Consider the following 57,671-nt stretch of genomic DNA (forward strand, 5'->3'; position numbering starts at 1 on the left):
AGTCTTACATCAAACAGCAAGAGCAGCTTGACGACCGAGGTTCGGATGAACCAGGTGAATTCTAGTCGTTTAAATCAACCCGGCAGTCTTTAAGACTGCTAAATACCGTCAAGCCCCCGGCTTTGCCGGGGCGTTATGACTTTAATGATTGATTCATTTTGTGTTTTTTAAGCAGGATTCTAACCACTTAAATGATTTTTGGATAATATCTGGTCTTTTTCGAACGTAATGATCCATATCCGGAACACGTAAATAGGTTATATTTGCACCAACGTTTTTTGCTTTTTGCACAAAGGCATCACTCGATTGAATAATCGTATCTTGTGCACCAGCGACAACCAAAAATGGTGTGCGTATCTTTTTGTAATCTGGCAAAGGATAAAGTAAAGCATCAGCATGATATTTATAGCTCATCCCTAAAAAATTTTGATCAACATTTGGATTGCGTATAATAATATTCATACGTGTGTCATAATTTTTTCGTGCTTTAATATCTTCTGAGCAAATACAACAATCACTTAATTTAATATGATGAAGACATTCAGGATTTTCAACAAGTAATTGTTGTGTGAATATCCAAAGCTCTTCGCGCCATGACCAGTCACCCGCACCTGACCAATTCATCGTCGCAATACTAATTTCTGGATAATCTTCTGTAAGACTTGTTACTATTGGGCCGCCCTCTGAAACCCCAAAGAAAATTATTTTTTCATTCCATCCTTTTGGTGGATTCGTTTTTAAATGATTAATTACTGTCTTATGATCTTTTAAACGTTGTGATCGTGTGTAATGATCCATGAATCCTTTTTCGTTAATCTTATTGCCATCAACACCCCATTGTTCTAGCGTTAAAACGCCTGCGCCTAAATCAAGAAATTCTTTTAAGAAATAGCGATGAAAATGGATAATACTTTCGATATTATCTTTGGTTGAAGATCCACCACACATAATAGCAATAGGGTAATTGTTTACGGATGGTTTACTTAAATAGTAAATAATATCAGCTGTATTTTCATCCAAACGTTTTGTTTTAAACCGTGAAGAAGGCGGAATATTATAAGAAGGTATGTCTTCTCTATTGGTAAATTTATAGGGTGTTATTTCATTAGATTCTGATGCACTGACCAACTTCAACGAAAAGACAACGTTTAATAAAATAGATAATAAAACTCTCATGATAGATTCCCATCATTTTTAAATTCTAAAATATCCCCAGGCTGACATTTTAAATGTTCACAAATGTTTTCAAGCGTTGAAAAGCGAATGGCCTTCGCCTTGCCAGTTTTTAAAATCGATAAATTTTGGATCGTAATACCAATTAACTCAGCCAAATCTTGCAATTTCATTTTTCTTTTGGCCAACATCACATCAAGATTCACAATAATACCCATAAAATCCTCCATTATATTGTGAATTGTTGTTCATTATGAAGTTTGCTCGCTTCTACCATTACCCAAGAAATAACAATCACAAGAATGCCAGAAAAGAGAACTTCTATATTAGGTGTTCCAAAAGTAAGCGTAATATAGCGATGACCTGCAGGATTTGAAAATGTAACACCAAGCATCATGAGCGTTTCACTGAGCGGTTTTGCAAGAAGCGCATCAAAAAACATGAGCCAGCCCAAATATTTATAATGATTAGCATTTATCGTATTAAAGACTTCACCTTTTTGATAATTTCGAAAAATAGCTTTGAGAACGAAAAAACTTAAAAATAATGGCAATGTACACAAAATTTGGCTAGCAAAACCAATTATTTTTGACGTAAATGTCCAATTAACGGCACTCAAATAAATCGAACCCTCGGGTGTTTCGACTGGATGATGCAATAACCCTTGCGCTAAAAGATTTTTTATTATGTCTGAATCAATAAAAATCCATTGAATGATAATGAATAGTGGATAAGCTATTATCAATACATTGAAGATGAACAATAGATAAGAACTTACTTTTTGAATTTGTTTCATTGCGATCTCATATAATAACGTTGATGTGATTTACATCTTATCAATCAAATTTTGTATGTCAATAAGTTTTTATCGTTTATCAATAAAAAATGAATTTATTTATACGCTCGTTTCGCCTCTGAATCTGAAGAGAAAGAGCGCTAACGTAGAAAACGCACAAAAATAAAAGGCAAAATGAATAAGTTGATTTTCATCTGCAATATCGGCGAAAACTGTGCCAAGAAGAGAAAAAGATGTGACGACAATTGAGCGTAATGAACTTGAAGTTGCTTTAAGATCTGGAAAATAGGCAAAAACTTTTGTAGTTGTTGCAGGAAATAAAAGACCAAATCCCAGAAAATATATAAAAAGACTTATGTAAATGGGTATTATTGAATCAATATTAGTTAATGCAATTATAAACAAAACAACAGAGGCTAAAATTCCTAATGTAATAGCTAGATAAATAAGGTTATTCAATCCAATTTTTTGTCCATATTTTCCGGCAAGATAACTACCACACGCATACCAAGGCATAAGCGACGTTAAAAATAATCCGTATAATTCTGGTGAATATTGGAATTTTTCTTGAATATAAAAAGGTAGATACGAAATCATAAACCACTCACCTGAAACAAAAAGTGGAGATATGAGAAGTATAAACATAAATGATCGCGTGGTTAACATGCAATAATAGTCTTTGAAACGAAAAAGATTTTGCTTTTTGTGTGTGTCAGGCATATCTTTCGGGACAATTTTTAAAATGCCTATAAACGAACATATATAAAGCGCAACGAGAATATGAAAATTATATCGCCATCCAAAATAATTAGTGATATATCCTCCAAAAGCAGGTGCTAAAGCGGGAATGATGGCAAAATAAATACCCAATATGCCGAAAACTTTTGTAGCTTTATGTTCAGGTGTGTAATCATGAATCATTGCAAGACCTATAACACTTACTGTAGCACCACCCATCCCTTGAAGAATGCGTGCAAAAAGCAATTGGTTAATAGAAGTGCAAAAGGCTGCAAGTATGCTGCCCATAATTGCAATCAAAAGCCCCATTAAAAGGATTCTACGTTTACCATAATGATCGGCGATTATGCCTGAAAATAAACAGGAAAGGATGGCGCCCGCCAAAAAATAAGTTAGACTGTGCTGAACAATGTCCCGATGTACATTAAATTCACGCGCAATTATAGGCATACTGGGGGTATAGATATCTGTTGAGATAAAATACGCAATAATTGATAAAATAATAAACGTTATAATTTTCATAATAGAGGTCGCACATTCAACAGTGAAGCACACAATCTGGATTTAGTTTCATAAGCCAATTGATGGTAAGATGACTCTAGCCAAAAGGAGAATATCTTATGGTAAAAACCCACTATTATTTGACCTATGAAGAACGTTGCCAGATTTATGCACTTTTGAAAAGAGGTGTAAGTAACCTGAGCCTGGGATTAGGTTGATTTTTTTATAAAAATCAGGCAAGTAACTCTAAATAAAACCAAATACAAAGAGGGTTTGCCAGTGTACCAAGATATCACAGAACTTTTTTGCCGTATTGATGATTTTTGTAAAGATGTTAAAAAAAATGAAAAAGTAAAAACTTTGGGTAGTGCCCATCTTCAAAAATGAAGCACGACACCTTAAAGTGTATGTTGAAAAATATAGTCACAGAAAGGCATTGCAACGAAATTCAACAAGAATTCCTTCTATATCAGAAAGTGAAATAGTAACAATGTTCAATTGCTTAAAGTCGTCAGGATTTAAGGATATTTAAAATAATGACCCAAAATCCACCCAAATTTATGCTGCTTATAACAGTCATCCTTATGGATATTTTAGCCGGGATGGAATTTGATCTTTTTGTACCAAGTTTTCCTGAATTGCAAGGTCAGTTTAATCTCTCACCATTCTGGGTTGAAGCCTTATTATCGGTTAATTTTATTGGCTTTTGTATCAGTCTATTTTTTGTAGGGGGGATGGCTGATCGATATGGCCGTAAGCCAATTATATTGCTGGGTCTTGCGACTTTTATCGTGGGTAGTATCCTTTGTTTATGGGCCATATCTTTTCAATTGCTTCTTTTTGGGCGTTTTCTTCAAGGTGTGGGCGTTGCAGCGCCTGCGATCCTTAGTTTTTTAATTATTGCGGATAGCTATCCTGTTAAAAAACAACAATATTTTACGGCGATGTTGAATGGATTTATGAATGTCTCTGTAGGGTTTGCACCTGTTATTGGGTCTTATATCACCTTGTATTTTCATTGGCAGGGTAATTTTATAGCGCTTTTATTGTTAGGACTCGTAATATTTATGATGACCCTATTTTTTATTCCAGTTACTAAATCAACCGGACCTAAAGAAAGCATTTCTTGGCGAGGATATATCCCAATATTTAAATCAAAACCTTTAAGGCTTTTAATCATATGTTTTATATTTTCGTTTGTTCCTTATTGGATTTTTGTGGGCATGTCACCAATATTGTACATGAAAGATTTAGGCGTGAGTCTTTCACATTTCGGCTATTATCAAGGCGCATTAGCGTTAATATTTGGACTTGGCAGCATCTTTTTTGGCTTCGTTATCAATAAATATGACCAGAAGAAAATGCTCTATTTTTCACCTCTTATGATGATTATTGCCTTAATTATGATTGTTTTTGTCTCAGCCTTAGATAGTCGTGATCCTTTGCTAATTACTCTTGCTTTCTTACCTTTTTGCATCGGTCAGATTATTCCAACTACGATACTCTACCCTTTGTGCATTAATTTTATGCCGCAGGCAAAGGGGAGGGTATCAGCCATTATTCAAGGGTCACGTCTTATTCTTGCTGCCCTTGGTCTACAATGCGCTGGTTATTTTTATCAAGGATCATTTCGTAATATTGGAATAATTTTAGTTGTTTTTATCCTTGTTACAATCGTTATGCTGCTTTTTGTTATTAATAATAGTAAAATAGTGAAGTTTTCCAATGAATAGGGTGTTATATGGTAGAGATTAGATTTGTAAAAGCAACACATGATCATGAATGGGTACATTATCATCGTATCAATGAAAAACAAATTTTTAAGCCAAGGAATCTCGTTTACAATCGCGAACGTCCCTGTTTTACTGATCTAAGTCACCATCATTTTGTGCTTTATAGTGGGTCCGATATTGTTGCTATGGCGCATGTCCAAGTCCTGAATGAGAACGAGGTCGCTTTGAAATGTTTAGCAATAGATTCAAATTTTCAGCATAAGGGTTTTGGGAAAATCATGATGCGGTTCATTGAAAAATGGTGTCTTGATCAGGGAAGAAATGCTCTTAAAATGCATGCGGCTTTATCAGCTGAGCATTTTTATCGTCAATTGGGTTATGTTGAAATGCCTTTTGGTGAACAATCGATTGCGCAAGATGTAATTGATTTAGGAAAGTATTTATAGTCAGATACATTGACTTATTTGTCGCCTTAATCTATTTTTTAAATAGTATAAAATTTTTATCAGGAGTTTATCATATTGCGTAAAATATTTTTTGCATTATCTGCTGTTCTTTTTTCATTCTCTACACAAGCTTCAAATAATGCTTTTGTCGCTAAAGAAAATGGCAAAATTGTTAAACAAGAGGGTAAATGCGATGAACGTCATTCCCCGTTTTCTACTTTTAAAACACCTTTAGCCCTGATGGGTTTTGATGCAGGTATATTAACTAATCCACAAGCACCATTGGTAGAATTTACATCAGAAATAAAGAAAAATATTGAGCCCTGGTATATGCCAGAAAAATATCCAGGCATGATTTTTTGGGGTAGAGCTCAAACACCTGCTTCCTGGATAAAATATTCTGTTGTTTGGTATTCTCATTATGTTTCTCAAAAACTTGGTATGAAAAAATTCCAGCATTATGTGAATGAATTTAATTATGGGAATAAAGATGTCTCAGGTGATTCACAAAAAAAAGATGGATTGCTTACGTCATGGATCCAGAGTTCTTTAGAGATATCTCCTTTAGAACAGGTTGATTTTATTGAAAAATTAAGCACTCTCAATTTGCCTTTATCAAAGCAAGCACAAGAACATACGAAAAATATTATTGAATTGGAAAATGTTGGGGATGATTGGAAACTTTATGGCAAAACAGGTGGTTCAAAAAAGCAAGGTTGGTTCGTTGGTTGGATTGAAAAAGGAAATCGAATTATATCTTTTACTCAATATATCGAACAATCTGATGATTCTTTGATAAGCGGCGGACGTGTTGCAAAAGAAATTGCCAAAGATAATTTGATAGGTTTGATGTTGCCGTTATAGAATAGTGAACTAATTATAAAATACTACAAGTTGAAGATCATCTAGCTCCTTCTTCCTACTTCCCGCGGGAAGTAGGGGGATTATAGTGTTTTCGAGTTATCCTAACTATATTTAATCATGATTTTTTCTTTTAAACTGACGCGCCATAACAGTTTGAGGCTTGAATGCAACCTTATACCCTATTTTTATTTTACATTCTTGGAATAAATTTTTCTGCGCTTCAATTAATAAAGCTCCTGAAAAGCTTCTATACAATAATCTTCCTGTTTTTTCCCATGTATTAGCATAACGTAATATGAATTTTTTATTAATAGGTGGAAAATAAAGCATACGTTCACGTTTTAAAAACGAAAAGGATGATTTTTCAAGCAGATTTCGGATTTGTCGTGTTGTGAAAGGCCGACCATGACCAAAAGGTGTTTTGGATAATTGAGACCACATCCCTTTACGGTTTGGCAAAAGAAGTAAAATTTTACCGTGATCTGCTAAAACGCGCCAACATTCACGCAAAAAAAGACTTGTTGATTCTGTATTTTCAAGTGTGTGCATAACAAGAATATAATCAACACAACAATCTGGAAGGGGAAGTTCTTCCTCATAGGTTAAAAAAGCTGAATTGAGTACATCTTTTTTAGGCCATTGAACAATACCCTGCGCTGCAGGCATTGCCATCATAAAACGATCGGCGATGGGTATTAAATCTTCTAAAAAAGGAATGGGATAGCCAATGCCCAAAATTTTTTGATGGTGTAAATTTGGCCAAATTTCTTTAATTTTTTTAAATATAATCTTCGCTGCACTTTGTCCCAAGTCAGCGTCATAAAAGTTTATTAATGTGCGTATATCATGAAACATGATTCATTATAGCGCAATTTTAATTCAATACATCTAGATAAATATAAAAGTTATATTAAGCTTCATTTTTTAAAGCACAATATTTACCTGAAAAATAAAGCAAAGGCTGGGCATCGGTTAGTTTTAGATCTTGCACTTTACCTAAAATAATATCGTGATCACCCCCATTATAAATTGCTCCTTTTTCACATTCAATGATGCCTAAAGCATTTTTTAATTGAGGACAATTATTTTTACCAAATTCAAAATCTATATTATCCCATTGATCTCCAAAAAAGGGTTTTGCAAAATGTATAGAAAGATCTGTTTGGGTATCAGCTAATATATTAATTGTAAAATGAGATTGATTCCCTAAATGGGAATAAAAACGTGTTTTTTTGGCAAGACAAAAAAGAACCATGGGTGGGTCCAATGATAAAGACGAAAATGCATTAATCGTGAGACCAAAAGGTTTTTGATGAGCATCTAATGTAGTAACGATGGCAATGCCGGTTGTAAATTTACCCATTACTTTTTTAAAAAGCGCTTCTTTTATCATACTATATCCTAATTATGTTAAGCATGATCATAAGGATTTAAGCGCATTTCGTCAAAAGAAAAAGAATTTTAATAAAAAGGGCAAAACGCGTTTACCCTTTTTTGAAACGTATTAATGCAAAACAAGAAATAAGATATTAAGCACGAAAAAGTCAACTTATCTTAATAGTCCTCCACGATATCAAATGATTGCATTTTGGAACGAATGTGTTCTAAAAAATTATTTTTATGCTGAATCCGTTTTGGCGCAGTTTTTGTAAGATAGGCCGCAACAACATCGTGATCGCCGCCATGCTTTTTAAAGAACTCAACAAATTTTTTGCGCGCATTTCTTATCTTCTTTTGTTGATTTCTGCGCGCTGATTTTGATAATGATATTGGAATAACACATTCCTGTTTCTTTTCAGCAGCTTCATTCTGCTCGATTTCATCACCACCAACATCAGATCTATGTATAGATTTTTTAGGAATATTTTGCATTTCTAAATCTTCGCCATCAAAATTTGTCATTGTAGGACCATCGTCATCTTCCACATCAAATATTGTATCATCGATATGTTTTAATGCATTTTTTGCCTTACGATGTGTCGTCCACCAATGATAAATATTGTAAAAATTAAGACTGCAAACCCACGCAACGAATCCAACACCGGCACCTACACCAATACCGACATATGTCCAATAGGATTCACCTACTTGCTGTGAAATTGTTTGCCCAATAGTAAAACCACCTACAGCACCAGCAGCCACGGAACCAAACATTGAAACAAGTTTATTTTCGATAAACGTTATCCAAGTACGATTTGTATTTGGTGTTTCAATAGAAGGCATGCTCTTCCCAGGGTTTTGAGAGGCTTTTAACACCCAAAAAGCTTGTATTTGAGTATCATCTGGTACATCAACCTCCACGCCATCTGCATAAAGACCGCTGACTGCCATTTGCGCATCTTTATCTCCTTCAACAGGATTATTTGACCCATCTAAATAATCATGCGCAATTGCAAAAGTATGGGCATAAGGATGGTTTGGATCGAGTTCTGCTGCATCTTTATAAAAACTCGCAGCTTTTAATAAAACAGCTTTCGCTTCTTCAAGATGGTTATTAAAATAAAGATCTTTTATTGCTATTTGATCTGCAGCACGCGCTGATTTAAAAAGAAAATTAGCAAATTCTTTGGATTGAACAGGATCTAAATTGAGATCTTGAAAATTATGACTTACAGCTTTTGGTATGTATGAAAAATTACACAACAATGATAAGTTGAAAAAAACGCAAAATTTTAGATATTTTGTTAGTATATACATTATGTTACTCCCTATATTTTTTAATTAATATAAAGTGTAACAGCTTTAAGCATTTTGAAAATGATGTAAAAAAACATCAAAAAAATATGTCTCACTGATTATTGAATGGATTTTTCTATTTTAAAATTACATGTTTTCAAATTGGGAGAAATTTGTGGCAATATTTTAAATATCCTTATTATTAAGCAGGGTTTTCTTTTTTACGTCGTAAAAGTAAATAAAAAGCACCGCTTCCACCATGTTTAGGCTGCGCTTTTGTGTATGCAAGGATTTTGCTGCGTAATAAAGGGTCATTTAGCCAATCTGGAAAAGCATCACGGATTGTTTTTTGATCTTTAGGTGTTCTTGATCCTTTACCCGTTATAATTAGGACACATCTTTTGCCGTTTTCTTGCCATCCCTCGATAAGTTTTATAAGTCTATAATGTGCGTCATGAAAACCAATACCATGAAAATCAAAACTATCTTCAAGAGGAAGGCGTCCTTTTTTAAGGCGTTCGAAAGTTCTTTTATCAATATCAACGGGCAGATCGATATTAAGGGCACGAATTTGTTTTTTAGAAGATATAGATGATTTTTCAATAATTTCTTTCGGAAGATTCTCTTCATCACCAGACGACGCTGGTGCTAAAACGACGTCTAAAGGTTGTAAGGATTGTGTATATTGAGTCCATAATTCTTTGTCTTCTTGTGACATTTCTTTTGTTTTTTGGCCTTTAGTTTTTTGTTCTTCGGGTGATATTTTTTTTGATTTTGTAGACGATTTTTCGACTTGACGTTTTGTATCGCGCATGGCCTCTTGCCAAAGAGATAAATCTTCTTTGTTTAAAGCAGAATCTTTTTTTTCTAAATCTGTTTTCTTGGAATCCGTCATACCTAATCCATTATTAATCATAAGTATGATGGCATAAAAATGAAATTTTTGCTATTAAACAGAATGTTCGATAGGTGATTTGCTATAAGCAATAAAAGGTTTTGTTTTAAACCCATCATTACCATAGGTAACAGGATTTCCTTGCATATCTAAAATACAACCGCCTGCGCCTTTTAAAATAGCATCTCCTGCTGCAATATCCCATTCGCAGACTGCTGATAATCTAGGATAAATATCATATTGACCTTCTGCTAATGCACAGAACTTCAGGGCACTACCTAATTTTTGAGCATGTTGGAATTGATTTTCTTCAATAAAATGTTGAAGTCTAGGTGTGTAATGTGTGCTTGTTACAGCTTTAAGGGGTGATTTCATGGGATTAGTGCTGTATAATTTTTGAGGTGATAGATTTTTCTCAATCATCCATGCAACTTTATCTGTACCTATCCAAATTTTTTCAGTAGGTGGATGGGCGATAAGGCCAAATATGGGTATATAATTTAAGATAAGCGCAATATTAATACAAAACATACCATTTTGATTGACGAAGCCATCTGTACCATCGATCGGATCCACACACCAAAAATCACCATTTTGTAATTGAGTGATTGGATTATCTGCAAAAGTTTCTTCTGAAATAATTTCAATATTGGGCGTTAGCTCTTTTAGTTTTTTTAAAATAATATCTTCGCTCGCACGATCAGCCAAGGTTACGAAAGATCCATCTTTTTTACGCGTTGTGCCATATGGATCGCCGTAATAGGACATGACTTTTGTGGAAGCTTCAAGGGCTAAATCGCATAATTCTTGAAAATATGTTTGTATATTAAAGTTTTTCATTTTTTTTATTATATTTATTTTGCATATCTTGATCTTATTTCATTGAACAATATCATACAAGCATTTGCCTTTTCTTTGTTGTTAGATAAACCGTAAAAGTTAATGGCTGATAATAAATATCCCAATGCTTCATGGATATTCTGATGGTTTATAAAAAAGAAAGCAGCCTGTTCATAAGCAAGGCCTTGAATAGAAGGTTCCTTTATACGATCACTTAATTGTAAACTTTCATTCAAAAAATAAAGTGCCGTATCACTATCTTTTAACAATAATTCATTCAAAAGAAATTGATTTAATTTTGAGTAATGTAAAATTGGTAAAAAATGATTTTTTTCAGATACATGTTTAATAAATTCAATAAAATGGTTAATTTTTTCTGTAAAAGATGCTATTAAACTAAATTCTTTTTTCTGTAATTCTAAAATAAGCATATTGAGTTGATTTGAAAAGCGATCTAATAAAAAAATCAAACTATCATTGTTTTGCAATTTATTAATTTGTAATTCGCATTTCCTAAAATTATCGAGTATATTAGTTGTAATAAAATTATCATTCTCGTTTTCAGACAATGCGCTCAATTTATTTAATAAAATTTTTGTATGATGTAGATTTATTAAAGCAACATATAATGGATTTGAATTAAAGAATAATCTTATATCTTCTGTTCTTGATTTTTTTTCAACATCTATAATTTCATCTGGCAAAGCATCCAACTGAAAAGAAAGATCACAATATATGTCGATAAGATCAGCAATATTGTTTTGATTTTTTGTTACATAAATTTTTTGACCGAGACCTTCAATAGATTTTAGTGTTTTTTCATATTGTATATTCAATAAATCACTAAGTATTTTTCTTAATTCTACTTCATAGTAATCTAAAAATTTAATTTTTTGCAGATTAAAATTAGAAATAGACAAACAATATGTTTTAATATTATTTAATCGAACATAAAAACTATCAACCATCTGTTTTTTTATTTTAAAATCAGGGAAACAATTAAGTTGATTGAAGCATAATTCAAGTTGTATTTTAATTTTTTTAAAACAAGAAGTTTTTTTAGAAGGATCTAATAATTCAGATAATTTTATTAAATATAAATCTATCAATGATAATTGAAACAAAAATTTATGCTTCATATTTTCTTGCTTAAATTTATAATTTTTGATACTTGTTAATAAAGTTGTTATAATTCGATAAATTTCATTTTTTTGAGCAACCTCTATTTTATTGTTTTTATACAAACAAAGGAATGTTGATATATCTTCTAAAATGATATCCAGAACAACTTCTTTTTTCAAAGATCCATTGGCGTCAAGTTTTTTAAACCAGCGAAAATCATGTTTCATAACTTCCAATAAATTATTAATAAGAGCTTCATTTTGACCAGTAATTGTGCATACCTCAATACAAGCGTGCAAATAATCACTTATATTTTTATCTTCTTTTTCATAATTTGCCAATAGATTACAAGTAGTTAAACAAAATATAAGTAGTAATTTTTTCATAATTTCCACATGATTAATAAATATAATAATTAGTTATACTAAAATTTATTTAAAATTACAATAAAATTAAGAAAGCTTATAATTAATAATGGACTTTTGTAAAATAAAGACCTTCAGGGGGCGCAGTAGGTCCGCCTTTTTCACGGGATTTAGCATCAAAAGCAGTTTTAAAATCTTGGACAGACCATTTTTCTTGTCCAACCATAGATAAGGTGCCCACAAAATTGCGGACTTGATGGTATAAAAAGGAAGGGGCGTGAAATTTAAAGTGGATCTCGTCACCTTGTTTTTCAATTGCAAGAGAAATTAATTGTCTGACGGGTGATCTTGCTTGACATCCTTTGGCACGAAAAGTAGAAAAATCATGAATGCCTACTAAAAGATTTGCTGCTTCTTGCATTAATTCAATATTTAACTTTTGGGGCACATGCCACACTTTATTGATATCAAGACCTGGCGGCGCTGCTCGATTTAAAATGCGATATAAATAACATCTTGATTTTGCTGAAAATCGTGCATGAAAATCAGGATCCATTTTTATTGTTTTAATAATACGAATAGGACGTTCTCTAATATAAAAATTAATGGCCATGGCGAGCCGATGCGGATCCCATTCTTTAGATAAATCGCAATGCGCTACTTGTCCAAAAGCATGTACACCGGCATCGGTTCGTCCAGCTCCATGAATACGAATTTTTTCTTGGCAAGCCAGATGTAAAGCATTTTCAATGGCAGTTTGAATGGCTAAGCCATTTTTTTGTGCTTGCCAGCCCGCAAATGATGTACCGTCATATTCAATAATTAATTTATAGCGATATAGTGATTTAACTTCATGTTGATACATCGTTATTTCTTGTCTGAACATAAAGTTAAATTACCATGTAAAAGAGTGCCTTTTTCAATATTAATACCACGTAAAAATTCCTCTGCTTTTAAAGGTTTTTTACCAGGCCGTTGAAGTTCTAAAATTTGAAGGGCATCTTGTGTACAAGCAATCGTTAATTGATTATCTAACACAAATCCAGGTAATTGATTATGCTCACATGAAACAAAACGTGCTTTAAGAGTTTTAATCATTTCGCCCTGATGCTCAAAATAACATCCAGGCCAAGGGGTAAAAGCACGAATGCGTGCTTCGAGCATTGCTGCAGGTTGATCCCACTTGATTTCACCTTGCTCTTTTTTTAATTTATGGGCATAGGTCACGCCTTCTTCAGGCTGAATAGTGGGCGTCAATTGATCAAATTTACTTAGTGTTTTCATAAGTAAATCAGCCCCCATTTGCGCCAATTCATCATGTAATTCTTGCGCATTTTTATGATCAATAGGAGTTGATTTTTTCAGCAGCATAGCGCCCGTATCAAGCCCTTCGTCCATTTGCATGATGGTGATACCCGTTTCTATGTCACCTGCTTCAATGGCGCGCTGAATGGGCGCAGCCCCTCGCCAGCGTGGTAACAATGAGCCGTGAATGTTGAGACAACCTTTCAAAGGTGCCTCTAAAATAGCTTTAGGTAATATAAGGCCATAGGCTGCAACGACACTTAAATCAAGAGAAAGATTTTTAAAAAATTCTTGTTCTTCGGGGGATCTAAGCGATTTCGGTGTATAAACAGGAATATTTTGACTTTCAGCAAAAATTTGAATAGGTGATTTTTGAATTTGATATCCACGTCCTTGGGGTTTGGGCGGTTGGGAATATACAGCTACAATTTCATGATTTGATTCAATCAATGCTTTTAAAGCAGGGAGAGCGAAATCAGGCGTTCCCATAAAGGCGATGCGCAATACTTTATTCCTTACAATTAATCATCGAAAGATTTGCCAAGCTCACGTCTGCGATTGATTTTTTTGATAAACATTTCGCGTCTTATTTTTGTGGCGTGATCAAGGGAAAGTATACCATCTAAATGATCAATTTCATGCTGTAAACATCTGCCCATATAATCTTCTTCAATGTCTGTTTCACACATTTTGCCATTTTCGTTAAGGTAACGAATTTTTACTTTTTCTGGACGCATCACTTCAACGCGTCCCCAAGGAATAGACATGCAGCCCTCTGCCATGGAAACCTCTTCTTCGGACGCCCAAATAATTTCGGGATTGACCATACGAAATTGACGCGTAGGGTCTTTACCATAAGAATCGTCGACAACAATAATACGTTTTAAAATACCAAATTGAGGTGCCGCATACCCACCAGCGGGTTTTTTATAAAGCATCTTTGTCATTTCGGCCATTAATTCTTTAATTTCCTTGTCAATAATTTTGACAGGCGCAGCCTTCATTTTCAAAATAGGATCTGGGAATAATACAATATTTAAATGGCTCATGAGATTTTCCTTCTTTCATCTTTAAGATGAGCAAAGTCAACTCAAATTTCAATAGAAAAATCTATTATTTTACTTTTTTTCCTTATTTTCTTTATCTTTTTTCAAAAGATGAAAATTTTGTATGATTATATTGAGTGGCTTGAATAGTTGTTTAGGGGTTGGTATAAGTAAAGGAGCTGAAAAAACAAAGACAAATCAATGCAACCCACCATACCTAACACAAATACATTTTCTCGTTTTCCGTTATTGCTCGTTTCGGGTATGTCGGGTGCTGGCATGTCATCAACCTTAAAACTTCTGGAAGATTTAGGATACGAAACGGTTGACAATCTACCTTTCAATCTTTTTAAAACATTAGTTGATGATCCATCCTTCATTGTTAAACCGATGGCAATTGGTGTTGACACACGAAACAGAGATTTTTCAGCACTCAATATTTTAGAAGAGGTTCAATTTTTAAAAAAACGCGCAGATTTATCACCTTCATTGTTATTTTTAGAATGCGATGATGATCGTTTGATTGAACGATTTAAAACAAACCGTAGACGACACCCACTCGCTATTGAAAAACCTATTCGCGAAGGCATTCAGATTGAACGTGTCTCTTTGGAATCTTTGAAGAACCAAGCTGATATTGTTATTGATACAACTTTTCTGGCAGTTAAAGATTTAAAACGTGTTTTGGAAGGTCATTATCGATTAAGTGATAAAGACATGATGATATCAGTTATTTCCTTTTCCTATCGTCGTGGTATACCGCGCGAAGCTGATCTTGTCATTGATGCCCGTTTTTTAAGTAATCCTTATTATGATCTTGAATTAAGGCCGCTTGATGGGCGTAATCCTAAAATTGCACATTTTATTCGTGAAGATAAGGATTATGAAAGTTTTTTGGGTAATCTTCAAAAGTTTTTAGAGCCTTTGCTGAATCGCTTTCAACAAGAGGGTAAAAGTTATTTAACTTTTGCCATTGGTTGCACGGGCGGTAGGCACCGTTCTGTTTTTGTGACTGAAGAACTAGGTTTTTGGCTTAAAAGTTTTGGGTGGCAAATTGTCATTCACCATCGTGATGTTGCTGTGGAGCATTTATAAATGATTGGTCTTATTTTTGTAACGCATGGCAATTTGGCGCGTGAATTTTTATCTGTTTTAGAACATGTTGTGGGGCCTCAAAAAAATATTGGTATTTTATGCATCCATCCTCAAGACGATATGGAGCAAAAAAGATTAGAGCTTCAGCATAAAATTACACAAGTAGATCAAGGAAAAGGCGTCATTATTTTAACAGATATGTTCGGTGGGACGCCTTCAAATATTGCGCTGACAACAATGCATAAGGATCAAGTCGAAGTATTGGCCGGTATGAATTTACCAATGCTTGTTAAATTAATGTCTTTGCGGGTTGATTATAGTTTAAAAGATGCTGTACATCATGCGCAAGAAGCGGGTAAGAAATATATTCATCTTGCATCAACATTGTTAAAGTAAATGTTTACGGGGAAAACAATCATTCGCAATCAAAAAGGCCTTCATGCGCGGGCTGCAGCTAAGCTTGTTGAAGTTGCAAATCAGTTTAAAGCAAATATTGAAATAGAGCGGAATGATACTAAAGTTTCAGCAGTTTCGATTATGGGGCTTTTAACCCTTGCTGCGTCAAATGGTGCCGAAGTAAAAATTCATGCTGAAGGCATTGAATCAAAAGAAGCGGTTCATGCAATCATTAAATTAATTGATGATAAATTTGGCGAAGTGCAATAAAATTTCTTATTGAAAATAAAAATTAAAAAACGTATGTTTAGTGTAACAACATAATAATTTTCTTTGGAGGAAAATATGAAGAAGCTACTCTTATTAACAATCGCAGTGACATTTTCATCTTTTGCATATGCAAATGAAGCAACTGAAACGACGCATGATGTGCGTATAGAAGCACGTAATCTAGGAAAAGGCCCAGATGGTAAAGAAATTATTCATTTCAAGCCAATAGACTTTAAACATTCTCATGTAAATCATCCACATAATGAAGAAGCTAAGAAGCTTTTAGCGCCTGGTTCAGATGCTGCTAAACATGATGCAAAAGTAGCAGCAGCAAAACCTAGCTTACATACGCTTCGTATGACGACAAAAAAGGGGCCAGATGGTAAGGTAACAACATCATCAAAAGTTATTGGTCATGATAATTCAGATAGCGAAGATAATGAAAAAGTAGAAACGCTGTTTAGCTCGTCTATTTTTAGTAACTTGGGAAGTCATATTAAGCCTGCCCTTCCTTATATCGGTGCCTCAAATTAATTGAAAAGGTGGCTTCGGCCACCTACTTATCTATTTTATCTTGTGATTTCAATGATTTTAAAGACGCTAACAACCACCCAATAATGAACCATAAAAGCGCCATGCGCCAATTATTGAAAAAGCTACGTGTTGGTAAAAATGGAAAAAATGAAATAATAAAACAAGTTACAAGACCTATTTGAATCGGTAGATTTTGCCAAAGAGGATATAATTTAATCATTTTATATATCCATGTCGCCAATAAAATCAAAATAATAAAAACGCCAATAATGCCGGTTTCAACTAAAAGCTCAACATAAAAATTGTGTGAATGAAGACCACATCTTCTTTCTATATTATCTGTTGGTCCATATTTTGCTTCAACGCATTTTTTTTGAAAATTACGTATACCAACACCTAAAAGTGGATTTTCTAGAAAAATTTTAAAACTTCGTGTCCAAATTTGAATATAGTGCTCTTGGGAAGAAATGTTTATTTGTTCAGGGTTTTCTATTGCTAGTTGATTCTGCGCAGGTGGCGTTATATTGGGTTCTGCAATAGGTTGTTGTACGGGTGGCGTTAAAATAGGTTCTGCAACAGGTTGTTGTACGGGTGGTGTTAAAATAGGTTCTGGAACAGGTTTTTGCACAGGCGGTGTTAAGGTAGGTTCTGCAATAGGTTTTTGAACAGGCGGTGTTATATTGGGTTCTGTAACAGGTTGTTGTACGGGTGGTGTTAAAATAGGTTCTGCAACAGATTTTTGAACAGGTGGCGTTATATTGGGTTCTGCAATAGGTTTTTGTACGGGTGGTGTTAAAATTGGTTCTGCAATAGGTTCATTTTGTTTGTTAGGAAATAAATATAAAATAATTGCATTTAGTTGTATGGCTGTTTCAGTAAAGATTCTATCTTTTGTGACATGATTAAAAGATGCAATAAAAATGCTTGATGAAATGACAAGGATGCTTGTCATTGCCAGATACTTTCTTTTATTTTTCCATAAAAGGCCTGCGCTTATAAAGCCGATATATAAAAGTGGAATTTGTACACGTTCTCCAGATAAAATGATGGGCATTATTGTAAAAAACATTAAAAAAATGCCTAATATCGTATAAAAAATAGATTTTTTTTTCCATAAAAAATAGAGCGACACAAGTAATGCTGGATAAAGTAAATAATGAAGATATCCGCCGATTCGTAGATGGCGAATAGGACCTGTAAGCCTGTTCGTAACATGTTTTTGATACCCAAAAAGATCAACATCAAAGAAATATTGATAATACGTATCGATCATTGCAAATGTTAAAACAATGCTCAAAACAATCAAAAGATATTTTTGTAAATCAGGTTTCTCTGAAAGTGTATGTTCCAGCGCAATGCCGAAAAAAATAAAGCGGATAAAACCAACGCCATGTTTAAAGGCATCATTAAAATCGATGGCTATAAAACTGATGGCCATAATGTAAATCCAGAAAAATAAAGCGATTTGCACCCATTTTTCATGAATCCATCTAAAATCTTTTTTATATGCTGAGCGTATTAAAAATGCTACTGAAACAATGCTCAGCATGACATCTGTGATGCCTGCCCCTAAAAGAAGAAAAAGAGGAAAAAGACAGATGATATAATTTGGTATATTTGTTACTATTCTGTACATATTTCACCCTCTATAATCAGGGTATAATACCTAAAGACACAGCAAAGCGCAAAATTTTTTAAGGAATTTCGTTAAATGGCACCTATTCTTGGACTTAAAGACGCCTCACTTACTTTTGGCACACGTCCAATTTTTAATATGATCTCGTTGTTTTTAGATGAGGGTGACAGGGCTTGTCTTGTGGGACGCAATGGCGAAGGTAAGACGACTTTGCTGAATATTTTAGCGGGATTACAAGAACTTGATAAAGGTGAAAGGCAAATTTCACTCAATACACATTTAGCTTATGTACCACAAGTTCCTTTTTTTGATCATAACGCAAATGTTGCTGACTTTGTTGCAGAAGGCTTAGATGCGCACGAAACCAATGATCCGCATTTTAGCGCAAAGGATGATTACCGCGTTCAAATGATGATGGATGTCTTTAAAATGCGGCCGGATCAAAAATTATCAGAATTATCAGGGGGTGAATCGCGACGCGTGGCGCTTGCAAAAGCGCTGATATCAGAACCCAATATCTTATTGCTTGATGAACCAACCAATCATCTTGATATTGATGCCATTTTATGGCTTGAAAATTATTTAATAAATTTCAAAGGGGCGATGCTTGTTATAAGTCATGATCGATCATTCCTTAAAAAAATCACGAATAAAACATTTTGGCTTGATCGTGGGCAATTACGTACGCAATCACGTGGCTATCAATTTTTTGATGAATGGATGGATGATATCTATCGTATTGAAGAACAAACGCTTCATAAAATGGATCAAAAAATTAAGTCTGAGCTTTTATGGTTGCGCGAAGGATTAAGCGCGCGACGCAAACGCGATCAAGGTAGATTGCGCAAACTCAATAATATGCGCACAGAAAGACGAGAGCATTTACATAAAAAAGTGGGTGTTAAATTAGAAGCAAGTGAAGGTAAATTAGGTGGCAAAGCTGTTTGTGATATTATTAAATTACATAAAAGTTTTGATGATTTATGTATTGTACAGAATTTTGATTTAGAGATTCAACGTAAAGATCGCATTGGTATTGTAGGGCCTAATGGTATTGGTAAAACAAGCTTCTTAAAATTATTATTGGGTGAGCTCACCCCTGATCAAGGTAAAATAAAATGGGGTGTTGGTATTGAACCTCTTTATTTCGATCAAAAGCGAAATCAATTGAATGAGAATCTTACCTTATGGGAAACATTGTGTCCTACAGGTGGTGATTATGTTTCCATTAGTGGTAAGCCAAAACATGTGGTCGGGTACTTAAAAGATTTTTTATTTGATGAAAAACAAGCCCATCATTATGTTAAAACCCTTTCGGGTGGTGAAAAAAACAGACTTCTTTTAGCCAAACTTTTTACGCAACCCAGTAATATCATTATTCTAGATGAGCCCACTAATGATTTGGATATGGAAACGCTCGATCTTTTGGAAGAGATGATCGCTAATTATGAAGGAACTATTATTATTGTCAGTCATGATCGTGACTTCTTAGATCAAACAACGACCTATTTATTAGCTTTTGAAGGTAAAGGTAAAATATCTATTTTTGTAGGTGGATATAGCGATTATTTACAAAAGAAAACTGATGCTGAAAAATTAAATATATCAAAGGAAAAAGCGTCAAAGCAAAAATCAACTGAAAAAAAAGAAAATGTGACGCAAAGCCCAAAAGTTAAATTAAGTTATAATGATCAACGAGATCTTAAAGAATTACCTGGTAAAATCGACCAATTAAATATTTCAATAAAAACACTTGAGAAAAAACTTCAAGATCCGTATCTTTATAGCAGCAATCCAACCCTATTTGCTGAAACAAGCGCACAATTAGAAAAAGCACAAAAACAAGCACATGACGCTGAAGAAAGATTGCTCCATTTATTAATTTTAGAAGAAGAGCTTCATAAAAAGTGAAACCCCTTGATATAATATCGGCAATTTGTGTAATTGGACTTTGGGCCGGTAATTTTGTTGCGGCAAAATACATGCTTAATTATTGGCCACCTTTTTTTATGTCGGCTATTCGTTTTGGTGTAGTGGCTGTTTTACTTTTGCCTTTTGCGAAAATCCCCTATGGTGCTTTTAAAAAAATTTTTTATTTATCCTTTACTTTGGGTATTTTGCATTTTGGATTGATTATGGTTGGTTTAAAAGGCTTGGATGCTTCAACCTCCACCATTGCTGTCCAAGCGGGCGTACCTTTTAGTGTATTGCTAGCAAGTATTGTGCTAAAAGAAAAATTATATGCACATCAAATTGTAGGTATTTGTATTTCTTTTATTGGCTTCCTTGTATTGGTGGGTGAACCACAAATTTTTTCAAGATTAGGACCATTCTTAATTGTGGTTGCTGCAGCTTTTTTTTGGGCGATTGCTAACCTTCAATCACGCGGTCTTAAAGATATTAGTGGCTTTACACTGAATGCTTGGTTTGCCCTTTTCACGATGCCAGAATTATTAATTATGAGCTTTGTAACCGAAGATGGACAAATGGAAGGGTTGCTGGAAGCGGATTTAACAACTTATTTTTGTTTAATGTATACCGTTGTGATGTCAACGATTGTGGCTTACGGCATGTGGTATCGATTATTATCGAAATATCCAGTGAGTCAAGTAGCACCGTTTAACATGCTGAGTCCTTTTTTTGGCGCCCTTTTTGGTGTTTTATTTTACAATGAATCAATGACATGGTTGAAAATTATAGGCGCTGTTGTAATTGTTGCAGGTGTGTCAGTTCTTGTGTTTTATAAACCGAAACAAAAATCATAACTATTCATCTTATGGGCAAATTTGTCGTCAAGTCTGCGCCTTCCAGTACTCATGTACTTTAGTACATTCCGTGCCGGTTCTCGACTTTTCTAAACTTTGCCTCATAATCTGGATAGTTAGCAATTAAATTTTTAGGAACTAATATGAGTTCAATTATTAAATATCCATCACCCAATTTTAATGAAAGACCAAAAAACGCTCAAATTTCTTTGATAATTCTCCATTATACCGAAATGGCCCCTGTTCAGGGGGCTATTGATCGTTTGTGTGATCCCGAAGCAAAAGTAAGTGCTCATTATTTAATTGAACAAAATGGTCAAATATATCAACTTATTGAGGATAAACACCGCGCTTGGCATGCAGGTATTTCATCATGGCAAGGATGTGAAGATGTCAATAATATCTCGATCGGTATTGAATTAGACCATCCAGGACATATATCTTCAGCGCCTTATCCTAAAATATTAATGGCGTCATTGCTGAAATTGATTAAATTTCTTTGTGTAAAACACAAGATTAATAAAAAACAAATTTGGGGACATTCGGATATTGCGCCTGATCGTAAAATTGATCCTGGTGAATTTTTTGATTGGCAATTTTTAGCGCAACATGGTTTTGGGATGTGGTTTGAAGAACAGGATGTTAATGATTTAATTATGGATAAGCAACAAGCGATTGTTTGGCTTCAACAAATCGGATATGAAGTTGATGAATCTCAATCTTTAGAAAATGTTATAAAAGCTTTTCAGCGTCATTTTTATCAAGAAAATATCACAGGTGCATTAGATCTTAAAACTTATTGTCGATTGGGTCTTTTAATTCAACAAAACTTTCGCTAGACTTTTACATAAAGATTAGACTTCTTTCGAAACTCGCTGGTGTGAGGCAAGTAATAGGAAGTTTGGCACGGAAGACCACAATGTATCCTTATATACATGAGGATCTGAGTACCAAAATGACGCATTAATTGACCACAACAGTAGAGTTTCGAAAGAAGTCTATTATACTTAGTGACCTCCCGGATAAATGAGGAGGTAATAATGAGGCAAATTGCCAAAAGAAGTGGGGAAATACCATGAAAAAGCTTTATATAACCCTTTTAACGGGTCTCTTTTGCGCGAGCTTTTCAACAAATTCATTTTCATATGAGCGTTATGCACTTGATAAGGTGCTCATGACTAAAAAATGTGCGACAAGTTATCAAACCTGTGATTTAAAACGTGCTGATTTACGTGGACGTAAGCTCAATAAACTTTATGCAAGACGTGCTAAAATGTCTGGAGCGCAATTACAATATGCGAATCTTAGGGGTGCCGATTTAAGACATGCTCATCTTGATTTTGCTAATTTATCAGGTGCAGATTTAACAAATGCTGATTTGCGTGGTGCATATTTACATGATGCTAATGTATCAGGTGCTATTTTCAAAGGTGCATTACTTGATAAAGCTAATCTTCGTAAAGTAGACGCACGTGATGCCCATTTCAAAAACGCTAAAATACGTAAAGCCAATCTCAATCATGGTGATTTCAGAGATGCTGATTTTACAGGTGTCAATATGCGCCGCACAAAACAACATGGCGCGAATTTTAGGGGCGCTATTTTCAAAGGTACAAGGCAACATCAAATTCATCAACCTCATAACACATTATTTGATCCTTCTAAAAAGCGTCTTCATGTACCAGTACATGTAAGATTAGTGCACGCAATACACAGACAAAAACAGTAATATAGTGAAATGACTTAAAATTGATACATCGTCAAACCTTTCTCATGTAGGAAGAGACTATACATCGCGCGTCATTTCTTGTTTAAATTTCAAGTCATTTCACTATAAATAAATTTATTACTAAATATTTTTTTCTGGTTTAAGGCGTTCGTTTTTCGAACGCTTTTTTATTTATAGTCGATAGACATTGGAAGGATACATCGTCATGCCTTGCTCATGTATATAGGGATACACTTCGCTCGTGTTCCTTGTCTACTTCTCAAGTCTATCGACTATAGCCAAGTTTTATGTGTAATGCGCGGAATCTTAAATCGTTAAAATGCAATCCTTTTGAAATTTCCTTAGAAACGAAATTTAACCAGTTTAAATATTAAATTTATCAAATAGGCTTAGGTCTTGCTTCCTGCCTTTTTAATATTTTTTAGCTCGGTTAAAATAATTCAGATTTCAATTTTATATGCTTTATTAAATTGATATTATTGGCATATCTCTCTAGATCCTTGCTCACGCACGATATAAACATGTGAGAAAGCCTAGAAAGAAAATTAAATAACATGTATTTAAATACATGAATCTAAAGCACGAACCTAATGACGCATTTACCCATAATTGGGTTATTAAAAAGGCCCTTTTGAAGGCCTCACAAAAAGGGAGAGCACAATGGTTAAAAATCAAACACCAACTCAAAATAATAATGTTTCTGCGCCTAAGAAAAATGATAAAAAGAAAGTTGCTCTTGCTCTTCAAGGTGGCGGTGCTCATGGCGCTTTTACCTGGGGTGTTTTGGATCGTTTATTTGAAGATGGACGCTTTGAAATTGAAGGCCTAAGTGGAACGAGCGCTGGTGGCATGAATGCTGTTGCTGCGGCCCAAGGGCTTGTTAAAGGTGGCAACCAAGGTGCTCGTGATTCACTTAATCATTTTTGGGAAAAAATTAGTGAATCTTCACGTCATAGCCCTTTAAAACCAGGTCCTATTGATCGTTTTCAAGGCAAATGGACGATGAATCAATCACCTTTTTTTGTTGCTTTCGAATATATGACACGGATGTTTTCGCCTTATGAGTTCAATCCTTTCGATACAAACCCTTTACGTGATGTCGTTAAAGAGCTTTTTGATTTTCCACTCTTAAACAAGACAATCTTTCCTAAAGTCTTTTTAGCAGCAACCCATGTCTATACGGGTAAAGTAAAAGTTTTTGGGAATGAAGATTTAAAATCTGAATGTGTTTTAGCGTCAGCTTGCTTGCCTTTCTTACACCGCGCTGTTGACGTTGATGGTGAATTTTATTGGGATGGCGGTTTTATCGGTAATCCTGTTTTATTTCCATTAATCGATAATTGCCCAACATCAGATATTATTCTTGTGCGTATCAATCCTATTACACGTCCAACTTTACCAACACATGCACGTGATATTCTCGATAGGTTGAATGAAATCACCAGTAATGCGTCTATGATTCGTGAAATGCGCGCAATTGCCTTTATCACCAAATTAATCGATGATGGCAAAATTACCGATGGTTCCTTAAAACGTTTATTTATGCATGATATTGCTGCTGAAGACGAATTCCAACAACTTGGTTTCTCAAGTAAACTAAATGCTGAATGGGATTTCTTAACGCATCTTAAAGAAGTTGGTCGTAATGTCACTGATACATGGATCAAAAAGAATTTTGATAAAATTGGCAAAGAATCGTCAGGCAACATTTACGAAGAATTTATGTGATAATTATAATGTGTTTGCTTTTATTGTCGATAGACTTGAGAAGCAAACAAGGAATGAGGAGCGAAGTGTAGTTTCTTCCTGCGTGAGAAATGAATGACGCTCTATTAACCAAAATGGAAAATACTATAATTGACACTTTGCCACCTTTTGCGTGTCGTGTACATTTCCTATTGAATTAAAATCATATCATTTAATTCAATAGGATAGCCCTGGTTTTGTTTTTTGTCTGGCAGATTGAGGCTTTTTATATGAGAAACGATTAACGCTCACATTTAAATGAGAATTTTTCCCTTCACTTACACAAATTTAGCAGTTTTTAATCCGCATATCCTTTAGCGAGATTTTTATTACAGATACTTATAAAAGTACTTTTGTTTACTCCTTTATGAAGTGTATCTTTGTATGGTTTCTCGCCTTTTTTTATAAGTTTTTCATATATATAAGCCGTTGTAGCAAGTCCTCCACTCGTTACAGATTGCCATATATCCGAACATCTATCTGCAAAAGCATTGAGTGATATGAATGTGAAAAGAGAAAGTAGAATAGCTGTTTTTTTATAATTTCCTCCTACATGTTTATACCTATAATTCTATCAGATTGTACAATAAAAAAAATAACAAAATAAATTTTATATTCAAATATATCATCAATATTTTTCAATTAAGAAAAGTTAACTATATAATGAAATTATTTTTAATATTTTGTCTTATAAAATATCTTAGAATGCATTTGGTGTCACTTATAGGTAATGATATGGAAGCAGAGAGCTAGGGAATATTGCTGCGTCTGAAGTAATGTGAAATATCAATAAACTCTAAAAGTGACGCCATAGAAATGACGGAAATTTCTCACATTTTATGTTTAGCTTGAAAATATAAATATAATTCGTTATAAGATTACAAACATACACAGTAATAATTGGGATCAAAAATGCGAATTTTAGGGGCACTCGCTGGCGGCGCTCATGGTGGTGCTGAAACGTTTTATACTAGGTTAATGATTGCATTACATGAATCTGGTATTCAAACACATGCTATTTTACGTCTTTTTGATGCGCGTATTGAACAATTTAAAGAAAAAAACTTACCTTATACAGCGGCACCTTTTGGTGGTCTGTTTGATTTTCAAACAAAACGAATTTTTAAAGAGCAAATAAAAAAAATTGATCCTCAGATTGTTTTAACTTTTATGAATCGTGCGACTGTAAAATGCCCTCGCAGTAAAAATGATAATTTTGTTCAATTAGCACGATTGGGTGGTTATTATAATTTAAAATATTATAAAAAGGCTGATTATCTCATAGCGCTAACGCACGATATTTACGATTATATTATTCAAAATGGATGGCCAAAAGAAAAAGTACATTATTTGCCTAATTTTGCTGTTCAGATACCCGGCACCCCCATTAATCGTCAAGATCTTGATACGCCTGACGATGTGCCTCTTCTTGTCACTTTAGCGCGCCTCCATGACGCAAAAGCCATTGATGTGCTGTTACACGCCATGACTCAAGTAAAAGATGCCTACCTATGGATTGCGGGCGAAGGTCCTCTACGTCAAGAACTTGAATCACTCATGAATTCTTTAGGATTGCAAAATCGAGTTCGCTTTTTAGGTTGGCGTCAAGATATTCCTGATTTAATTGCAACATCCGATATGGTTGTATTTCCATCCCGTTACGAGCCACATGGAACAGTTGTCCTTGAAGCGTGGATGCACGAACGACCACTTATTGCTGCAGCAAGTAAAGGCCCTGCAGGTCTTGTAAATGATGGCGAAAACGGTCTTTTAGTTCCCATAAATGATGCAGATTCACTTGCAAAGGCAATTCAAAAAGTGCTGAATTCTTCAGAACTCGCCGCTAATTTAGTAATTCAGGGCAAAGAAACTTACACAAAACACCATTCTCAAAAAGCAGTTTTATCGCAATACACTGAATTCTTTCAAAAAGTTGTTCAAAAGACTTCGTAAATCTTGACAATAAACCATTGAAATGGTCTAATATTATATTAACGCTCTAAAAAGACTGGAATTTTTTTTTAGAACATTTTATAATAAATAAAAACATCCTCTTAATGATAAGCATTAAAAAGGTGAATGGAGGAACAAAAATTGACAAGATCAGAGCTTATTTCAAAACTGTCGAAAATTAATCCGCAACTCTATCAACAAGACTTAGAAAAAGTTGTGGTAACTATTTTTGATGAAATCATGTCAGCCCTTGCACGCGGTGATCGTGTTGAGCTTCGTGGTTTTGGCACTTTTTCAGTTAAAACGCGTGAAGCGCGTCTTGCACGCAATCCACGCACAGGCGAATCTGTTAAAGTAAAACCCAAAGCAACGCCGGCTTTTAGAATGGGTAAAGAATTGCGTGAAAGATTAAATATTAAGTAATACTTAAAATTACTTCAGGATGTGTGCGGATTGATAAAGTTGTACAAGCTATAATTGTATCTTGTGTTTAATTGAAAATCTTAAAATCTGTCGCGTTCACTTTGAAGGGTTATAAAGTATCGCAATTATATGATCAAATTGCATGGTGAAACTTTGCGTTCATTCTGTCTGGATATGTAGTATTTTTTGGGTTAAGCGTAAGAATGAGGCATGAAGTGTAGTCTCTTCTAATCTACGGGACAATTTTTAATTTTAGATTCCCTGTTTGATTCCCACAGCACTGTTTTCCTGAACGCGTTGAAGCGAAGCTTCATACGCAGATTTAGGATCTAAAACGAAATTCATGCTCCTATGAGCATGATTCTAAAGTTTTTTAAGCATGCCATGATCTTTGATCATGATTATTATTGGACCCTGAATCGGCATTCGAGTCCTTTGGACTCTCACTGGTTCAGGGAAACAGATGGGTTGTTGGTAGATTTAGCCGCAAACTATATTTTTGTCCGGTAGATTGAGTTTCTTCTTACATAAGAAACAAAAGATGCTCTATTAAGCAAAATAAAAAATATTATAAAACTCCTCGAAAATTTTAATGACCTCTAATTATTAATAAAGCTCGCATAATAATTCGTCGATAAATTATCACAAAACGACCATTTTTCATTGATCGGATTAAATTTCATCCCTTGAAGGGTACTGATATTTAAATTATTTTGACGCATTATATGTGAAAGCTCAGAAGGTTTAATAAATTTTGACCATTGGTGTGTTCCTACAGGTATTAACTTCAAAAGATATTCTGCGCCTATAATGGCTTTAAGATATGATAATGGCGTTCGATTCAAGGTTGAAATAATGAGTAATCCAGTGGGTTTTAATAATTTTGATAAAAGAGAAATAAATAATTCAAGCGAATCTACATGCTCTAAAATTTCGCTTGCAATAATAACATCAAATTGATTATTTGGATTAAAATCCTCTAAAGATGTAGCATGATAATTTATCTCTAAATCTTGTTCTTCTGCATGCTTTTGGGCAATGTCTATAAGTGATTTTGTCGCATCAATGCCTGCCACATTGGCGCCTAACCGGCATAAGGGTTCACTTAAAATGCCCCCGCCGCATCCAACATCTAAAATATGTAAATTTTCAAAAGGTTTAAAATCTAGCATAATGGGCTTTAAATGTTTTTGAATCTCTTGTTTAATAAATGAAATACGTAAAGGATTCAAGAGATGTAAAGGTCTTGATGATCCTTTAGGATCCCACCAATCCTTAGCCATTTGTGAAAAATGCGCTATTTCACGCGGTGAAATTGTTTGTGTATTTTGCATGATTCATATTATTTTCAGTTAAAGCACTTCAGAAAATGCTTATTTTATGGAATAATCGGACTAAGTATAGTTTTTTTTATCTAAAACGAAAAGGCATTAATTGAATGGCACGTATTGTGCAAAAATTTGGGGGCAGCTCTGTTGCGAATTTAGACAGAATCATGCATGTTGCCCATCTTGTAAAACGCGAAGTTGATGCTGGTAATGAAGTAGCTGTTGTGGTGTCTGCAATGGCAGGCGTTACCAACCAATTGGTTGAATTAGTCCAAAAAGTAAGCCCTTTTTATGATTTGCGTGAACATGATGTAGTTGTATCATCGGGAGAGCAAATAACAGCTGGTCTTTTATCACTCGTTTTGCAAAGCATGGGTATTCAGGCACGATCCTGGCTCGCATGGCAATTGCCTGTTTTGACAGATGAATCACATTCAAAAGCGCGTATTCAATTGATTCGTGCAGATTTATTAAAAGAAGAACTTTCAAATAACAAAGTTGCCGTGTTAACAGGGTTTCAAGGTATTACTGAAGATAAACGCATTACAACGTTAGGACGTGGTGGATCAGATACATCTGCTGTTGCATTAGCTGCTGTTCTTAAAGCTGATTTTTGTGATATTTATACAGATGTAGATGGTATTTATACAGCTGACCCTAATATTGTTTCAAAAGCACGTAAAATTGATAAAATAACATTCGAAGAAATGCTTGAATTTGCGTCACAAGGCGCTAAAGTTCTTCAAACCAATTCTGTGGAGATGGCCATGCGTCATAATGTGCGCGTTCGTGTTCGTTCAAGTTTTTCAGATGTGCCCGGTACATGGGTTGTTGATGAAAGCGAAATTCTCGATCATGCGCCTGTTTCAGGCATTGCCCATAGTAGGGACGAGGCTAAAATTACATTGGTTGATTTAATTGATCATCCCTCATCTTTTGAAAAAATTTTTACGCCCCTTTCCGAAGCGCATATTAATGTGGATATGATTGTCAAAAATATTTCGACAAGTGCTGGCAAAATTGATTTAACATTTACAGTGTCGAAGGGTGATCTTGAACGCACGCTTTATGTCCTAGAACAAAGACTTACTGAAAATGTTTTCGATAAAATTAATTTTGATCCAGATGTTGCTAAGGTCTCGGTCATTGGGCTCGGCATGAAAAGTCATGCAGGTATTGCAAGCACAATGTTTAAGACGCTCTCTGAAAAAGGGATACCGATTTATGTTATCTCAACATCAGAGGTCAAAATCAGCGTGTTAATTGCCGAGGAATATTTAGAATTGGCTGTTAGAGCATTACATGCAGCGTATAATTTGGATGCGCATTAGATGTAACTACCCACTCTATGAGCAAATTCGTCGTCAGGTCTACACGAAAATTAAATATGGGCGGTACTCATGTATAGTGAAATAACTTGAAAAAGCCGTATGTTAAAAGTATTTAAAATCAACCAGTTCGTCGTCGCGTGCCACGAAGGCGCGCGGCAATCCATACTTTTGAATGATCCACTAAAAACTGTGGATTACCACAAACATCTTCGTGCAATCACCTAGATGTTTTCGCAATGACGAACCTGTAATTTGAGACAAGGAAAGAGGAGCAAAGCTTAGTCGCGCCCGAAGTGAACGACAATCGACGCTATGTTCAAGTTATAGTGCGTGCGCTTATTGTTAGAAAGGATAGCCTTATGCGTCTTATTATGAAGGTAGCAAGATTTTAGAAGAAAACCATAAAAGGAACGCAAAAAAAATATATCCAATTAAAAAAGAAAGAGGAACAAACATTTCTTTAAAAACGATTGCGCTCCAATTTCCTTTTTTTCCTGTGTTTTTCGTCAGTAATGTACAAACTTTAGCTGGTAAATGCTTCTCTAATTCAATAGTTAAATCATTACGTATTTCAACATTCTTCTTTATTGAAAACAGAGAGCTTAACCAGGAAAGAGTAAGTATAAAGCCAAAAAGTAATACGGTATAAAGAAGAAATGGCTTTTGTGTGCCTCCCATGCTTTCAGAATCCCTTATGTAAGCAATCATTCCTATCAGGGTGCCATTGATTGTTATCCAGAAATTATTGGCAGATTCACGGACATCACTCAATTTATTGATTGACTCCAACAACAACCTATATTGATCGATGAAGGCTCTTTTACTATCTTCTCCGGTCAATGTAATTAGTAAAGACGAGGTAGATTTCTCCGTACGACTTTCCCTTATTCATTAATCAGGCTATGTTTTTGATTGTTAAAATATAAAATAATTTAAGAAGAATTTGATTGTTTAGAAGCTTCACCCGTTTTATTTAATGGAGCTTCTTTGTTTTAACTAAAAAATATTTTTTTCTAGCCAGGCTAAGTGACGTCTTTCGTCTTCAAGACCCTGTTTTAAAAGGTCGCTTACTTCTTCAGGAATATTTGGGCAATTATTGATACGTTCATAAGCGTTGGTTGTATCAATTTCGTTGGTTCTCAGCCTTTAGGATTGTCATGTTTCCTATTAAATTGTCTAAAATGACTTTGCCTTTGGTGAGAACACTTTTAAGGCTGGGGCCTGTTGGGGGAACTTCATCCTTACTTTTGATAAAAGAAGAAAGCTCTTCAACGTGCTTTTCATGATCTTTTTTAAAATCTTGTAAAGCTTGTTTAGTTTCTTCTTTTTCTACACGATCAATCGCTGCTTCATAAGCAGCTATTGCATCATAATCAACCTCTATTGTATCTTTTATTGCTTTTATAAAGTCTGATTCAAGTTGCTTTTCCGTTATCATCTTTAGCTCCTTATTCGAGTAAAGTGTTGATTCACTATTGGTTTTCTACGCCTGATATAAGTGCGTGTCAATGGCTATGTTGCATAAATAGTAAAAATTTTTAATAAAAAATTAATTAATTATATGTATAGTATTTATACAATACATACTCTCAACATAAGAACAATTAGCTTTTTTTATTTTTTTTAACCAATATATAAATCTGTTATTGTGAAATTTAATAATACTCAGCCACGAATGTCTAGATCTTTCATTACAAGTCTTTCTTTAATATTATTTAATGAATGACATGAGCGAATTGATTTTCCAGTTTAAATTTTTTCATCTCAAAATATAGAGACATTTTACAAGTACGACAAAACCCATCCCAAACAGATGCGACAGAACCTAATTAAGTCAATTTAACGCGCAAATTGTACCTTACCCAACAAAGCCATGCGACAGAGAAGGGTAGTGAGTTATTTTTTATAAAATTTATCCTTTTCTTTGATAAAAAAAATAAATAGTTTTAATTTTTTTTACTATATTATTGTTTTTTTGAAATATATAAAAGTACATATCCCAATCCATAAAATTTTTTTATTAATAGAATCCAATAATTGTTTAAATTGTATAACAAATTAATCAAATTCTATATTTCAATGATCTTTTGGATAAATTTTTTTTATATATGGAGATAAATAGTACGGTTTTTACTATTAGGTCTTTAATGAGTTTCCTCTGTAATCAAGGATTGACTTAGTATGAAATACGTACTATAAGATCTCGCAGCATAAAGATGCTTTAAAGCTTCGTCCAATAAGCGAAGCATAAGGAGTGAACTCTAAAAAGAGACTCATCCGATCCTCATTAAACTTTCTCAAAAATAAACAAATATCTAAAAAACCAACTGTAGTTTGTAAGGACAAATGAAAGTTGTAGATTTTGTTTAATCAATAATTATCAAGCTGGTTTTGAAAAACGTTCTGAACGTCCCTATGGCCGTATGGAACAATATTATTAAAACCTATAAACAGGACATCAAGTTATGCAAACGAATAAAAACTTAATAAGATCTTGTGAAGTAAAAGGCGTAAAAGTTAAAAACATGAAAGATAAAAATCTTGGCGAGATTGTAGAAATCATGATTAACAAAACACAAGGAAAGATAGATTGCGTTGTTATTTCTTTTTGAGGGTTCTTGGGCATAGGAGATAAGTTCTTTGCGATACCGTGGCATGTTCTCAGTTATCATCCTGAAAAAGACTGCTTTCGAGTAAATATCAGCAGAGAAGAATTCAAAAACTCACCAGGTTTTAGTAATGATTATTGGCCAGATTCATATGATCCTTATTGGACGGAGGCTGCAACAAACTACTATCTATAAATTTTTTACTTCACTTTTGAGGTATAAATCAAAATATTATCAGAAAAAATTGAAATATAATAAAAGGAAGTTTGATGGAACAATAGAGGAATCTTATAGATGATAAGATTACTAAAACAAAAGAGCCTTACCAAGAGCTTGAATGTGTTTTATAAAAATTTATGGCCACAAAAAAAGGAGAAGATAAAAATAAATTGATAAACTTATAGATCTCTTCAAATGGAAATAATAAAACTAAAGGATAGCACTATGAAAAAATTACTCTTTGTTTGTTCTACGATTGTATGCTGTATATTTGGAAACTCACCACAGAGTTTTGCAGATAAGGAAACTCCATCTTCGGGGCCAATCGTTAAACAATCTGACTCCTCCCGTTCAGCGAATTCGCAAATAATAGAGAATGATGAAGGCAGGGATAATTCTGCAAAAGGTTCTTCCTCAGATGATAGAGGCATGGAATCTAATGCACCACGTTCATCAGACGAAGAACGTAATATACCAAATTCTATTAATAATCGAAATTATCTGTTACAATACTGACATAGAAAATATAGAGGTCTATATCATGAGTTATGACACTAAATTTAGGTTGAGAGTTGTGAGCAATATATTGGAAGGATTTCCTGAATGAAGTAATGAACCTCTTTAAAATTAGCAGCAATACAATTGGCCGTTGGTTAAAAGAATATAAGGAAAATGGAGGTTTTGTAGAGAAAAAACGTAAAATTCATGAAGCAAGAAAAATAGATCCGGAAACCCTTAAAGCAGAAATTGAAAAAAATCCAGGCACAACTATTGTTATGGATAACGCTTCTTTTCATAAAAGTTCAAAAACAAAGGAATTAATTGAAAAAGCAGGCTGTAACCTGTTGTATCTAGCTCCTTATTTATCTGATTATAATCCATTGAAAATCAATGGGCTATTTTAAAGGCCCATTACAAAACTTTTAAGAGCCGAGGATACGAACATAATAATGCCATTGATGCTGCCTTTTTAAGGTGAAAATTAATAGAATTTACTATATAAAGATAGTTAATGACAAATAATTCTTAATATGTACAATTGGTTAATAATAAAAAAAAATGAGAACCTAATGATTAAATATATCACCCAAAAGAATATTCATAATTTTTCAAATTCTATGACTGAATATTTTCATCACAGAAAGCTTATTTTTAGTGATAAATTAAAGTGGACGACAAAAAATTTAGGTTCTGAAAAAGAAGAAAAAGATAATTACGACACGGATCAAGCCGAGTATTTATTATATGTTCATCCAAAATACGGTGCTTGCGGTGGTGTAAGATTTATTCCTACAACTGGTAATTATATGCTTCCTGATGTTTTTTCATATTTAATCGAAAAACATACACTAATTCCTAAAACAGAAAAAATTTGGGAATCAAGCAGATTTTTTGCAAATATACCGCCTAATAGCGATAATACTATGATGAACCCCTCAATAATATTGTTTCTGGCAATGATTAAATTTGGATTAGAAAAAAATATTGACTCAATCATAACTGTTATGAGCACAAGCATTGAGCGATTATCAAGAAAAGCAGGTTGGCCGGTTCATAGACTTTCAGAACCAAAAAAATGTCCTGAAAATCAAGAAATAACCTCCGTTGCTGGAATACTTGAAGTTTCAATGGATTGCTATAACACTATATTTGAAAAAGCAAATTCTGGAAAACAAAGCTGTGTCGACAATTTTCTATCATGAATAAAAATTGTCCCATAGATTGATTGACGTTTATCTATTATAAATTCTTTTAAATTAGGGTCTTTTACCCAAAACACATCCTTGGTGTCGTCTTTTTAACTTACACTTTAAGGTGTTGCACTTCATTTTAGAAGATGAGTATATAAGGTTTAGTTAAACTTCAGGATGTTGCAGGCTTTATAGTTTCTGGAATTAACCCTTTATCTTGAGGCAATTCAGTATCCTGAAGTTGGTCTTTAATAGTACGCAATCCGCCTTCAAGCAATAAACGTTGCGTCGGATAGGCAAAATTGATCTTTTTTTCTTGAAATAATGCATAAATTTTATAATTAATAGATTCTTTAATACGCGCCTCATCATCTATATGAGCATGAGGAATTATATAAACAACTGTAAAAATAAGACTTCCTTGCGCATAATTACTAAAACAACTATCTTTGAAAACAGCTGATGGCACCTCATCAATAATTTTTTTTAACAATTGAGGTATTTCTATTAAAACTTCATAGGGCGTATCAGCAGCAATTGTTAATTGTTGGTCTGTTCTAAGATCTGTAACACGTTGAAAGTTTTTAATGCGCGTCGCGATTAAATCGGCATTTGAGCACACAATAAGTTCACCTGATTTGCTTCTAAGATGAGTTGTCTTAAGGCCGATATATTCAACGCGACCTGAAAAATCGCCAAAATTAATTTTATCACCTACTGCAAAAGGATTATCAAGAATGATAGAAACAGAAGCAAAAAGATCAGCTAAGATTTTTTGAGAAGCAAGGCCAATCGCAATACCACCAATACCAAGACCTGCTAGAAGACCGGATATTTTAAATTCTAATGAATCCAATAACATTAAAATCACAATGCCCCATACGATAACATTTCCTGCAAGGCGAAAGAGTGAAAGAGCATTTTTAATAGTCGGATTTGTTTTAGATTTTTTCTTAACACCTCTTTCGATCCAATTTTTAATAAAATAATTCAGCCAGATTCCAAATTGAATAATAAATGAAAGCTCCGTCAATTTAATAAAAAAAGCAGTTATTATAGGCGTCAATGCTATAAAATGTGTTGAAATAAAAATAGATAGAAAAAAAATAAAAAATGATTTTGTTAAAATCAAATATGCTGAAAGTGATTTTAATTTTTCACTTTTCTTTTTTTCAATAAATAAGATTATTCTCTTAATAATCATTTTAAATGAAATATAACAACCTAAAAAAATAGCAAAAACTATAGCAAAATCTATGCCTTTATTTAAGTCAGTGAATAGTTGCTGTACTTCAAAAAAAAATTTTTGCGTTGCGTAATTCACTTTTCCTCCTTTTTATCGGCTTTTTTATAACTCCTACGTATATAGTCATCAACTGCCCAGATTATGAGACAAAGGCTAGGAAAGTCGAAAGCCGGAACGGAATGTACCTTTTTGTACATGAGTACCGGAAGTGTAGACTTGACAACGAATTTGTCCATATGGTGGGTAGTTATGCGTCCCTTATTACTAAAACCGAACAATGTCCATGTCTTACAACGCGTGATGCATTAGGCCCAATTAAATAATCTTTAAGCTCAGGACGATGTGCACCCAACACTATAAGATCAGCTTTAATTTCTTCTGCCATATTGACGATTGTTTCATATACAGATCCAGTTGCAACGATATTTTGGACGGTCACATTTTCTGGTACATGAATATTCACAAACTCATGTAGAGCTTTATTTGATTTTTTACGCATTTTTTCTTCATAATCTGCAGGAAAATATTGACCTACCAAGCTCATCCCAAAGTCCGGGAGAACAGTTAAAATATGAAGTTTTGCATCAAACGCTTGCGCATAAGAAACGGAAAAAGGGAGCGCCTTTTCCCAAGAGTTTTTATCCTCCAAATCAATCGCAAGTAGAATTTCTTTAAACACTGTCATTTACACATCTCGTATATTTTTTTGTCTTCTTCTCTGAAAGTAGAAAACAAATCCGATCAAAAGTAAAGCGGGAATAAAAAGCCATTCTTTTGAAATTCGATCACTCCGCGTAAATGCATATTTAACAGTCCAATCAAAAGACAAGCCGGCATTTGCAGCATTGCTACCAAATTCAACTTGCTCAATGCGCACGGCATCTTTGTCATATCGAAGTTTTAATCCTGATTTTTCAAGGCGCTCATAACCCGCACCATCTTCCGATAAACGCAAAGAAATTGATTTTTCAATTTTATCACCTGAAATATTCTCGCCTTCAATACGTAACTTTATCGTTCCCTTATGTGGTTTGCTTTCAAGAAATTGGGGTATAGTATAAGGGTCAATTTGCTTGTAACGTTCTGTAAATTGATCTAAAAGTACATTAGGCATAAAGAAAATAAGTGCTGAAAGAAGTAAAATTATATTTTCATACCATTTACTTTTTACCAAAAAATAGCCTTTTATACTGGCGACAAAAGCCATCATGCCAATAATTGCTGATAAAATAGTAAATACAACAATATGCGGATTGGATGTTTTAATCAGCAATAATTGTGGGTTAAACACAAAAAAGAATGGAAGAACAACAGTTCTTAAACTGTAAAAGGTCGCCTTAATACCCGTTCTTAAGGGGTCAGACCCAGCGACAGCCGCGGCAGCAAAAGAAGCAAGTCCTACAGGAGGCGTTACATCAGCCATAATCCCAAAATAGAAAACAAACAAATGTACGGCGATAAGTGGAATAATCATACCATTCATTGCGCCCAGTTCAACGAGCACAGGCGCCATAAGGCTAGAGACAACAATATAATTAGCGGTTGTTGGAAGACCCATCCCAACCAAAAGGCTTATGATCGCGGTAAAAGCAAACATTAAAAAAACATTGCCTGAAGAAATAAGTTCGATGAGTGATGTCATTTTGAGGCCAACACCCGTAAGCGCAATCATACCAACAACAATACCAGCGGTTGCCGTTGCAATACCAATGGCAATCATATTACGTGCGCCTGCGATCATGCCTTGCTTAATATCTGAAAAACCACGTAGAAATGCTTCTTTCATATCACCTGTTTTTTTAAAGAAAATGGTGATGGGGCGTTGTGTAACCATGGTGATTAGCAAGAAAACAATTGCCCAAAAAGCTGAAAGCCCAGGGGATAAACGCTCAACAATAAGGCACCAAATAAGAACAACGATGGGTAAAAGAAAATGAATGCCTGCTTTAAACGTAGGCCCTAAAGGCGGCAAGGTTTTCATTTCCTCAAGTTCAATTTCACCTTTATCGCTGTTAATATCCGTATATTTTGAGGCCAAATACAATGTACCTATATAAACAAAAATAAGTGCACCAAAAAGAACATAAACAGCATTGGACCCAAATAAATCTTTAACCCACCCCAGCCCAAAATAAATAATGGCACCTAGAATAATAAAACTTGATAAGGTAATGCCAAAAGAAAACAAAGCTTGTTTGAAAGTTGAGGTAATCGCTTTAGGAATACCTTTCATACCTGCGCTAACGGCATCTAAATGCACCATATAGAGCAATGCTATATAGGAAATGATTGCAGGCAATAACGCATGCTTACATACATCCCCATACGAAATCCCAACATACTCAACCATAATAAAGGCTGCAGCACCCATGACTGGGGGTAGAATTTGTCCATTAATACCGGTCGCTGCTTCAATAGCACCTGCTTGCTCACCCGAAAAACCAACTTTTTTCATGAGTGGAATGGTGAAGGTACCAGTTGTAACCACATTGGCAACAGATGATCCAGAAATAAGCCCAGTGAGCCCCGAAGATAAAACAGCAGCTTTTGCGGGACCACCTCTATAATGGCCGAGCATTGAAAAAGCAAGTTTGATGAAATATCCACCTGCACCTGCTTTATCAAGCAAAGAGCCAAAAAGGACAAAAAGGAAAACAAAACTAGTTGAAACGCCTAAGGCAATGCCAAAGACCCCTTCAGTTGTAAGCCATTGATATGAAAAGGCTTTATTAATACTGGCACCTTTATGTGCAATCACTTCAGGCATAAATTGGCCTGCAAAAATGTAAAATAAAGCGATAGAAGCAATAAGCATAAGGGGCATACCAAGACAACGTCTTGCCGCCTCAAGAAGAACAATAATACCAATAATTGACATTATGATGTCAGTTACACGCGGCATACCAGGACGTTCGGATAGATCAATATAAAATACATATAAATATAAAGCGGATAGACATCCTAGAACGGCAAGGATGATATCAACAATAGGGATTTTATAACGCGATGATTCTTTATAGGCCGGGTACACTAAAAAAGCTAAAAGAAGTGCAAATCCAAGATGAATGGCGCGCGCTTCGGTATCATTTAATATAAAAAAACCTAAGGAAAAAGGAAGGGGTGACGCATACCAAAGCTGAAAAAATGACCAAGCAAAGGTAAGAAAAGTGATTGTTTTTGTCCACGAGACTGAAGGTTTACGGGTGCCTGAATCGACTTCTTTGATAATATCCGGCAAAAATTTATCGAGCGGTCTTGTATTTGTCATGTTCTTACCAATTTTATTTCAAAATGCCTTTTTCCTGAAAGAATTTTGCAGCGCCATCATGTAGGGGTGCAATAATTGCTTCATTCGCCATAGCATCAAGTGTTAGATTCGAAAAAATAGGATGGAGTCGTTTAAAACTTTCAAAATTATTCGCAATACTTTTTACGATTTCATAAGCAATATCATCGGATAATTTTGTTGTTGCAAGGACACCGACTTTTACGCCAAAAGTGCTTATTTCATCTTCTGTGCCACGATACATGCCGCCTTTAATTTTAGCAGGCACATAAAAAGGATTTTTTTGAAGGAAACGATCAATTTCTGGACCTGAAATTTGCACAAGATTTGCATCGCAAGATGAACTTGCTTCTTGAATCGATCCATTGGGGTGACCGACTGAGTAAACAATCGCATCAAGTTTATTATCACAAAGGGCGGTTGCTTGTTCGACTGGGTTTAGACCTGAGAGCTGCTTAAAATCTTTAAGCGACCATCCAAGGTAATCAATCAAAGACATCATCGTGGCACGTTGACCAGAACCGGGCGCACCAATATTAACGCGTTTTCCTTTTAAATCGGCAAATGTCTTAATGTTTGAATCTTGACGTGCCACAATTGTAAGTGGTTCTGTATATAACGAGATAATCGTTCTTAAATTAGGATTTGGAGTAACAGATTTGATGTGTCCAGCTTCTTTATAGGCATCATAAATAAGGTCAGATTGCGCAATACCTAAATCAAGTTCTTTTTGGTTAAGAGCATTTAAATTGTAAACAGATCCACCAGTGCTTTCAACAGAGCATTGTATTTTATGTTTGTCTTTATCACGATTAATTAACCTACAGATTGTACCACCTGTCGGAAAATATAAGCCAGTAACACCACCAGTGCCGAGTGTTACAAATTTTTTACGATCAGAAGAAATATTTTCTTTTGGCGTAATGGGGTAACCAAACATATCAGCGCAAAATTTAGGAAAACTTGAAACAATGGCAGCTATTAATATACCAAAAAAAACAAAAAAAAGGATTAACCGTTGCATTAAGAACCTTCATGAATTTAGAAATTGGTCGAATGGACAAATCTTGACTGTCAATAAATACTATAGGGAATCCTGACACATTATGCAATCTCTGATTGTGTGCAAAATCTACCTTAGAGTCAAATTATCCATAAAATTAACAATTTTTAAGGGATTGTATTTGTATAATTTTATTTTTTTTGAATCGAATTGACTATCAAAATCACGAGTTTTCACTCTGGCATTTTAATCCATTTTACATAGAATAAGAAAAACGATGCCTATCCGCCATCAAGATTGTTCATTCAACTTGTAAAGCGAGCTTTATCCCATCTGTAAAACAGATGCGATAAAACCCTAATATAGACTAACAGACTTCATTTGCACTCTTTATCAAATTGGTCTTGTGATCTTTTAAGAGCGTTACGTTTATTTTCTATAAATCCTTGTTGGACATCATATTCACTTTTTAGAATGTTTGGATATGTGTTAACCATTTTTGTTTTGCTACCTGGGTTTTTTGTTTCTCTGTCGATATGTTCTTGTGCAGCTTTAATGTCCATTGTTAACAACTTACAATCTGCATGTACATTTAAGCAAAATAAGACGCCGCCTAAAATAGAAATAGTTGTTAGAATTTTTTTCATTTAAACCTCCTTTATATTATTCTTCACTTTAGTTGTTAATTTAATTTTAATACAATAATTATTAAAAATTTATTAATTGTTTTAAATAAAATAAACATGGCATGCTCTTCGATCATGAATGTTTCTGAACCCTGGATCTACATTCGGACCCTTTGGGCTTTCAGGGATCACGCGGAAACAATTGAGTTATAAGCAGGATTCAAAAGAAAAATATATTTTTGTCCGGTAGATTGATAATTTTATTTTTTTTGAATCGAATTAACAGTCCAAATAACAAGTTTTTTTAAAATTTTACCAGCAGCTTTATCAAAAGTTGATACAATCTCGTCCATTTTAAGGGATGGTGCAACAATAACTTGATCAAAATTTTGGGAGGTCACTAGTTTTCGCTCGGGCATTTTAATAAGTTTCGCATTAAGGGCTACATGAACACGTGTTTCTTGTGGGTTATGATAGCTTTCTGCTTGAAATTCTTTTAATTCCGTCATAAGCAAATAATCTGAACGTAATTTTGCAGCGTCAGAAGCAATAGCCGTTATTTTACGGCTATTTTCAAATGATTCTACAATAAGATTTTGCATCATTTTATGAGCACGTTCAATCCATTTGGCTTGTTTGTAATAATCAACTTTATGCGGCGTCAAATGAACTGTTATTTTTTCAGTTTCAATATCGGCGCCAACGTGAGGTCGCTCAACAATGATAAGACCTTGAACATTAGGGAGATCAGCAGGAAAGGTGCTTTTAGGTGTTAAAGTATAAATACGTGGTGGAGCAGCAGGTTTTGGAAAAAGAGAAAAACAACCACTCAAAAAAGGTAATAAACACAATGGAATTATTTTTTTTAAAAACATTAGTTGCACACTCCAAGTGATTGGTCATTAACTACCCCAATTATGAGATAAAGTCTAGAAAGATCGAGAACCGGAACGAAGTGTACCTCTTTGTACATGAGTACCGGAAACGGAGATCTGACGACGAATTTAACCATAATTGGGGTAGTTACCATTATTTGGCCACCACACCTTTACTAGTATCCCCAAAAAGAATTCTAGAATTTTCGATTTTCTTGGAAACACGTGTAACACCAATGATAAGATCGCGCATCTCGTTAAGCAATTGCGAAAACTCATATAATCCGGTACTTGTGAAATCAAGAACACCTTGTCTATTTTCTTTAACTAGATGTGCTACTTGATCAGAAAAATTACCAACTTTTGAAGATGCATCTTTAATGCCTGTTAAAGATTGTTTGAAAAATCCAGCGATTGAATCGATTTGTTTGTCAAAATTTCGTACAAATTTAACGCCATCATCGAATAAATTTGCAGCTTCATCAATTGCCGATTCAATACTTTTTGTTTTTCGTGAAATAGCCCCTGTCACATCTTTAATATCGTCGATGATGCCCGTCACATTTGTTTTTGTTTTATCTGTCAAAATTTGATTTAAGCTTTCAGCAACTTCTGAAAAATTTTTAATAAGCTTTGGCGCAGACGTAAATAATTCTTCAATATGCGATGGACGAGATTGAATAATAGGCGATGGCATTTTACGCGTATGTTCCAAAGGTGTTGTTTTAACGCTACCGCCACGTAATTGAACCAAAAGACCGCCTGTAATGCCTTTCATTTCTAATTGTGCGTAAGTATCTTTATAGACTGGAAAATCATCTTGAATAGTAACGTCAACCTTTACTTGATCAGCAACTTCTGGGTCAACTGAAATTTTCGTCACTTTACCAATAGGAACACCTTGATAAATAACACCGCTACCTTGATTAAGGCCTGTAACCGAACTTTTGAAATAAATAGTATATGGAAGGCCTTCGCCACCCGTTTTTTCATAAAGCCAAATTGAAAAAAATATAGCACCCACTAAAATACTTAGAACAAAAATACCGACTGTTAAATAATAACCTTTAGTTTCCATGAAGCTGGTTCATCCTTTCGCGCTTCTTAATTTTTTACCAATCAAAGCATTTTGCCCACGCATACCACCAAAATAATCATTAATCCAAGGATGGTTAAGTTCAAGCAATTCTTCGATTGTACCCACAATAATTCTTCGATCAACAAGTACAGCTACTTTATCACAAATTGCAACTAAAGTATCTATATCATGGGTTACAATGACAACAGTTAAATTTAAGCTTTCTTGCAATGCCTTAATTAAGGTATCAAAACCTTCAGCACTTATTGCGTCAAGTCCAGCTGTTGGTTCGTCTAAAAGTAAAATTTTGGGATCAAGGGCTAAAGCACGTGCAATACCTACACGTTTACGCATGCCACCTGATAATTGCGAAGGATATTTCCAGGCTGTATCAGGCGACAGACCTACAAGGGCAAGTTTCAACCCTGTTAATTCATCCATTAGATTTTGAGGTAAATCTAGATATTCTTTCATCGGCATTTGAATATTTTGTGCCACATTAAGCGAACTAAATAAAGCGCCATTTTGAAAAGATACACCAATATCAAAGCTTAATTTTTGTTTTTCGCGTCTATTAAGCGTCTGAATATCTTTTCCTAATATCGTAACATTACCATTATAGGGTTTAATGAGCCCGATCATAACGCGCAATAAAACCGATTTTCCTGATCCTGAGGCACCCACTAAGCCATAAATTTGATTGTACGGAATATCAAGCGAAACATCTTCGTGCACTATTTGTGAACCGAATCTTGTTTGTATATGTGCAAGTGAAATGATGGGGTTTGTCATGATGTCCTATATATCAAAATAAGTGAACAGGACCGAGAATACCGCATCCAGTACAATGATTATAAACAAAGACTTAACAACAGATTTCGTAGTATGAATACCAACACTTTCAGCACTGCCTGAAACTTTTAAACCTTCAAAACAACCAACAAGGGCAATCACAAAAGCAAAAACAGGTGCTTTGGAAAGTCCTACCCAAAGAGCAGACAAAGGAACAGCTTGTTTTAATTGAATTATATATTCATAAGGATGAATATTGAGCAGCATCCAACACCCAGCACCACCGCCGATAAGAGCCATAATATTGCCAAAAAAAGTAAGCAACGGAAAAGCAATCATCAGCGCAAAAATACGCGGAATAACTAAAATTTCCAACGGATGAATACCCATCGTTTTAAGTGCATCAATTTCTTCATTTACAGCCATCGTACCAATTTGTGCTGTAATGGCACTACCTGTACGACCCGCAATAATGACAGCGCTTAATAAAATACCTAATTCACGAAGCGTTGCAATCCCTACAAGATTAACGGTATAAATATCTGCACCAAAACGTTGTAATTGTGTGGCGCCTTGATACGCTAAAACAATGCCTACTAAAAAAGTTAGAAGTCCGATAATAGGCAACGCATCAAAACCCATTATACGTATATGATAAAAAAGAGAGGTCCATCTAAACTTTAAGGGTCTTAAAATAGAGCGTATCGAAATGGTAAGAACTTCACCAAAAAAACCTAGAAGGTCTAAACCATCCTTCCAAGCAATGATTGTTTTTTCACCTATAGATACGAGTGTTTTTTCAATAAAAGGCGCTTCTTGATGTAGCGGAATAGAAATATCATCAAGATGATGAATACGGTTAAATAAATTCTGAAATTTTTCAGGAAGATTCGTATAAGTTACATTAATGTTATCTTTTTTATAAAATTTTTCAATTGTTTTAACAAGCCATGAACCTGCAGAATCAAGTTCTTTTAGATCCTGGCAGTTTAAAATAACTTTTTTAATATTTTTTTTGTCAAGATTTTGAATCAATAATTCAATAGTAGTTGCTTCTGAAAGCACCCATTTTCCTTTTATATGAATAATGGATTCATTTTTTTCAGTTAATTGGGAAAAATAGGTTATTGTCTTATCCATGGTTTAAAATGCCGATAATAAAGTGTATGGTTTAAGCGCTAGACAATTATTGGTTAAGGGTTCAATGCACAATATTAGTCAAAACTCTTTCATTTTACGAGTTCTTTTTTTTGCATTGAGCATTATTGTAATGAATTTGTCTACATTTAATTTATATGCATCAAAAATAAAACACCAAAAAAGAATCCAAAATAATTACACTCTTTCTTTTCAAACAGATGCACCTAAAAAAATTATAGACATTTTAAAAAGCCAAAGTGAATTACAAGAAAAACTAGAAAATGCGCCAGCTTCATTGTTGGCATTGACACGACGCGTTAAAAAAGATGTATCACTTTTTCAAAAAATTCTTAAATCATATGGATATATTGATGCAAAAGTTACGTATGACATTCAAGAAATGAAACAACCTATATCAGTCATTATTAAAATTAAAGCGGGCCAAAAATATAGATTGGAGCATTTTCAAGTTTTTTCTGAATTAGGTCCATATGATGTGCCGCATAAAACGCACAATCTTAAAAAAGATGATTTTTTTGAAGCTTCAAAAATTAAACGTGCTGAGGATAAAATTGTTTTATTTGCACTTAATCATGGGTATCCTTTTGTTGAATTTAAGAAGCATCAATTAAAAATTGATAAAGAAAATACTAAAATAGACATTGATGTTTATATAAAGTTGAATGATTTTTTGCGATTTGGTCAAGTAATTGTTGAAGGCAATAATAAAACTAAAAATATTTATATATTGAATCGATTGGGTTGGAAAGAAGGTGATGTATTTAGTCAAAAATTAATAGATAGCACACGCAAAAATTTAATTAAATCTGATGTTTTTGATGGGGTAAGTATTAAGCCCTTAAAAGATAAAGCGATTAACGGGATTGTACCGATTCATATTCAGGTTGTTGAAAATAAAAGACATTATATTGGGGCAGGTATTGATATCTCATCAGAAGAAGGTTTAGGCGGTAAAATATTCTGGGGTCATCGTAATTTATTTAATAAAGGTGAAAACTTTAAAATTGGCTATGAACGTCAACGTTTTAAACGTGGTCTTGATGTTAATTATAAAATACCAGATGTGTTTTTACAAAACCAATATTTGGCGCAATCTATAGAAATAAAAAAACAACATACTGATGCGTATCAATCAACTGAACGTCATTATAATATAGGGTTAGAGCATAATTTTAATAAGTTTTATACAAAAAATAATGGAATTAGACTTTCATATGAAAAAGTGAATGATAAAAGATTTAGAATATTGTCTTTTCCACAAAGCCTTTCAATTGATACAACAAAAAACTTACTGGACCCTAAATTTGGGAACAGATTTAATGTTACTTTACGACCAGATTTTGTTATAGATAAAAAACAACCTCATTTTTTTACTGTTGATTTTGAAGCATCTCAATATTTTTCTTTGGACAAAATGTCGACTCATGTTCTTGCATTACGCGGAAAAATAGGGTCAATTATAAACAATTCTTTTAATAGCTTACCTAAAACGAGGCTTTTTTACGTGGGTGGTGCCCATTCAGTCAGAGGCTATGGATATCAAATGATAGGACCTTTAACGAATGATACTAATCCTAAAAATCGAATGCCAACAGGTGGAAGATCATTATTTGAAGGGGCTATTGAATGGCGTTACCGCATGACAGAATCATTAGGACTTGTTCCTTTTATGGATTTTGGTGCCTTGAGTCAAAACAAATTTATTAAAGTTAAAAATTTGTGGTCGCGCACAACTTACGATAGTAAATTATTTACGGGTGTTGGACTCGGCGGACGTTATTATTTAGGTGACATCGGTCCCGTTAGGGTTGATATTGCAGTACCACTTAACAAACGCCGAAAGATTGATCGTTTTGCTCAATTTTATGCAAGTTTTGGTCAATCATTCTAAAGGATTATTATAGTGTCTATGGATAAAAAAGCATTTTTTAAAAAATTAATAAGTTTAACACGTTTTTCATTGAGTTTATTTTTACTTTTTAGCATCTTACTTTTTTCATTTGTTGGTATTTTTTATATAAGCCTTTTTACGGATAAGGGACGCTCTATCATTAGCGCGTTTATTGTCAAATCTATACATGACGAAAATTTTCAAATCACACTTGGTCCTGTTTCAGGATCCCCGCCGACACCCCTTAAATTTTCTTATATCGACATAAAAGATCCACAAGGTGTTTGGGCACGCGTTGAAAATATTGATTTTATTTGGAATCCCTCTTCTTTGTTTCGCGGTAAAATTGATATTGAAAAAATAAATGTTGAAAAAATAAACATATTAAGAATTCCTACCGATACTTCTAAAACTACAGAAGATTTTAAACTTGAATTACCACGTTTGCCGTTCTCTTTTGCATTGCAGGAAATAAATTTTCAACATATTGCGCTTGAAAAGGATGTTTTAGGCGAAAAATTAGATTTAAACCTAGATGGCTCTATCTCTTATGGATTTTTAAGTCCTAAAATTGCTTTAAATTTTAATTTATATGAATCAAATGGAACTGAGGCAGTTTTAAATCTTGACTATAACCAATCGCATAAAAATCTTAGTTTGTTAACGCATGTATTCGATAAAGGAAACGGATTTTTAGCACAAAAACTTAAAATGTCTTTGCCCACAAATATAGCTTTTAGTGGCTCAGGTCCTATTGATCATTGGAAAGGTCAATTGACAGCGAATTTAGGCGAACAAAATGTTTTTCTAGGCGATATTTCGCTTATACCTGAGGCCAAGCATTTAAAGGCGTCTGTTAATTTAAAATCTAATTTTTACGGTGAATTAAAGCCTTTTTTTGCAAAGATACTTGAACAAGAATGCGCAACAAATGCAAATTTTGATATAGATTTCAATTCGATAAAATTAAAAGATGCACATATTCAATCACCTGTTTTTGATTTTTCTTTTGTGGGCAATGCCGATATTTTAGCATCATCACTTATGGGCGATGGTAAAGTTAATCTAACTTTTTTAAAACCTTATGCGTTTTTTTCACTTAATGAGGCACCCTATCTTACAAAAACTACAAGTACTGCAGATTGTACCTTTAAGGGCAATTGGCAAAATTTAGAGATGAATATTGATGGTGAAGTGAAATCGGATCCTTTAACTTTTCCAGGATTTGGATTGGTCAAAGATATAGCGTTGGGTCTTCAAACAGAATTACATTTAAAAGATTTTTTAACCGAAAATCTAGAAATTGAAATTGATACAGATTTAGATTTTTTAGGGTTTAATACACAAAACAAAAGTTTTGTTGATCCACAAAAATTAGTGCTCAAAGTGGAAGCTTTGTATAAAGAGCAAAACGAAAAATTTGAAATTTCCAATCTTAATATCCAAGGTGATCATCTTATTCTTCATGGCGCAATAGATTTTGAAAAAGAAGACATAACATCCTGTTCGATTGATATTCAACATCAAGATCTAACCCGATTTGAATCCTTGATGGGGCCTGTCCAAGGAACATTTAATGCGACAATTTCGAAAGAAAAAGAATCGCCTCATTTCCATATGATTACTCAAAGCAACGATATGGTGATAAAAAATTACAAATTACCCGAAATAATGAGTGAATTAAATGTAAGTCTTGATCCGCAAAGAACAAAAGGTGATTTTTTTGTCAATGTAGGAATTGAAAAACCACTCAATATTTCAAGTCAATTTGATTATGCTAAAGATATTTTAAAACTTCAAAACCTGTCTTTGGGTGGTGTGGAATCAAAGCTTTTAGGACAATTATCGTGGGATATACTTAAAAACAATCTGCAAGGATTCATTAAAGGTAATTTAAAAGAAATTGATTTTTTAGAGCCCTTCTTAAATGTTGAATCACTTGTTGGTAATATCGATTGTGATTTTAAGTTTGACACAGATAAAAAAGGAAATGCGCAGGCTCAGGGCTTGGTAAAATTAAAAAATGTGCATGCGTCCGTTGATACAATTTTTGAAATAGGTCATGGTCTTGTACGATTGGATTTAAATGATTTTTTCAAAAAACCACAAGGTAAATTAAATATCAGTCTTTTGGATTGTCGCGCACATGATGTTGATCTTTCTCAAGCACGCCTTCAATTAGAAGGAGATTTTGATGGTGCACATCTTACGTCAAAATTTAAAGGCGCAAAACCTTTTCCTTATGAACTTGATTTGATTGGGCATTATGACAAAAAACAAGATGGTTTCTTATTTCAACTCAGCAAATTTGAAGGCAGTCTTAATAAAAAAAATTATGCTTTAACAAAACCATTAATATTAACGCAACACAAAAATAATTTTTCGTTTCCACAAACAAGCTTGCGTATTGGGAAAGGTGTTTTAGCAGGATTTTTAAATATAAATTTAGTAGATACAATACAAGATAATTCGAAAATTCAATTTTCTTGGCGTGATCTTCCCGCAGATTTAATTGCATTGATTAACCCTTCAATACCACTTCAAGGTGGTATACATGGCCATTTGATGCTTGAAAAAAAGCAAAAAGAAATTCTTGGACATTTTGATATAGAATCAGATCAATTACTCTTTGATTTAGGTGAAGATTTTGCCCCTGTTTTTTATACAAAATTATCCGGAAAAATAAATGATAATGCGCTGCTTCTTGAGGGTAGTCTTAAAGAAGAAAAACTTAAAGATTCTGATTTTACGCTTAAAGGCAAAATTCCCCTTCTATTTCATGAATCATTTTTACCTATGTTTGATGAAAAATTGCCGATTAATATTGATTGCGCTGGGAAATTAGATTTAGCTTATTTGTCGCCTTTTTTACCGACTTATGAAGATATTTTAGAAGGAACAATTCAAGGTTCTTTAAAACTTGCCGGATTGATATCTGATCCAAATGCAACGGGTAAAATTTCGCTTCTAAAAGGATATTACGAAAATGCTCAATTTGGTACCATTCTTGACGATATTCGTTGTGACATTGTAGCTAAAAATAACGAGTTACTTTTAGATAATTTAAGTGCCATCGATCAAAAAAAAGGAGAAATGAAAGGGAAAGGCAAAATAAGCCTTAAGGATAGTTTCCCTTATAATTTTAATGTCGTTTTTAATGATTATCAAATTGTGAATAATGATGATGCCGATGTGAAAGCCTTTGCAAATTTAGTTTTTTCTGGTCAAAAAAATCAAAAAAGTAATTTATCAGGCAATGTAGATATCAATCGCGCTAAAATAAAAATACCAGAAAAAATACATCAAGGTGTGGATGATTTTTTTGAAGAAGATGATTATTGCACAGAAAACCAATCACATAATGCTTCAATGTTGAATCTTGATCTGAAAGTTGATTTAAAAAACCCCTTAATTTTATCAGGTTTCGGGCTTGAAAGTGAGTGGTTGGGCGCTTGTCGCATTAATGGTGATATTTTAAAACCTAGGATTAAAGGAGCGCTTAAAGTACAAAAAGGAGATTTTTCCTTATTTGGGACGAAGTTTAACCTTACAAAAGGCAATGTTTATTTTGACGGAAGCGATAAATTGATGCCAGATCTTTATATTTTAACTGAAGCTAAATCATCAGATTTAATTGCAAAACTTAATATTACAGGATCCGTTGATGCGCCTAAAATTGAACTCACATCGTCGCCTGAATTACCACAAGAAGAAATTGTTTCCCGTCTTCTTTTTAAACATGGAACGGCAAATCTAAACCCTATGCAGGCATTAAAATTAGGGACGATGTTGAATAAAATAAATGGTAGAAAATTACCTTTATTTGAACAATTTGAAAAAATTCAAAATATTTTAGGATTAGACACTTTTGAATTTGATACAAGCGATGAAGATGGTAAGGGACCAAGTCCGATCCTCAAAGCCGGAAGCAAAATAACAGATAAAATTAAAGTGTCCGTTGAAGAAGATCTTAAAAACAGAAAAACCCATGGCAAATTGCAAGTTGAACTCACGCCTCATATTAATCTTGAAACAGGCGTGAGTAATGATTTGCAAGGGAATGTTGGGGTCTTTGGCAAATGGGATTATTGATTAACCTATGGAATTCTTTAGAAACTTGCTGATACGAGGTAAGACAGGAGATTTGGGAGGAAGCTGGAGTGTATTTTCATCAATCTTTTGTAGTGTTTTCTAAAGAAATCTAATATTGTTTCCCTGAGCCAAAGCCCAGGGTTTAAATATACATATGATTATTGATCATATTATTTGAATTTAAACGATTTTATTCTACGTTCATCAGATCATGACCATTTTCATCGCATTCAACTAAAATACCCATTTTTGTTAAAAACAATGCTAATGCAAGTTCTGTTGCTGTATTATTTTGATGTCCAATAATATACGAATCTATCTCTATATTATCAACATCAAATCCCTTATCTTTAAGCATTTCTTTTGCTGAATCAGCCAATAACACCCAAATGATGTTGGTGCCACTGACAGGTTCTTCAACATTCCATTTTTTTTCTCTCAACAAGTCATTAAAATGACTAATAATTTGTTTTGGCGTAAAATGTTGATGGAATATATCTAAAAGCTCTTGCAAAGAATTAGATAATGGTCTTTTAAGATAAATATCTAATTTTGGTTTTTCATTTTCAGGTCGAAGACCAATGGCAGCGCCAAGAAAACCTTCAATCTGACCCATTTCATGAGATAAAATCGCATAATTTTGACCTGGAAATAATTCCTCACCTATTTTATAAAGTATTTGACGTTTCAATTTATTTATTTCTTTAGTGCTTTCACCTGTTAGACTTTTCCAACTTAAAGAAATATCTTTATCAATACGTGTGTTTGCATAAGTTGTATCGACAGCTTCTAAAAGATTTCCGCCTTCAGAAAGCATCATCAAATTTAAAAGCCCAACAACCCATTTATTAGATATAAAACCTTTTATAAGTTCACGTAATTTGTCGCCTGTTTCAGACGTAAGATCTTTTAAAATCTGTGTAAAATCATTTGAAACAACAAAATCATGAAGTTGCGTTTTAATCGAGTCAAAATCACCACGCCCTTCTACATCGCGCGGTTCTAAAAGATTTACTAAGTTTTCAATCATTTCAGCCGATATATTTACATAAATATCAGCAGGTAAAGCTATTTCGTTTATTTCACAAAATCGGTGAAGATTTTCAGAAAAATTATCGGCGTCTGAAAGCATTGTGATAATATCCATAGCACGAATTAACATAGGCGCTAATATTTTGGCATCATTTGGATTGTTCTCAATGATTTTTTCTTCATCTTGTACAATAGAACCCAACAATCCTTTTAACAAAATAGAATCATTGTTATTGCCTCTTAAATGTTTACCAAAAACATGATCAGAACTTATCATAGTTAATATTAAGCTAGATAATTCTGTTTTATCTTTTTTATATCTTTCTAATAAATACTTATCTGTAATAAGGTTTAATGTTAAAAGACGCGCATACCAATTTGTTACATTATTAAGTGTTGCTGAAAACAAAGGTTTAGATTCAACTTCATAATTTATCCATATAGCTTCATTCATACCTTGCCTGCAGCTATGTAATTCTTTCAATAAATTACATATACTTTTTTTTCCAGCTTCACCCATCGATCTAAATTTTTTGACCATGGCCTGAAGCTTCAAAGCTTCTTGAGAAAAAGGTTCTGCAAAATATTTTATAAAATCATCCCGCCTAGATGTCCCTATCACGCCTTCATCTGTACAATTTTCAAGCAAAATTTCTACATCTTCAATATCTGCTATACGCTCTTGAGCGATAGGCATATAATTGAACAAATTGTGATTTACTTTATAATAAAGCGTTCTAACAGGTTCAGTTTTTACCTCTTCAACACTTTCTGGCGTCAAGCACACCTCAAAAAGAGCAGGATTATGCATAAAAGGTTTATTTAACTCTTGGATCATTTTAGCATAATATGCAATTGCACAATTGTTAGAATTATTATCATCTTCTTGCGCATAAAGAAGAAGTAATTCTTGAATAAGGGAATTGCTTTCGCCTAATGTTTGAACAAGAGCACTAAGTATTGTTGACTTATCCCTCTTCTTCAATTCTCTCCAAACATTAAGCATGATAGAGTTATATTCCTCTTTGAATGAATCTCCAAAGAAAGAGTAAGACATCATATTAAGAATAAAATGATTAGGGTGTTCTGAAGTTAGTCTTTTATAATTATCTAAAAGATTGCTTCTGCTAATTTCAAGGTTATTTAAATCCTCCAAGAAAATCTTTGAAATTAAAGTGCAGCAAGCATGGCATTCAACTTCTGGAAAATGTAGAATAGTGTCTATTAAATTTTCACGATATTGACTGCGGTATTTTCTTTTTTGCAACAAAAAATTTATAGCATTTAGTTGAAAAAAATCATATTTTGTAGTTGTCGCTATAAAATATATAGCGTTAATAGCAATTTTCTCCGTTAACGGATCATTCAATAAAACACGATCTACTTGTAAAGACGATTCCTTTTTTGCAAGAAGTAATATTCGAATCAGCGTATTCAACAAAATATTTTTCAGTGTAGTGTTGCTTTGTATTTGATCGCAAGATGAATTATTCCATAAAAATATTATTGCATCTATTGCTTCTGCTGAAAAATTATAACAATGTTTCATAAAATATTCTAAAGCTTCAGGATGTTGCGTAATTTTAATAAAATTATCAATTAAAAGTTCTGGAAATTGTATACGATATTCTGAATTATCCCATAAAATATCCATCATAAGATCCAAAGAATCTTTATAATAATTTGTATTATCGAGAACAATATTAACAAGTTCAGCTATTGATTGAAAATTTTCCCTTCGATAATCTAAGTCATTACATAAAAATGCGCAGGCATTAAATTGAGCTTCATAATCGTACATATCATTTTTATTATTTTTAGCAATACCCACTAAAATATCAATCAAGATTTGTCGATATTCATGCTGACATTCTTGATCTTCCCACAAATTAGTTACTGTTTCTAAGCGCGTTTCTGCACATTTTAAGTGTTGAGCGATATACAAAAGCACCTGAACAGAAAGCTGTTTTTCAACCAAAGGGTCGTCAATTAAAACATCTAAATCTAGTAAAATTTCGGCTAATTTTTGATGCGTTTCAGTTTGAATTGCCTTTTTGGCAAAATCCAAACAAACTTGAATAATTATTTTTTTTTCGATTGTTTCATCATTTAATGCATCCAATCCGTCTAAACATATTTCTTCATCCTTTGACATCCCAATGACGTGCAACAAGGCGCTTAAACCAAATTTATGTTTTGTGCGTGAATCCTGCCATAAAAACTCCGCAGCTTTTAAACCATCTTCACCACATTCTTCATTTTTAGCTACTTCAACAAGAGCTTGCACCGCAGCATCATAATATTCAGTATCGTTTACCTCATCATTAAACAATGTTGACGCGGCATATAAACGTAAAGAATAATCTTCAGCATTTTGAGCAACCTGCAGATATGCTTCACGTGCCAATTTTTTTGTTGCTTTATTTTTCCATAAAATATCAATTGCTTCCAATGGTACGCTGATATTCTTCTCCGTGATAATGTCAACATTTTCAATAGTCCGCGCAATATAATTATAAGCTAAAAGTCCAAATACTTTGTTTTCCCTATCATTCCATAAATTTTTAGCAGCTTCTAAACGCGTTTCAACATCTTCTGCATTGCTTGATAAATGCATTTGAAGACCGAATGTTGGTGCTTCTAAAAAACTCCAATGTTCTGGATTATTCCAATGTTTTTGATTATTGAATAAAAATTTAGATGCTGCAAAACGCGCTTCAACGTTTTCTGAATGTCGAGCGATATGTATATAGGCCTGAAGACCAAATTTCCTTGTTTCTTGGTTGCTCCATAAAAGTTCTGCGGCACTTAAACTTAAAATACGATCATTAGCATTTTTTGCAATATACAAACGCCATTCTATGTCACTATAATTATGGCGCATTCGTTTTGTATCATGTTCTTCGTTACTAGGTTCTTCAAGTGATCTTTTTCGTGATTTCTTAATTATTTCCTCATTGGTTTCAATACCTGACCCATTTCCAGCCGGAAATGCGACTGAAGAACTCAAAAAAAAGGCACAAACATTTAATAATAAGTATTTTTTCATTTTTTTCCTATAGATATTATTAGATTTTAGACTTAAATAACAATGGCAAAATCTTAAAATCTGTTTTGTTTAAATTAATATTGGATTGCTCATTTTGAATTATTGTATTACATTCCATCAAATTATACAATATAAAAATTATTTATTTAACTATTATTGTATTAAAAATATTATTTATTTAAAATATATGTGTAAAATATTTACAGTAAAAAATTTTTGAACTCAGATACGAAGTATACCTGAAATACATTTCTTTCTATGTAAACATGCAGAATTTCTAAATCTTATTATCGTAATACCCTGTACAGCTTGAAATAGGAAGGATTGTCCTACTTAGAATATTTAGTCATTACGTACACGTGGGTCCAAATCATTCGACACTGGCGTTGTGTGGGTGTTTTGTACGATGACGTGGTGCTGTGCTTCCATAGGCAAAGGTGGACTTTGATTGCTACGCCAAAAAACAAAAAGCCCAAGGCCTGCAGCACTTGCAGCGCAATAATAAAAGAATCCAAGTCCGCCAAAAAGCATCATAAATAAAGACGTTAATAATGGACCTAAAATACATCCATAACCATAAACAAGTAAAAGCCCACCCGTGACCGACACCATATCTTTTTGTTCCGCATAATCGCAAGCATGGCTCATAGCGACAGGATATAAAACAAACCCAAGTCCACCAATAACAAATAATATAGCGTATAAAGCAACGATGCCACTATGTATCAACAAGAAAATAAGACCAGCAATAATTGCCATTGCGAAACTAAGCAACATAAGCATAGTACGTTTGTTGAATTTGTCGGCAAGCCAACCGAATGGATATTGCAGTGCCATACCACCTGCAATGGTTGTGGCCATTAAATAAGAAATTTGAATACGCTCTAATTCGAATTCTTCAAGCGCTTTAGGTAATAAACCATATAAAGCACTTAAAATCATGCCCGAAACAAAACAACCAAAAACACCAGATGGTGATATTTTGAATAATTTCCGTAAATTAATAACAGAATGCTCATTATAAACGGGCGATTTCTGGTGCGTCATCGAAATAGGGATAATTGATAATGACCCCAATACGGCAGCCAAAATAAAAGGATATAAAGAAAGAGGTTCGCCAACATTAATAAGGAATTGTCCTAATGATTGGGCGCCATATAACGCAACCATATAAATGGCTAAAATACGTGCACGATTAAGCGGCGTGCTTTGGGCCAATAACCAGCTTTCAATCACAATATACATGCCTGCTAAGCCAAAACCAGTTAGTAGGCGCAAAGAAATCCAAAAATAAGTATTTTGCCAAAAACAATGGAGAAGGGATGAAGCCGTAATAAGGGCTGCAAACACGGCATAAGCCCTGATATGACCAACACGAATGACGAAAGGCTCAATTTTGAAAGCGCCTATGGTCATGCCTAAATAATAAAATGATGATGCAAGACCTACAAGAAAATCAGAGCCCCCTAAATCATCAATACTAATGGCGATTAATGTCGAAAGAAGGCTTGTGCCCATAGCTAATGTGACAAGTGCTAAAAGCGGGGCAAAAAGAACGCGTAGATCATTGATCATTTTTTACATCTTGTTAATTTCGTTTGTCGCATTTATTAGACTTCTTTCGAAACTCGCTAATGTGAGGCGAATGATAGGAGGTTCGGCACGGAAGACCGTAGTGTATTCTTCATACATGAGGATCTGAGTACCGAAACGACACATCAATCGTCCACAGTAGTAGAGTCTCAAAAGAAGTCTAGCACTTTGTTGTTTAGGTTATAGCGTTTCCATACAGACTATCACTCATAATTTTTTTTCTCGGGCATTTTTTGTGAAATAGAAAGAGGTTCATCAAAATCACTTAAGTACATTACCTGCGATCTACGCAAAAAATCAACTGATTTTATTATCTGCAAAGATTGTTGTTTTACAGAATCATCCATTTTTTCTAAATATTGTATGACGTTATCTTGATATAAATTTTCACTAGGAACCTGTCTTAATTGTTTAAGTTTAGTTTCGCGTTTATGCGAAATATGATCTATATATTCTTCAAAAAGAACAGAAAGAGCGTCACTCGAATCATCATCTGCGCTTGAGTCTGAAAGATCAAAATGTTGAGAAACTTTTATAAAAGCTAATCTAGGGGGCGTATAAGAATCTTCATCTTCACTTGATGAATCATTTTCTGACTCTTCATCTTCAGGATGTTCATCTTCAATTTTTGACTCTTCTTCGCTTGAAGATACATAATTTATATTATTTTTTTCATTGGTTGTTGTTGGACGCAATGTCGATGTTAATGTGGAACGTTCAAGGCGATGATTTTCTTCTGAATCTATGTTTAAAATAATTTGATGCGAAAATTTTTTGCCGTTAAAAGAGGATGCAACCATAATTCTGATTGTTTCATACGTCCACTGAATTTCAATGGGCATTATAAGAGAGTTTTCTATTGATTTAAGTGAATTATGTAATGATGACAAACAATGCGGCGTTTCTAATATGTTATCGAGCGAATATTCTTCGAGAAACATACAATTAACAACATATTGAGTATCGATTGAATCAGGCAATAGAATTTCAATTTTAGGGTTAAAAACGATGTAATTTGCATTGAAAGAATATGTCGGACCTTTTAAATGACATATTTGTATAGTTGATTCACTAACGATCTTTAAAAGTGCTCTAAGGATAGCAGCAGGTTTTTTTTCATAATCCTTTAAATCAACAACAGCTGCCTTAGCATTTGTTAAGAAAATGATTGTAAACAAAATTGAAAATAAAGAATATATTGATTTTATTGCTTTTTTCATCAAGTTCTCCTTAAGTCATAAACAACTTTATTATTATGCGCGTTATAATAAAAAAATTAAAGACTTGACAATTTTGAAATTAAATTACTGTCCAACACTCACTTCAAACTGTTATGTCTCCTACATTGAATAAGAAAAAAATAGAAACAGTATTAATAAATCTTAAGCTATAGACAAAATACAATAATAATAACTTAAAAAATATAATTATATTGAATTTTTATTTAAATCTATTTATAGTAAAGCTTATTAATAGTATTGTTTAAAAAAATAGGGACTTAACATGAAATCATTCGCTATATTGGCATTTTTATTATCAACGCAATTCATTACATTTTCAGCTACATCCAATGATGAAATCATTGAAGACGAATCGTATCAGCCCCAAAAAAAGAAAAAAATATACAATTCTTACATTGCCGACGAATTAAAAAAAAATAAACAAGTCAACGATTTTCTTCTTGCGGATATAGACGATTTTTTAGATCTTATTCCTAATCTT

General features: G+C 33.8%; 50 protein-coding genes and 2 pseudogenes (1 of these 52 running past the window's edge). 23 read left to right on the forward strand and 29 right to left on the reverse strand.

Translation table 11 applies throughout. The annotated features are described in order from the left end of the window. Positions 1-153: 153 nt before the first annotated feature. From Q8L85_05075 to Q8L85_05090, 4 genes are all read right to left on the reverse strand, one after another. Entirely contained in the window at positions 154-1,176 is a 1,023-nt protein-coding gene (locus tag Q8L85_05075; protein ID MDP1724057.1) for an alpha/beta hydrolase, read from the reverse strand. Then, positions 1,173-1,391, reverse strand: coding sequence for a helix-turn-helix transcriptional regulator (locus Q8L85_05080; GenBank protein ID MDP1724058.1), 219 nt, complete (start codon positions 1,389-1,391; stop codon positions 1,173-1,175). The genes Q8L85_05075 and Q8L85_05080 overlap by 4 nt, the downstream gene beginning before the upstream one ends. An 11-nt stretch (positions 1,392-1,402) precedes the next feature. Beyond that, positions 1,403-1,969 (reverse strand): DUF2975 domain-containing protein, encoded by a 567-nt coding sequence (locus tag Q8L85_05085; GenBank protein ID MDP1724059.1) that lies wholly within the window; start codon positions 1,967-1,969, stop codon positions 1,403-1,405. A gap of 99 nt (positions 1,970-2,068) precedes the next feature. Then, complete coding sequence (locus Q8L85_05090) at positions 2,069-3,229, reverse strand: MFS transporter (protein MDP1724060.1); 1,161 nt, start codon at positions 3,227-3,229, stop codon at positions 2,069-2,071. A gap of 515 nt (positions 3,230-3,744) precedes the next feature. On the opposite strand from Q8L85_05090, the gene Q8L85_05095 reads away from it, so the two are divergent. From Q8L85_05095 to Q8L85_05105, 3 genes are all read left to right on the forward strand, one after another. Further along, the gene (locus tag Q8L85_05095) at positions 3,745-4,941 is read left to right on the forward strand and encodes a multidrug effflux MFS transporter (GenBank protein MDP1724061.1); all 1,197 of its coding nucleotides are present in this window, start codon (positions 3,745-3,747) and stop codon (positions 4,939-4,941) included. 8 nt (positions 4,942-4,949) lie between these two features. After that, positions 4,950-5,387: a GNAT family N-acetyltransferase gene (locus Q8L85_05100; GenBank protein ID MDP1724062.1), complete on the forward strand. Its 438-nt coding sequence runs from the start codon at positions 4,950-4,952 to the stop codon at positions 5,385-5,387. 75 nt (positions 5,388-5,462) lie between these two features. Continuing rightward, on the forward strand, positions 5,463-6,251 hold the full coding sequence (locus Q8L85_05105) for a penicillin-binding transpeptidase domain-containing protein (protein MDP1724063.1): 789 nt from the start codon (positions 5,463-5,465) through the stop codon (positions 6,249-6,251). A 111-nt stretch (positions 6,252-6,362) separates the two neighbouring features. On the opposite strand, the gene Q8L85_05110 is transcribed toward Q8L85_05105, so the two are convergent. The 9 genes from Q8L85_05110 to def form a co-directional block, all read right to left on the reverse strand. Continuing rightward, positions 6,363-7,106 carry a methyltransferase domain-containing protein gene (locus tag Q8L85_05110; GenBank protein MDP1724064.1) on the reverse strand — a complete coding sequence of 248 codons (744 nt, stop codon included), beginning with the start codon at positions 7,104-7,106 and terminating at the stop codon, positions 6,363-6,365. Positions 7,107-7,161: 55 nt separating this feature from the next. Then, on the reverse strand, positions 7,162-7,644 hold the full coding sequence (locus tag Q8L85_05115; protein MDP1724065.1) for a flavin reductase family protein: 483 nt from the start codon (positions 7,642-7,644) through the stop codon (positions 7,162-7,164). A gap of 161 nt (positions 7,645-7,805) precedes the next feature. After that, positions 7,806-8,948, reverse strand: coding sequence for a hypothetical protein (locus Q8L85_05120; protein MDP1724066.1), 1,143 nt, complete (start codon positions 8,946-8,948; stop codon positions 7,806-7,808). Between the two features lie 181 nt (positions 8,949-9,129). Then, positions 9,130-9,822 carry a Smr/MutS family protein gene (locus Q8L85_05125; GenBank protein MDP1724067.1) on the reverse strand — a complete coding sequence of 231 codons (693 nt, stop codon included), beginning with the start codon at positions 9,820-9,822 and terminating at the stop codon, positions 9,130-9,132. Positions 9,823-9,876: 54 nt separating this feature from the next. Continuing rightward, positions 9,877-10,662 (reverse strand): inositol monophosphatase family protein, encoded by a 786-nt coding sequence (locus tag Q8L85_05130; GenBank protein MDP1724068.1) that lies wholly within the window; start codon positions 10,660-10,662, stop codon positions 9,877-9,879. Between the two features lie 14 nt (positions 10,663-10,676). Beyond that, positions 10,677-12,170, reverse strand: a complete 1,494-nt coding sequence (locus Q8L85_05135; GenBank protein MDP1724069.1) for a hypothetical protein — start codon at positions 12,168-12,170, stop codon at positions 10,677-10,679. Positions 12,171-12,252: 82 nt separating this feature from the next. Beyond that, complete coding sequence (gene truA / locus Q8L85_05140; GenBank protein MDP1724070.1) at positions 12,253-13,035, reverse strand: tRNA pseudouridine(38-40) synthase TruA; 783 nt, start codon at positions 13,033-13,035, stop codon at positions 12,253-12,255. Continuing rightward, a complete protein-coding gene (gene fmt / locus Q8L85_05145) occupies positions 13,017-13,958 on the reverse strand; it encodes a methionyl-tRNA formyltransferase (protein ID MDP1724071.1) in 942 nt (313 codons plus the stop codon). The genes truA and fmt overlap by 19 nt, the downstream gene beginning before the upstream one ends. Positions 13,959-13,975: 17 nt before the next feature. Next, positions 13,976-14,503 (reverse strand): peptide deformylase, encoded by a 528-nt coding sequence (def, locus tag Q8L85_05150; protein MDP1724072.1) that lies wholly within the window; start codon positions 14,501-14,503, stop codon positions 13,976-13,978. 198 nt (positions 14,504-14,701) lie between these two features. Between def and rapZ the strand changes: the two genes are divergently transcribed. The 4 genes from rapZ to Q8L85_05170 all read left to right on the forward strand — a co-directional run bounded on the left by rapZ (position 14,702) and on the right by Q8L85_05170 (position 16,795). Beyond that, positions 14,702-15,595 (forward strand): RNase adapter RapZ, encoded by an 894-nt coding sequence (gene rapZ, locus Q8L85_05155; GenBank protein MDP1724073.1) that lies wholly within the window; start codon positions 14,702-14,704, stop codon positions 15,593-15,595. Beyond that, positions 15,596-15,991: a PTS sugar transporter subunit IIA gene (locus tag Q8L85_05160; GenBank protein ID MDP1724074.1), complete on the forward strand. Its 396-nt coding sequence runs from the start codon at positions 15,596-15,598 to the stop codon at positions 15,989-15,991. It begins immediately after the preceding gene. Next, on the forward strand, positions 15,992-16,261 hold the full coding sequence (locus Q8L85_05165) for an HPr family phosphocarrier protein (protein MDP1724075.1): 270 nt from the start codon (positions 15,992-15,994) through the stop codon (positions 16,259-16,261). Positions 16,262-16,336: 75 nt separating this feature from the next. Further along, a complete protein-coding gene (locus Q8L85_05170) occupies positions 16,337-16,795 on the forward strand; it encodes a hypothetical protein (protein ID MDP1724076.1) in 459 nt (152 codons plus the stop codon). Positions 16,796-16,817: 22 nt separating this feature from the next. Here Q8L85_05170 and Q8L85_05175 read toward each other — a convergent pair whose 3' ends face one another. Beyond that, on the reverse strand, positions 16,818-18,431 hold the full coding sequence (locus Q8L85_05175) for an O-antigen ligase family protein (GenBank protein MDP1724077.1): 1,614 nt from the start codon (positions 18,429-18,431) through the stop codon (positions 16,818-16,820). 75 nt (positions 18,432-18,506) lie between these two features. Here Q8L85_05175 and Q8L85_05180 point away from each other — a divergent pair, with 75 nt between their 5' ends. The 7 genes from Q8L85_05180 to ihfB all read left to right on the forward strand — a co-directional run bounded on the left by Q8L85_05180 (position 18,507) and on the right by ihfB (position 27,047). Beyond that, on the forward strand, positions 18,507-20,342 hold the full coding sequence (locus tag Q8L85_05180) for an ATP-binding cassette domain-containing protein (GenBank protein MDP1724078.1): 1,836 nt from the start codon (positions 18,507-18,509) through the stop codon (positions 20,340-20,342). Next, the gene (locus Q8L85_05185) at positions 20,339-21,196 is read left to right on the forward strand and encodes an EamA family transporter (protein MDP1724079.1); all 858 of its coding nucleotides are present in this window, start codon (positions 20,339-20,341) and stop codon (positions 21,194-21,196) included. The genes Q8L85_05180 and Q8L85_05185 overlap by 4 nt, the downstream gene beginning before the upstream one ends. Positions 21,197-21,339: 143 nt before the next feature. Beyond that, positions 21,340-22,035: an N-acetylmuramoyl-L-alanine amidase gene (locus Q8L85_05190; GenBank protein ID MDP1724080.1), complete on the forward strand. Its 696-nt coding sequence runs from the start codon at positions 21,340-21,342 to the stop codon at positions 22,033-22,035. A gap of 236 nt (positions 22,036-22,271) precedes the next feature. Further along, positions 22,272-22,925 carry a pentapeptide repeat-containing protein gene (locus Q8L85_05195; GenBank protein ID MDP1724081.1) on the forward strand — a complete coding sequence of 218 codons (654 nt, stop codon included), beginning with the start codon at positions 22,272-22,274 and terminating at the stop codon, positions 22,923-22,925. Between the two features lie 660 nt (positions 22,926-23,585). Continuing rightward, positions 23,586-24,653: a patatin-like phospholipase family protein gene (locus Q8L85_05200; protein ID MDP1724082.1), complete on the forward strand. Its 1,068-nt coding sequence runs from the start codon at positions 23,586-23,588 to the stop codon at positions 24,651-24,653. A 930-nt stretch (positions 24,654-25,583) separates the two neighbouring features. Then, a complete protein-coding gene (locus tag Q8L85_05205) occupies positions 25,584-26,624 on the forward strand; it encodes a glycosyltransferase (GenBank protein ID MDP1724083.1) in 1,041 nt (346 codons plus the stop codon). Positions 26,625-26,765: 141 nt separating this feature from the next. After that, a complete protein-coding gene (gene ihfB / locus Q8L85_05210; protein MDP1724084.1) occupies positions 26,766-27,047 on the forward strand; it encodes an integration host factor subunit beta in 282 nt (93 codons plus the stop codon). Between the two features lie 599 nt (positions 27,048-27,646). Here ihfB and ubiG read toward each other — a convergent pair. Beyond that, positions 27,647-28,381, reverse strand: a complete 735-nt coding sequence (gene ubiG / locus Q8L85_05215) for a bifunctional 2-polyprenyl-6-hydroxyphenol methylase/3-demethylubiquinol 3-O-methyltransferase UbiG (GenBank protein MDP1724085.1) — start codon at positions 28,379-28,381, stop codon at positions 27,647-27,649. A gap of 104 nt (positions 28,382-28,485) precedes the next feature. Between ubiG and Q8L85_05220 the strand changes: the two genes are divergently transcribed. Then, complete coding sequence (locus tag Q8L85_05220; protein ID MDP1724086.1) at positions 28,486-29,706, forward strand: aspartate kinase; 1,221 nt, start codon at positions 28,486-28,488, stop codon at positions 29,704-29,706. 369 nt (positions 29,707-30,075) lie between these two features. Here Q8L85_05220 and Q8L85_05225 read toward each other — a convergent pair whose 3' ends face one another. Then, on the reverse strand, positions 30,076-30,477 hold the full coding sequence (locus Q8L85_05225; protein ID MDP1724087.1) for a hypothetical protein: 402 nt from the start codon (positions 30,475-30,477) through the stop codon (positions 30,076-30,078). Between the two features lie 352 nt (positions 30,478-30,829). Further along, positions 30,830-31,144 carry a DUF2383 domain-containing protein gene (locus Q8L85_05230; GenBank protein MDP1724088.1) on the reverse strand — a complete coding sequence of 105 codons (315 nt, stop codon included), beginning with the start codon at positions 31,142-31,144 and terminating at the stop codon, positions 30,830-30,832. 1,027 nt (positions 31,145-32,171) lie between these two features. Here Q8L85_05230 and Q8L85_05235 point away from each other — a divergent pair. The 5 genes and pseudogenes from Q8L85_05235 to Q8L85_05255 all read left to right on the forward strand — a co-directional run bounded on the left by Q8L85_05235 (position 32,172) and on the right by Q8L85_05255 (position 34,237). After that, on the forward strand, positions 32,172-32,318 hold the full coding sequence (locus Q8L85_05235; GenBank protein MDP1724089.1) for a PRC-barrel domain-containing protein: 147 nt from the start codon (positions 32,172-32,174) through the stop codon (positions 32,316-32,318). Between the two features lie 441 nt (positions 32,319-32,759). Then, on the forward strand, positions 32,760-33,050 hold the full coding sequence (locus Q8L85_05240) for a hypothetical protein (protein ID MDP1724090.1): 291 nt from the start codon (positions 32,760-32,762) through the stop codon (positions 33,048-33,050). 95 nt (positions 33,051-33,145) lie between these two features. Continuing rightward, a pseudogene (locus Q8L85_05245) lies at positions 33,146-33,247 on the forward strand (hypothetical protein). 45 nt (positions 33,248-33,292) lie between these two features. After that, a pseudogene (locus Q8L85_05250) lies at positions 33,293-33,439 on the forward strand (transposase). 165 nt (positions 33,440-33,604) lie between these two features. Beyond that, positions 33,605-34,237 carry an acyl-homoserine-lactone synthase gene (locus Q8L85_05255; GenBank protein ID MDP1724091.1) on the forward strand — a complete coding sequence of 211 codons (633 nt, stop codon included), beginning with the start codon at positions 33,605-33,607 and terminating at the stop codon, positions 34,235-34,237. A 160-nt stretch (positions 34,238-34,397) separates the two neighbouring features. Here Q8L85_05255 and Q8L85_05260 read toward each other — a convergent pair whose 3' ends face one another. The 9 genes from Q8L85_05260 to Q8L85_05300 all read right to left on the reverse strand — a co-directional run bounded on the left by Q8L85_05260 (position 34,398) and on the right by Q8L85_05300 (position 44,271). Next, positions 34,398-35,549 (reverse strand): mechanosensitive ion channel, encoded by a 1,152-nt coding sequence (locus Q8L85_05260; GenBank protein ID MDP1724092.1) that lies wholly within the window; start codon positions 35,547-35,549, stop codon positions 34,398-34,400. A 169-nt stretch (positions 35,550-35,718) separates the two neighbouring features. After that, positions 35,719-36,150 carry a universal stress protein gene (locus tag Q8L85_05265; GenBank protein MDP1724093.1) on the reverse strand — a complete coding sequence of 144 codons (432 nt, stop codon included), beginning with the start codon at positions 36,148-36,150 and terminating at the stop codon, positions 35,719-35,721. Positions 36,151-36,156: 6 nt separating this feature from the next. Beyond that, positions 36,157-38,739: a TRAP transporter permease gene (locus tag Q8L85_05270; GenBank protein ID MDP1724094.1), complete on the reverse strand. Its 2,583-nt coding sequence runs from the start codon at positions 38,737-38,739 to the stop codon at positions 36,157-36,159. A gap of 13 nt (positions 38,740-38,752) precedes the next feature. Further along, a complete protein-coding gene (locus Q8L85_05275) occupies positions 38,753-39,781 on the reverse strand; it encodes a TAXI family TRAP transporter solute-binding subunit (protein ID MDP1724095.1) in 1,029 nt (342 codons plus the stop codon). A gap of 356 nt (positions 39,782-40,137) precedes the next feature. Continuing rightward, positions 40,138-40,407: a hypothetical protein gene (locus tag Q8L85_05280; protein ID MDP1724096.1), complete on the reverse strand. Its 270-nt coding sequence runs from the start codon at positions 40,405-40,407 to the stop codon at positions 40,138-40,140. A gap of 239 nt (positions 40,408-40,646) precedes the next feature. After that, positions 40,647-41,261, reverse strand: a complete 615-nt coding sequence (locus Q8L85_05285; GenBank protein MDP1724097.1) for an ABC-type transport auxiliary lipoprotein family protein — start codon at positions 41,259-41,261, stop codon at positions 40,647-40,649. Between the two features lie 154 nt (positions 41,262-41,415). Continuing rightward, complete coding sequence (locus Q8L85_05290; protein ID MDP1724098.1) at positions 41,416-42,339, reverse strand: MlaD family protein; 924 nt, start codon at positions 42,337-42,339, stop codon at positions 41,416-41,418. A gap of 9 nt (positions 42,340-42,348) precedes the next feature. Then, complete coding sequence (locus Q8L85_05295; GenBank protein ID MDP1724099.1) at positions 42,349-43,131, reverse strand: ATP-binding cassette domain-containing protein; 783 nt, start codon at positions 43,129-43,131, stop codon at positions 42,349-42,351. 6 nt (positions 43,132-43,137) lie between these two features. Next, entirely contained in the window at positions 43,138-44,271 is a 1,134-nt protein-coding gene (locus Q8L85_05300) for an MlaE family lipid ABC transporter permease subunit (GenBank protein ID MDP1724100.1), read from the reverse strand. Between the two features lie 130 nt (positions 44,272-44,401). Between Q8L85_05300 and Q8L85_05305 the strand changes: the two genes are divergently transcribed. Next, positions 44,402-46,183: a BamA/TamA family outer membrane protein gene (locus Q8L85_05305; protein MDP1724101.1), complete on the forward strand. Its 1,782-nt coding sequence runs from the start codon at positions 44,402-44,404 to the stop codon at positions 46,181-46,183. A gap of 18 nt (positions 46,184-46,201) precedes the next feature. Next, complete coding sequence (locus Q8L85_05310) at positions 46,202-50,275, forward strand: translocation/assembly module TamB domain-containing protein (GenBank protein MDP1724102.1); 4,074 nt, start codon at positions 46,202-46,204, stop codon at positions 50,273-50,275. 190 nt (positions 50,276-50,465) lie between these two features. Here the strand turns inward: Q8L85_05310 and Q8L85_05315 are convergent, their stop codons facing one another. The 3 genes from Q8L85_05315 to Q8L85_05325 all read right to left on the reverse strand — a co-directional run bounded on the left by Q8L85_05315 (position 50,466) and on the right by Q8L85_05325 (position 57,169). After that, a complete protein-coding gene (locus Q8L85_05315; protein ID MDP1724103.1) occupies positions 50,466-54,356 on the reverse strand; it encodes a hypothetical protein in 3,891 nt (1,296 codons plus the stop codon). 342 nt (positions 54,357-54,698) lie between these two features. After that, positions 54,699-55,931, reverse strand: coding sequence for an MFS transporter (locus Q8L85_05320; GenBank protein ID MDP1724104.1), 1,233 nt, complete (start codon positions 55,929-55,931; stop codon positions 54,699-54,701). 221 nt (positions 55,932-56,152) lie between these two features. After that, a complete protein-coding gene (locus tag Q8L85_05325) occupies positions 56,153-57,169 on the reverse strand; it encodes a hypothetical protein (GenBank protein ID MDP1724105.1) in 1,017 nt (338 codons plus the stop codon). A 283-nt stretch (positions 57,170-57,452) separates the two neighbouring features. Between Q8L85_05325 and Q8L85_05330 the strand changes: the two genes are divergently transcribed. Beyond that, a protein-coding gene (locus Q8L85_05330) for a hypothetical protein (protein ID MDP1724106.1) crosses the window boundary here: on the forward strand, positions 57,453-57,671 show its start. 2,841 nt of this gene lie beyond the right edge of the window; the window shows 219 of its 3,060 coding nt (coding positions 1-219); it begins with the start codon at positions 57,453-57,455; its stop codon lies off the right edge, out of view.

The sequence above is a fragment of the Alphaproteobacteria bacterium genome (assembly GCA_030680745.1).
GTDB lineage: Bacteria > Pseudomonadota > Alphaproteobacteria > JAUXUR01 > JAUXUR01 > JAUXUR01.

What these genes read in the sequence shown, in the direction of transcription:
- Q8L85_05095 (MDP1724061.1), top strand. Translation starts at nt 3,745, where the DNA reads ATGACCCAAAATCCACCCAAATTTATGCTGCTTATAACAGTCATCCTT.
- Q8L85_05240 (MDP1724090.1), top strand. Translation starts at nt 32,760, where the DNA reads ATGAAAAAATTACTCTTTGTTTGTTCTACGATTGTATGCTGTATATTT.
- Q8L85_05075 (MDP1724057.1), bottom strand. Translation starts at nt 1,176, where the DNA reads ATGAGAGTTTTATTATCTATTTTATTAAACGTTGTCTTTTCGTTGAAG.
- Q8L85_05165 (MDP1724075.1), top strand. Translation starts at nt 15,992, where the DNA reads ATGTTTACGGGGAAAACAATCATTCGCAATCAAAAAGGCCTTCATGCG.
- Q8L85_05175 (MDP1724077.1), bottom strand. Translation starts at nt 18,431, where the DNA reads ATGTACAGAATAGTAACAAATATACCAAATTATATCATCTGTCTTTTT.
- Q8L85_05280 (MDP1724096.1), bottom strand. Translation starts at nt 40,407, where the DNA reads ATGAAAAAAATTCTAACAACTATTTCTATTTTAGGCGGCGTCTTATTT.
- Q8L85_05315 (MDP1724103.1), bottom strand. Translation starts at nt 54,356, where the DNA reads ATGAAAAAATACTTATTATTAAATGTTTGTGCCTTTTTTTTGAGTTCT.
- Q8L85_05220 (MDP1724086.1), top strand. Translation starts at nt 28,486, where the DNA reads ATGGCACGTATTGTGCAAAAATTTGGGGGCAGCTCTGTTGCGAATTTA.
- Q8L85_05120 (MDP1724066.1), bottom strand. Translation starts at nt 8,948, where the DNA reads ATGTATATACTAACAAAATATCTAAAATTTTGCGTTTTTTTCAACTTA.
- truA (MDP1724070.1), bottom strand. Translation starts at nt 13,035, where the DNA reads ATGTTCAGACAAGAAATAACGATGTATCAACATGAAGTTAAATCACTA.
- Q8L85_05180 (MDP1724078.1), top strand. Translation starts at nt 18,507, where the DNA reads ATGGCACCTATTCTTGGACTTAAAGACGCCTCACTTACTTTTGGCACA.
- Q8L85_05325 (MDP1724105.1), bottom strand. Translation starts at nt 57,169, where the DNA reads ATGAAAAAAGCAATAAAATCAATATATTCTTTATTTTCAATTTTGTTT.
- Q8L85_05205 (MDP1724083.1), top strand. Translation starts at nt 25,584, where the DNA reads ATGCGAATTTTAGGGGCACTCGCTGGCGGCGCTCATGGTGGTGCTGAA.
- Q8L85_05130 (MDP1724068.1), bottom strand. Translation starts at nt 10,662, where the DNA reads ATGAAAAACTTTAATATACAAACATATTTTCAAGAATTATGCGATTTA.
- Q8L85_05230 (MDP1724088.1), bottom strand. Translation starts at nt 31,144, where the DNA reads ATGATAACGGAAAAGCAACTTGAATCAGACTTTATAAAAGCAATAAAA.
- Q8L85_05190 (MDP1724080.1), top strand. Translation starts at nt 21,340, where the DNA reads ATGAGTTCAATTATTAAATATCCATCACCCAATTTTAATGAAAGACCA.
- Q8L85_05170 (MDP1724076.1), top strand. Translation starts at nt 16,337, where the DNA reads ATGAAGAAGCTACTCTTATTAACAATCGCAGTGACATTTTCATCTTTT.
- Q8L85_05270 (MDP1724094.1), bottom strand. Translation starts at nt 38,739, where the DNA reads ATGACAAATACAAGACCGCTCGATAAATTTTTGCCGGATATTATCAAA.
- Q8L85_05255 (MDP1724091.1), top strand. Translation starts at nt 33,605, where the DNA reads ATGATTAAATATATCACCCAAAAGAATATTCATAATTTTTCAAATTCT.
- Q8L85_05290 (MDP1724098.1), bottom strand. Translation starts at nt 42,339, where the DNA reads ATGGAAACTAAAGGTTATTATTTAACAGTCGGTATTTTTGTTCTAAGT.
- Q8L85_05125 (MDP1724067.1), bottom strand. Translation starts at nt 9,822, where the DNA reads ATGACGGATTCCAAGAAAACAGATTTAGAAAAAAAAGATTCTGCTTTA.
- Q8L85_05285 (MDP1724097.1), bottom strand. Translation starts at nt 41,261, where the DNA reads ATGTTTTTAAAAAAAATAATTCCATTGTGTTTATTACCTTTTTTGAGT.
- rapZ (MDP1724073.1), top strand. Translation starts at nt 14,702, where the DNA reads ATGCAACCCACCATACCTAACACAAATACATTTTCTCGTTTTCCGTTA.
- Q8L85_05115 (MDP1724065.1), bottom strand. Translation starts at nt 7,644, where the DNA reads ATGATAAAAGAAGCGCTTTTTAAAAAAGTAATGGGTAAATTTACAACC.
- Q8L85_05090 (MDP1724060.1), bottom strand. Translation starts at nt 3,229, where the DNA reads ATGAAAATTATAACGTTTATTATTTTATCAATTATTGCGTATTTTATC.
- def (MDP1724072.1), bottom strand. Translation starts at nt 14,503, where the DNA reads ATGAGCCATTTAAATATTGTATTATTCCCAGATCCTATTTTGAAAATG.
- Q8L85_05085 (MDP1724059.1), bottom strand. Translation starts at nt 1,969, where the DNA reads ATGAAACAAATTCAAAAAGTAAGTTCTTATCTATTGTTCATCTTCAAT.
- Q8L85_05235 (MDP1724089.1), top strand. Translation starts at nt 32,172, where the DNA reads ATGCAAACGAATAAAAACTTAATAAGATCTTGTGAAGTAAAAGGCGTA.
- ubiG (MDP1724085.1), bottom strand. Translation starts at nt 28,381, where the DNA reads ATGCAAAATACACAAACAATTTCACCGCGTGAAATAGCGCATTTTTCA.
- Q8L85_05080 (MDP1724058.1), bottom strand. Translation starts at nt 1,391, where the DNA reads ATGGGTATTATTGTGAATCTTGATGTGATGTTGGCCAAAAGAAAAATG.
- Q8L85_05320 (MDP1724104.1), bottom strand. Translation starts at nt 55,931, where the DNA reads ATGATCAATGATCTACGCGTTCTTTTTGCCCCGCTTTTAGCACTTGTC.
- Q8L85_05305 (MDP1724101.1), top strand. Translation starts at nt 44,402, where the DNA reads ATGAATTTGTCTACATTTAATTTATATGCATCAAAAATAAAACACCAA.
- Q8L85_05100 (MDP1724062.1), top strand. Translation starts at nt 4,950, where the DNA reads ATGGTAGAGATTAGATTTGTAAAAGCAACACATGATCATGAATGGGTA.
- Q8L85_05295 (MDP1724099.1), bottom strand. Translation starts at nt 43,131, where the DNA reads ATGACAAACCCCATCATTTCACTTGCACATATACAAACAAGATTCGGT.
- Q8L85_05200 (MDP1724082.1), top strand. Translation starts at nt 23,586, where the DNA reads ATGGTTAAAAATCAAACACCAACTCAAAATAATAATGTTTCTGCGCCT.
- Q8L85_05275 (MDP1724095.1), bottom strand. Translation starts at nt 39,781, where the DNA reads ATGCAACGGTTAATCCTTTTTTTTGTTTTTTTTGGTATATTAATAGCT.
- Q8L85_05195 (MDP1724081.1), top strand. Translation starts at nt 22,272, where the DNA reads ATGAAAAAGCTTTATATAACCCTTTTAACGGGTCTCTTTTGCGCGAGC.
- Q8L85_05110 (MDP1724064.1), bottom strand. Translation starts at nt 7,106, where the DNA reads ATGTTTCATGATATACGCACATTAATAAACTTTTATGACGCTGACTTG.
- Q8L85_05300 (MDP1724100.1), bottom strand. Translation starts at nt 44,271, where the DNA reads ATGGATAAGACAATAACCTATTTTTCCCAATTAACTGAAAAAAATGAA.
- Q8L85_05160 (MDP1724074.1), top strand. Translation starts at nt 15,596, where the DNA reads ATGATTGGTCTTATTTTTGTAACGCATGGCAATTTGGCGCGTGAATTT.
- Q8L85_05135 (MDP1724069.1), bottom strand. Translation starts at nt 12,170, where the DNA reads ATGAAAAAATTACTACTTATATTTTGTTTAACTACTTGTAATCTATTG.
- Q8L85_05310 (MDP1724102.1), top strand. Translation starts at nt 46,202, where the DNA reads ATGGATAAAAAAGCATTTTTTAAAAAATTAATAAGTTTAACACGTTTT.